The 57,671-nt window shown below is 41.1% G+C and carries 49 protein-coding genes, 1 tRNA gene and 1 rRNA gene; 26 read left to right on the forward strand and 25 right to left on the reverse strand.

Annotated elements, in window-relative coordinates:
- Both rrf and KDJ85_RS12600 read left to right on the forward strand, forming a co-directional pair.
- Nucleotides 1–114 (forward strand): 5S ribosomal RNA (gene rrf / locus KDJ85_RS12595); the annotation flags it as partial.
- 984 nt (nucleotides 115–1,098) lie between these two features.
- Nucleotides 1,099–1,527: a ubiquitin family protein gene (locus KDJ85_RS12600; protein ID WP_225819961.1), complete on the forward strand. Its 429-nt coding sequence runs from the start codon at nucleotides 1,099–1,101 to the stop codon at nucleotides 1,525–1,527.
- A gap of 208 nt (nucleotides 1,528–1,735) precedes the next feature.
- Here KDJ85_RS12600 and actP read toward each other — a convergent pair whose 3' ends face one another.
- The 3 genes from actP to acs all read right to left on the reverse strand — a co-directional run bounded on the left by actP (nucleotide 1,736) and on the right by acs (nucleotide 5,844).
- Nucleotides 1,736–3,385, reverse strand: coding sequence for a cation/acetate symporter ActP (gene actP / locus KDJ85_RS12605; RefSeq protein WP_225819962.1), 1,650 nt, complete (start codon nucleotides 3,383–3,385; stop codon nucleotides 1,736–1,738).
- Nucleotides 3,382–3,693 (reverse strand): DUF485 domain-containing protein, encoded by a 312-nt coding sequence (locus tag KDJ85_RS12610; RefSeq protein ID WP_225819963.1) that lies wholly within the window; start codon nucleotides 3,691–3,693, stop codon nucleotides 3,382–3,384. The genes actP and KDJ85_RS12610 overlap by 4 nt, the downstream gene beginning before the upstream one ends.
- Nucleotides 3,694–3,888: 195 nt before the next feature.
- Nucleotides 3,889–5,844 (reverse strand): acetate--CoA ligase, encoded by a 1,956-nt coding sequence (gene acs, locus KDJ85_RS12615; protein ID WP_225819964.1) that lies wholly within the window; start codon nucleotides 5,842–5,844, stop codon nucleotides 3,889–3,891.
- Nucleotides 5,845–6,262: 418 nt separating this feature from the next.
- On the opposite strand from acs, the gene sodA reads away from it, so the two are divergent.
- Nucleotides 6,263–6,889, forward strand: a complete 627-nt coding sequence (sodA, locus tag KDJ85_RS12620; protein ID WP_225819965.1) for a superoxide dismutase [Mn] — start codon at nucleotides 6,263–6,265, stop codon at nucleotides 6,887–6,889.
- 142 nt (nucleotides 6,890–7,031) lie between these two features.
- Nucleotides 7,032–7,712 carry a 6-hydroxyaminopurine reductase gene (gene yiiM / locus KDJ85_RS12625; RefSeq protein WP_225819966.1) on the forward strand — a complete coding sequence of 227 codons (681 nt, stop codon included), beginning with the start codon at nucleotides 7,032–7,034 and terminating at the stop codon, nucleotides 7,710–7,712.
- Here the strand turns inward: yiiM and KDJ85_RS12630 are convergent.
- Both KDJ85_RS12630 and KDJ85_RS12635 read right to left on the reverse strand, forming a co-directional pair.
- Nucleotides 7,709–9,337 carry an ATP-binding cassette domain-containing protein gene (locus tag KDJ85_RS12630; protein ID WP_225819967.1) on the reverse strand — a complete coding sequence of 543 codons (1,629 nt, stop codon included), beginning with the start codon at nucleotides 9,335–9,337 and terminating at the stop codon, nucleotides 7,709–7,711. The genes yiiM and KDJ85_RS12630 overlap by 4 nt on opposite strands.
- Nucleotides 9,330–11,015 (reverse strand): ABC transporter ATP-binding protein, encoded by a 1,686-nt coding sequence (locus KDJ85_RS12635; protein WP_225819968.1) that lies wholly within the window; start codon nucleotides 11,013–11,015, stop codon nucleotides 9,330–9,332. The genes KDJ85_RS12630 and KDJ85_RS12635 overlap by 8 nt, the downstream gene beginning before the upstream one ends.
- Nucleotides 11,016–11,187: 172 nt before the next feature.
- Between KDJ85_RS12635 and KDJ85_RS12640 the strand changes: the two genes are divergently transcribed.
- On the forward strand, nucleotides 11,188–12,093 hold the full coding sequence (locus KDJ85_RS12640; RefSeq protein WP_225819969.1) for a LysR substrate-binding domain-containing protein: 906 nt from the start codon (nucleotides 11,188–11,190) through the stop codon (nucleotides 12,091–12,093).
- Between the two features lie 43 nt (nucleotides 12,094–12,136).
- On the opposite strand, the gene KDJ85_RS12645 is transcribed toward KDJ85_RS12640, so the two are convergent.
- Nucleotides 12,137–13,012, reverse strand: a complete 876-nt coding sequence (locus tag KDJ85_RS12645; RefSeq protein ID WP_206085212.1) for a pirin family protein — start codon at nucleotides 13,010–13,012, stop codon at nucleotides 12,137–12,139.
- Nucleotides 13,013–13,277: 265 nt separating this feature from the next.
- Between KDJ85_RS12645 and KDJ85_RS12650 the strand changes: the two genes are divergently transcribed.
- Both KDJ85_RS12650 and KDJ85_RS12655 read left to right on the forward strand, forming a co-directional pair.
- Complete coding sequence (locus tag KDJ85_RS12650) at nucleotides 13,278–13,955, forward strand: hydrolase (RefSeq protein WP_225819970.1); 678 nt, start codon at nucleotides 13,278–13,280, stop codon at nucleotides 13,953–13,955.
- An 88-nt stretch (nucleotides 13,956–14,043) separates the two neighbouring features.
- Nucleotides 14,044–14,610: a YceI family protein gene (locus tag KDJ85_RS12655; protein WP_225819971.1), complete on the forward strand. Its 567-nt coding sequence runs from the start codon at nucleotides 14,044–14,046 to the stop codon at nucleotides 14,608–14,610.
- A gap of 74 nt (nucleotides 14,611–14,684) precedes the next feature.
- On the opposite strand, the gene trpS is transcribed toward KDJ85_RS12655, so the two are convergent.
- The 11 genes from trpS to pilM form a co-directional block, all read right to left on the reverse strand.
- On the reverse strand, nucleotides 14,685–15,728 hold the full coding sequence (gene trpS / locus KDJ85_RS12660; RefSeq protein ID WP_225819972.1) for a tryptophan--tRNA ligase: 1,044 nt from the start codon (nucleotides 15,726–15,728) through the stop codon (nucleotides 14,685–14,687).
- Nucleotides 15,729–15,746: 18 nt separating this feature from the next.
- On the reverse strand, nucleotides 15,747–16,439 hold the full coding sequence (locus KDJ85_RS12665) for a phosphoglycolate phosphatase (protein ID WP_225819973.1): 693 nt from the start codon (nucleotides 16,437–16,439) through the stop codon (nucleotides 15,747–15,749).
- Entirely contained in the window at nucleotides 16,436–17,110 is a 675-nt protein-coding gene (rpe, locus tag KDJ85_RS12670; RefSeq protein WP_206085208.1) for a ribulose-phosphate 3-epimerase, read from the reverse strand. The genes KDJ85_RS12665 and rpe overlap by 4 nt, the downstream gene beginning before the upstream one ends.
- Nucleotides 17,111–17,125: 15 nt before the next feature.
- Nucleotides 17,126–18,028: an adenine-specific DNA-methyltransferase gene (gene dam / locus KDJ85_RS12675; RefSeq protein ID WP_206085207.1), complete on the reverse strand. Its 903-nt coding sequence runs from the start codon at nucleotides 18,026–18,028 to the stop codon at nucleotides 17,126–17,128.
- A gap of 82 nt (nucleotides 18,029–18,110) precedes the next feature.
- On the reverse strand, nucleotides 18,111–19,019 hold the full coding sequence (locus KDJ85_RS12680) for an SPOR domain-containing protein (protein WP_225819974.1): 909 nt from the start codon (nucleotides 19,017–19,019) through the stop codon (nucleotides 18,111–18,113).
- 297 nt (nucleotides 19,020–19,316) lie between these two features.
- Nucleotides 19,317–20,405 carry a 3-dehydroquinate synthase gene (gene aroB, locus KDJ85_RS12685; RefSeq protein ID WP_225819975.1) on the reverse strand — a complete coding sequence of 363 codons (1,089 nt, stop codon included), beginning with the start codon at nucleotides 20,403–20,405 and terminating at the stop codon, nucleotides 19,317–19,319.
- Nucleotides 20,406–20,452: 47 nt separating this feature from the next.
- On the reverse strand, nucleotides 20,453–20,974 hold the full coding sequence (gene aroK / locus KDJ85_RS12690) for a shikimate kinase AroK (RefSeq protein WP_047756505.1): 522 nt from the start codon (nucleotides 20,972–20,974) through the stop codon (nucleotides 20,453–20,455).
- A gap of 506 nt (nucleotides 20,975–21,480) precedes the next feature.
- A complete protein-coding gene (locus tag KDJ85_RS12695; protein ID WP_225819976.1) occupies nucleotides 21,481–22,536 on the reverse strand; it encodes a transporter in 1,056 nt (351 codons plus the stop codon).
- Complete coding sequence (locus tag KDJ85_RS12700; RefSeq protein WP_225819977.1) at nucleotides 22,529–23,080, reverse strand: hypothetical protein; 552 nt, start codon at nucleotides 23,078–23,080, stop codon at nucleotides 22,529–22,531. Before KDJ85_RS12700 ends, KDJ85_RS12695 begins: the two co-directional genes overlap by 8 nt.
- Nucleotides 23,073–23,627: a PilN domain-containing protein gene (locus tag KDJ85_RS12705; protein ID WP_225819978.1), complete on the reverse strand. Its 555-nt coding sequence runs from the start codon at nucleotides 23,625–23,627 to the stop codon at nucleotides 23,073–23,075. The genes KDJ85_RS12700 and KDJ85_RS12705 overlap by 8 nt, the downstream gene beginning before the upstream one ends.
- A gap of 3 nt (nucleotides 23,628–23,630) precedes the next feature.
- Nucleotides 23,631–24,512, reverse strand: coding sequence for a pilus assembly protein PilM (gene pilM, locus KDJ85_RS12710; protein ID WP_225819979.1), 882 nt, complete (start codon nucleotides 24,510–24,512; stop codon nucleotides 23,631–23,633).
- A gap of 116 nt (nucleotides 24,513–24,628) precedes the next feature.
- Between pilM and mrcA the strand changes: the two genes are divergently transcribed.
- Nucleotides 24,629–27,145, forward strand: coding sequence for a peptidoglycan glycosyltransferase/peptidoglycan DD-transpeptidase MrcA (gene mrcA / locus KDJ85_RS12715; RefSeq protein WP_225819980.1), 2,517 nt, complete (start codon nucleotides 24,629–24,631; stop codon nucleotides 27,143–27,145).
- A 162-nt stretch (nucleotides 27,146–27,307) separates the two neighbouring features.
- On the opposite strand, the gene nudE is transcribed toward mrcA, so the two are convergent.
- Nucleotides 27,308–27,859: an ADP compounds hydrolase NudE gene (gene nudE, locus KDJ85_RS12720; RefSeq protein WP_225819981.1), complete on the reverse strand. Its 552-nt coding sequence runs from the start codon at nucleotides 27,857–27,859 to the stop codon at nucleotides 27,308–27,310.
- 324 nt (nucleotides 27,860–28,183) lie between these two features.
- Between nudE and KDJ85_RS12725 the strand changes: the two genes are divergently transcribed.
- The 4 genes from KDJ85_RS12725 (at nucleotide 28,184) to pckA (ending at nucleotide 33,491) form a co-directional block, all read left to right on the forward strand.
- Entirely contained in the window at nucleotides 28,184–30,283 is a 2,100-nt protein-coding gene (locus KDJ85_RS12725) for an IgaA/UmoB family intracellular growth attenuator (protein ID WP_225819982.1), read from the forward strand.
- 62 nt (nucleotides 30,284–30,345) lie between these two features.
- Nucleotides 30,346–30,759 carry a ribosome-associated heat shock protein Hsp15 gene (hslR, locus tag KDJ85_RS12730; protein ID WP_225819983.1) on the forward strand — a complete coding sequence of 138 codons (414 nt, stop codon included), beginning with the start codon at nucleotides 30,346–30,348 and terminating at the stop codon, nucleotides 30,757–30,759.
- Nucleotides 30,760–30,795: 36 nt separating this feature from the next.
- On the forward strand, nucleotides 30,796–31,668 hold the full coding sequence (gene hslO, locus KDJ85_RS12735) for an Hsp33 family molecular chaperone HslO (protein ID WP_206085197.1): 873 nt from the start codon (nucleotides 30,796–30,798) through the stop codon (nucleotides 31,666–31,668).
- A 203-nt stretch (nucleotides 31,669–31,871) separates the two neighbouring features.
- Nucleotides 31,872–33,491: a phosphoenolpyruvate carboxykinase (ATP) gene (gene pckA, locus KDJ85_RS12740; RefSeq protein WP_225819984.1), complete on the forward strand. Its 1,620-nt coding sequence runs from the start codon at nucleotides 31,872–31,874 to the stop codon at nucleotides 33,489–33,491.
- Between the two features lie 65 nt (nucleotides 33,492–33,556).
- Here the strand turns inward: pckA and KDJ85_RS12745 are convergent, their stop codons facing one another.
- Nucleotides 33,557–34,255 carry a pirin family protein gene (locus KDJ85_RS12745; protein WP_225819985.1) on the reverse strand — a complete coding sequence of 233 codons (699 nt, stop codon included), beginning with the start codon at nucleotides 34,253–34,255 and terminating at the stop codon, nucleotides 33,557–33,559.
- A gap of 506 nt (nucleotides 34,256–34,761) precedes the next feature.
- Nucleotides 34,762–35,961 (reverse strand): BaiN/RdsA family NAD(P)/FAD-dependent oxidoreductase, encoded by a 1,200-nt coding sequence (locus KDJ85_RS12750; protein ID WP_225819986.1) that lies wholly within the window; start codon nucleotides 35,959–35,961, stop codon nucleotides 34,762–34,764.
- A 376-nt stretch (nucleotides 35,962–36,337) separates the two neighbouring features.
- Here KDJ85_RS12750 and pitA point away from each other — a divergent pair, with 376 nt between their 5' ends.
- Nucleotides 36,338–37,828, forward strand: a complete 1,491-nt coding sequence (pitA, locus tag KDJ85_RS12755; protein ID WP_225819987.1) for an inorganic phosphate transporter PitA — start codon at nucleotides 36,338–36,340, stop codon at nucleotides 37,826–37,828.
- 123 nt (nucleotides 37,829–37,951) lie between these two features.
- Here pitA and uspB read toward each other — a convergent pair whose 3' ends face one another.
- Complete coding sequence (gene uspB, locus KDJ85_RS12760; RefSeq protein WP_206085193.1) at nucleotides 37,952–38,287, reverse strand: universal stress protein UspB; 336 nt, start codon at nucleotides 38,285–38,287, stop codon at nucleotides 37,952–37,954.
- A gap of 446 nt (nucleotides 38,288–38,733) precedes the next feature.
- On the opposite strand from uspB, the gene uspA reads away from it, so the two are divergent.
- A complete protein-coding gene (uspA, locus tag KDJ85_RS12765) occupies nucleotides 38,734–39,168 on the forward strand; it encodes a universal stress protein UspA (RefSeq protein ID WP_047756456.1) in 435 nt (144 codons plus the stop codon).
- 268 nt (nucleotides 39,169–39,436) lie between these two features.
- Nucleotides 39,437–40,771: an NADP-specific glutamate dehydrogenase gene (gene gdhA, locus KDJ85_RS12770; RefSeq protein ID WP_219245246.1), complete on the forward strand. Its 1,335-nt coding sequence runs from the start codon at nucleotides 39,437–39,439 to the stop codon at nucleotides 40,769–40,771.
- Between the two features lie 83 nt (nucleotides 40,772–40,854).
- On the opposite strand, the gene rsmJ is transcribed toward gdhA, so the two are convergent.
- On the reverse strand, nucleotides 40,855–41,625 hold the full coding sequence (gene rsmJ / locus KDJ85_RS12775) for a 16S rRNA (guanine(1516)-N(2))-methyltransferase RsmJ (RefSeq protein WP_225819988.1): 771 nt from the start codon (nucleotides 41,623–41,625) through the stop codon (nucleotides 40,855–40,857).
- On the reverse strand, nucleotides 41,618–43,660 hold the full coding sequence (prlC, locus tag KDJ85_RS12780; protein ID WP_225819989.1) for an oligopeptidase A: 2,043 nt from the start codon (nucleotides 43,658–43,660) through the stop codon (nucleotides 41,618–41,620). Before prlC ends, rsmJ begins: the two co-directional genes overlap by 8 nt.
- 309 nt (nucleotides 43,661–43,969) lie before the next feature.
- Here prlC and KDJ85_RS12785 point away from each other — a divergent pair.
- From KDJ85_RS12785 to KDJ85_RS12800, 4 genes are all read left to right on the forward strand, one after another.
- Nucleotides 43,970–44,064: transfer RNA gene (locus KDJ85_RS12785), tRNA-Sec, on the forward strand.
- Between the two features lie 141 nt (nucleotides 44,065–44,205).
- A complete protein-coding gene (locus tag KDJ85_RS12790) occupies nucleotides 44,206–45,150 on the forward strand; it encodes a helix-turn-helix domain-containing protein (RefSeq protein WP_225819990.1) in 945 nt (314 codons plus the stop codon).
- A gap of 207 nt (nucleotides 45,151–45,357) precedes the next feature.
- A complete protein-coding gene (locus tag KDJ85_RS12795; protein WP_225819991.1) occupies nucleotides 45,358–45,777 on the forward strand; it encodes a DUF6088 family protein in 420 nt (139 codons plus the stop codon).
- Nucleotides 45,746–46,837: a nucleotidyl transferase AbiEii/AbiGii toxin family protein gene (locus KDJ85_RS12800; protein WP_225819992.1), complete on the forward strand. Its 1,092-nt coding sequence runs from the start codon at nucleotides 45,746–45,748 to the stop codon at nucleotides 46,835–46,837. The genes KDJ85_RS12795 and KDJ85_RS12800 overlap by 32 nt, the downstream gene beginning before the upstream one ends.
- A gap of 288 nt (nucleotides 46,838–47,125) precedes the next feature.
- Here the strand turns inward: KDJ85_RS12800 and KDJ85_RS12805 are convergent, their stop codons facing one another.
- Nucleotides 47,126–47,488, reverse strand: a complete 363-nt coding sequence (locus KDJ85_RS12805; protein ID WP_225819993.1) for a YibL family ribosome-associated protein — start codon at nucleotides 47,486–47,488, stop codon at nucleotides 47,126–47,128.
- A gap of 266 nt (nucleotides 47,489–47,754) precedes the next feature.
- On the opposite strand from KDJ85_RS12805, the gene KDJ85_RS12810 reads away from it, so the two are divergent.
- From KDJ85_RS12810 to KDJ85_RS12835, 6 genes are all read left to right on the forward strand, one after another.
- Nucleotides 47,755–48,819, forward strand: coding sequence for an alpha/beta hydrolase family protein (locus tag KDJ85_RS12810; protein WP_225819994.1), 1,065 nt, complete (start codon nucleotides 47,755–47,757; stop codon nucleotides 48,817–48,819).
- A 963-nt stretch (nucleotides 48,820–49,782) separates the two neighbouring features.
- Nucleotides 49,783–50,313 carry a fimbrial protein gene (locus KDJ85_RS12815; RefSeq protein WP_225819995.1) on the forward strand — a complete coding sequence of 177 codons (531 nt, stop codon included), beginning with the start codon at nucleotides 49,783–49,785 and terminating at the stop codon, nucleotides 50,311–50,313.
- Nucleotides 50,314–50,401: 88 nt separating this feature from the next.
- Nucleotides 50,402–52,885 (forward strand): fimbria/pilus outer membrane usher protein, encoded by a 2,484-nt coding sequence (locus KDJ85_RS12820; protein ID WP_225819996.1) that lies wholly within the window; start codon nucleotides 50,402–50,404, stop codon nucleotides 52,883–52,885.
- A 22-nt stretch (nucleotides 52,886–52,907) separates the two neighbouring features.
- Complete coding sequence (locus KDJ85_RS12825; protein ID WP_225819997.1) at nucleotides 52,908–53,639, forward strand: fimbrial biogenesis chaperone; 732 nt, start codon at nucleotides 52,908–52,910, stop codon at nucleotides 53,637–53,639.
- Nucleotides 53,640–53,642: 3 nt separating this feature from the next.
- The gene (locus tag KDJ85_RS12830) at nucleotides 53,643–54,629 is read left to right on the forward strand and encodes a hypothetical protein (protein WP_225819998.1); all 987 of its coding nucleotides are present in this window, start codon (nucleotides 53,643–53,645) and stop codon (nucleotides 54,627–54,629) included.
- Between the two features lie 301 nt (nucleotides 54,630–54,930).
- On the forward strand, nucleotides 54,931–55,470 hold the full coding sequence (locus tag KDJ85_RS12835; protein WP_225819999.1) for a DUF2058 domain-containing protein: 540 nt from the start codon (nucleotides 54,931–54,933) through the stop codon (nucleotides 55,468–55,470).
- A gap of 147 nt (nucleotides 55,471–55,617) precedes the next feature.
- Here the strand turns inward: KDJ85_RS12835 and KDJ85_RS12840 are convergent, their stop codons facing one another.
- Nucleotides 55,618–56,316, reverse strand: a complete 699-nt coding sequence (locus tag KDJ85_RS12840; protein ID WP_225820000.1) for an RluA family pseudouridine synthase — start codon at nucleotides 56,314–56,316, stop codon at nucleotides 55,618–55,620.
- 178 nt (nucleotides 56,317–56,494) lie between these two features.
- Here KDJ85_RS12840 and KDJ85_RS12845 point away from each other — a divergent pair, with 178 nt between their 5' ends.
- Nucleotides 56,495–56,980: a cold-shock protein gene (locus tag KDJ85_RS12845; protein WP_206085170.1), complete on the forward strand. Its 486-nt coding sequence runs from the start codon at nucleotides 56,495–56,497 to the stop codon at nucleotides 56,978–56,980.
- Nucleotides 56,981–57,671: the final 691 nt, after the last annotated feature.

Here is a 57,671-nt window from a genome sequence, read left to right on the forward strand (position 1 = left end):
TGGCGGCAATAGCGCGGTGGTCCCACCTGACCCCATGCCGAACTCAGCAGTGAAACGCCGTAGCGCCGATGGTAGTGTGGGGTCTCCCCATGTGAGAGTAGGGAACTGCCAGACATTAAATTAGTGAAAAAGCCACCCATTGGGTGGCTTTTTTGCGTTTGGGGAAATAAAAATGACTCAGTTTACGGTGGTTGAGCCGTTCGGTATGCTTCGTTTTGTTTACTCTGCCCGCTATTTTTATGGTTGAAAGAGGAAGAGACTCAAAAGCCATAAGTTAATCAATAATCCACTCAGCAATTAACGTGTTTTTTGATTGCGTAAGTGGATTTGATAAAGATTAGCGGGGATTCCTATTTTTGGCTCTGTCTTTTTCAACGCTGGTAAAGTATGGAGATGAAGCGACAAAGCCCCTCATCAGCTAGTTATAAGCCAATCAGTAGTTCACTTAGCAATTAACAGGGGTTATCACATTGCTTATTGTTCCCACGCTTTTATTCTGCTTTTTACCATTCAATTGATTGCGTCTATGTATAGATAGTCGCTATAGCGATAAATCTGGTAGGTTAAAAGATAGGTGGCTTTCATTTACGGCTATTTTTTATCTCATTAGTAATAGATAAATTATGATCTATTAAAAATAATAATGACTTAACGTTATTATCTGGCTTGTTTGTTCTGATCCCGTTATATAATATTTATCAATTTTATGGTTTTTATGGTTTTAATTAATAACTCAGAAATGTCCATTTTTTAAATGGTAAAGCTATAAAAATCAATAAATAAAAGAATATTAATCAATTTTACTCATATGATAAAACCTTATTCTGTGAGCGAATATTGGGTAAAAAAACAGGCAATTGTTTATTTTTTTATATAAAAATTGTTAAATTGATGTTTCATTTACTTGCATTTATACTGATTCAAAGTCATTAATGGTGCATCTAGTTATCATGTTATCGATGAAGTTTGCTTATAAATGAAATTCTCAAAGGAAAGAAACTCGCGTTCTGATACGAAAGATAGGCCGGCTAAGCAAGTTATACCTTCTTATGCGTTGTATTTCTTGTAAACAAAACCTCTGTACCAAAGGTGGATCACATGAATAAAACAAAAAGCGCTAATCATAAAATTTTTGATCAAATCCTTTCTGTGAATAATCAGAAAGAGAAAGAATTTAACAATGGCCAAGATGGTGCAACGATTCTTTCTTTGTTAGTGATGTTTTTTGTACCCTTTTTACTGCTAAATGCTGCGAGAGGTTTCCTTGGGATTGAGTATAGTTTTGCGTCCGTTATGGGTATGTTAGCAATCAGTGGGATTATCACAGTAGCATTGTTTAAAATGCTAAAATTAGATTCCCTATTTGCAGATAAACATGTTGTATTAGACCAATTACTTTCTCGTTATACACCGAAAAATAAACAAGAATTCAAAAAATTACAAGATGAGAGAAAAACAAACTCGGTTGAGTTTTATTCACTTGTAGAAAATTGGGCTGATGTAGAAAGACAACACTACGCAAGATAGCAACAAATAACGAAAACAAAAATAAGTCCTTAAATATTATCAATATCCTTCTCTTCTCTATGTAGAAAGAAGGATTTTTTTTGTTTTGGTGAGCTGACTGTGGCTTTTATTCAAAAAGTGAATGGATAGTAAAATATCACCTCTAAAAAGCTGACAATAAAAAAACGGCTCGATATTCTGAGCCGTTTTGGGTGGCAATTAGGTGATGTTAGTGTGATTTACCTTGTTCGATACCCAAACCAATTTGTGAGCGAATAAACTGCTCTTTAAAACGTTCTCTTTCCATTTTTCCTTGTTCTGAATTGTCTGTCACAGAGAATAACCATGATGCAATGAAAGCAACAGCCATGGAGAAAAGAGCTGGGTATTCATAAGGATAGATTGGTTTTTCATGATGTAGGATACTGACCCAGATGGTTGGCCCTAAAATCATCAAGACAACCGCGGTAATTAACCCGAACCAACCGCCTGCTAATGCACCGCGAGTGGTGAGTTTTCGCCAGTACATGGACAGTAAAATAATCGGAAAGTTACAACTTGCTGCAATGGAGAATGCCAAACCAACCATGAAGGCAATGTTTTGTTTTTCAAACAAAATACCTAGACCAATTGCAACAAAACCTAAGATCACGACTGTAATTTTTGAGACGCGTAATTCATCTTTTTCGTCTGCTTTACCATTCTTCATTGCCATCGCATAAAGGTCATGGGATACCGCTGAGGCACCTGCAAGTGTTAAACCCGCAACAACCGCAAGGATGGTGGCGAAAGCAACCGCAGAAATAAAGCCAAGGAAGAAGTTACCGCCAACAGCATCAGCAAGGTGAACGGCTGCCATATTGGTACCGCCAATTAGCGCACCAGCTGCATCTTTAAATGCAGGGTTTGAGCTGACCAGAACAATGGCCCCGAAACCAATAATGAAGGTTAATATGTAGAAGTAACCAATAAACCCTGTTGCATAGAAAACGCTCTTACGGGCTTCTTTGGCATCACTAACCGTAAAGAAGCGCATAATGATGTGAGGAAGACCTGCTGTACCGAACATCAGGGCTAAGCCTAGTGATAAAGCAGATATTGGGTCGGAAACGAGTCCCCCTGGACTCATAATGGCAATACCATTTTTATGAACGGCGACAGCTTCCTTGAACAAAGTATTAAAGTTAAAGCCGACGTGCTTCATGACCATAACCGCCATGAATGTTGCACCCGCTAACAATAAAATCGCTTTGATGATTTGTACCCATGTGGTTGCTAACATTCCACCAAACAGGACATACAACACCATCAAGATACCCACTATTACAACCGCCACATGGTAATTAAGGCCGAATAATAATTCGATTAATTTACCTGCACCTACCATTTGAGCAATGAGATAGAGTGCGACGACGACCAGTGAGCCTACCGCAGATAAAATTCGAATTGGTCTTTGCTTTAGTCGATAGGATGCAACATCTGCGAAAGTGTATCGACCTAAATTACGTAAGCGCTCAGCAATTAAGAATAGAATGATCGGCCAACCAATTAAGAAACCAATTGAGTAAATTAGCCCATCATAGCCAGAGGTATAAACCAGAGCGGAGATCCCTAAGAAGGAGGCAGCGGACATAAAGTCTCCAGCAATTGCCATCCCATTTTGAAAGCCTGTAATTTTCCCGCCTGCCGTGTAGTAATCAGAACGAGAACGCGTTCTTTTTGACGCCCAGTAAGTGATATATAACGTAAAGCCAACGAACAGTAAGAACATCACTATGGCCTGAATATTAACAGGCTGGCGTTCAACATCCCCTGTCAATGCATCGGAAAACGCCATTGATGAGGTAAAAAAGAGAATGAGTGAGAGCAAATATTTCATTTTTCTACCTCTTTTAAAATTTCGGCCGTTAAACGGTCGTATTCACCGTTAGCACGGATAACGTATAGCCCAGTTAGTACAAACGAAATGACGATTAGCCCAACACCCACAGGGATCCCCCTTGTGATGTACGAACCTTCCGAGATTGGTGTACCTAACCAGCTAGGGTCAAAAGCGATAAGAAAAATAAAACCAACATACAGGACAAGCGTTATTACTGATAACAACCATGAAAAGCGACTACGTTTTCTAACCAGTTCTTTGAAGCGAGGGTTATCCTCTACCTTTTCGTAAGCAGTAGCATTCATCAGAGTTCTCCTCTGTTATACTCGTCATACTTCAAATTGCAGCTTTGTTGACTGCACTCACTCACACGAGTCACATACTTATGTATGCTCCTCGTGATTCGTTCGCTTGTCGCCTAGCTGCACCTCGAATTATTTAGAGTAAACCATCTTGTTGGGATGTATGTAAGGCCGCCTTTATGAGTTGGCCTTTTGGCGTTATGACATACTCATAGACTGTTTTTCTTCGAGTAGTTTTTCGACAACACCTGGATCTGCCAGCGTGGAGGTATCTCCAAAGTTGCTAGTGTCCCCTGATGCAATTTTTCGTAGGATACGGCGCATGATTTTACCAGAACGGGTTTTCGGCAAAGAATCCGTCCAGTGAAGAACATCCGGCGTTGCGATTGGGCCTATTTCTTTACGTACCCAATTACGAACTTCGGTGTACAGCTCAGGAGAGGGTTCAACTCCCGATATTAATGTGACATAGGCATAGATTGCCTGCCCTTTAATATTATGAGGGATACCAACCACAGCGGCCTCTGCCACTTTTGGATGTGAGACGAGGGCGGATTCAATCTCTGCGGTTCCTAAACGGTGACCTGAGATATTTAATACATCGTCAACACGGCCGGTGATCCAGTAATAACCATCTTCATCACGACGAGCACCATCTCCACTAAAGTACATACCTTTAAAGGTAGAGAAATAGGTTTGCTCGAAGCGTTCGTGATCGCCAAATAAAGTCCGGGCTTGACCTGGCCATGAATCGACAATCACTAAGTTACCTTCGGTTGCCCCATCGATAGGTTCACCGAGGTTATCCACGAGTGCAGGACGGACACCAAAGAAAGGTAATGTAGCAGAACCTGGTTTTAACATCGTTGCGCCTGGCAGCGGCGTGATCATAAAACCACCCGTTTCGGTTTGCCACCATGTATCGACCACTGGGCAACGGCTATTACCAATTTTCTTGTAGAACCATTCCCACGCTTCAGGGTTAATTGGCTCGCCAACAGAACCAAGAATGCGTAATGAGCTACGGTCAGTACCTTCAATTGCTTTGTCGCCTTCCGCCATTAATGCACGGATAGCGGTTGGTGCGGTATAAAGAATATTGACTTGGTGCTTATCAACGACCTGACTCATTCGGTTAACGGATGGGTAATTTGGCACACCCTCAAACATCACGGTTTTTGCGCCGTTGGATAATGGCCCATAGAGTAAATAGCTATGACCTGTTACCCAGCCCACATCGGCGGTACACCAATAGACTTCACCAGGATGGTAGTCAAAGGTATATTTAAATGTGAGAGTGGCATAAACCAGATAACCACCAGTGGTGTGGAGAACCCCTTTGGGTTTGCCTGTTGAGCCAGAGGTATACAGAATAAACAGCGGATCTTCCGCGCTCATTTCCTCTGGTGGGCAATCAGCGCTAACGCCTTGAGTGACATCATGCCACCATAAGTCGCGGTCTTCGACCCAGCTCGGAACATTGCCTGTACGTTGGTAGACAATGACATTTGCAACCGTGGTGACTTGTGGATTAGTTAAGGCGTCATCCACATTTTTCTTCAGTGGAATAGCGCGCCCTGCGCGTAAGCCTTCATCTGCCGTGATAATCAGCTTCGCTTTGCAGTCAATAACGCGACCTGAGACCGCCTCAGGAGAGAAACCCGCGAAAATGACAGTATGGATAGCACCAATACGTGCACACGCTAGCATGGCGACCGCCGCTTCGACGACCATTGGCATGTAAATCGCCACGACATCCCCTTTGCGGATGCCTTGTTTTTTTAAGACGTTCGCAAACTGGCTCACATCATGATGCAGTTCGCGGTAAGTGACATTTTTTGACGATGAAGGATCATCGCCTTCCCAAATAATCGCGACTTGATCGCCTTTTTCAGCCAGATGGCGATCCAAGCAGTTTGCACTTAAATTTAAAGTGCCATCTTCAAACCAACGAATATCAATATGACCAGGGTCAAAAGAGGTATTTTTGACACGGGTATATGGTTTAATCCAATCAACGATTTTTCCTTTTTCGCCCCAAAATCCTTCAGGGTCTTGAATCGAGCGTCGGTACTCATCGTTATACTGTTGTTCTGTAATCAGGGCATTTTTTGCAATTTCAGCAGGAACGGGATGTTTAGTTATTTGAGTCATATTATTATCTCCTTGCAGATGTTAATACTATGTCAAAAAATGGTTAACTAAAGCACGAAATATAAATTTGTTTTTCTTTTGCGCGGAAGATCACGTATTAATTGTAATGAGATTTGCAGGATTATCATTTGATGCTAAATCCCATATTGAAATATTAATCTAAAAATATTGAAATTGTTGGATGTAAAGAAAAATAAATCGTGTAGATATTGGTATTAGTTACTGTATAAACTAATTCTCATAGGGAATGCAAAAGACCACAATTTTATCATGGGTTTGATAATGATTTTCATTAACAGTAAAATAACTATAATAGAAAGAAATTCACAAGGTGCGAAACTACGCAAGTGCCATACCCTATGAACCTTGTGGTGAAAATGAGAAACATAGTGGTATTTACGTCACTGGAGACAATAAAATGAGTTATACATTACCAGCTTTACCTTATGCTTATGATGCGTTGGAACCACATTTTGACAAGCAAACCATGGAAATCCACCACACTAAGCACCATCAAACCTATGTGACTAACACCAACACGGCGTTAGAAAAATTACCTGAATTAGCGGGTCTTGATATTGACGTTCTTATTCAAAAATTAGACCAAATTCCAGCTGATCAACGTACTTTTGTACGTAACAATGCAGGTGGCCACTCAAACCACAGCATGTTCTGGAAAGGTTTGAAATTAAACACTGAATTAAAAGGCGACTTGAAAGCGGCTATCGAGCGTGATTTTGGTAGCGTTGATGCATTCAAAGAGCTATTTGAGAAAGCCGCAGCAACTCGCTTTGGTTCTGGTTGGGCGTGGCTGGTTCTGAAAGATGACGGTAAATTAGCTGTTGTATCAACTGCTAACCAAGACAGCCCATTAATGGGTGAAGCGATTTCTGGCGCTTCAGGCTACCCAATCATCGGTTTAGATGTGTGGGAACACGCATATTACCTGAAATTCCAAAACCGTCGCCCTGATTACATCAAAGCGTTCTGGTCAGTGGTTAACTGGGACGAAGCAGCGGCACGTTTCGCTTCAAAAGCTAAATAATTAGACTTTTTAATTAAGTCTCAAGTGGGCGTAGCATCGATGGTGCTGCGCCTTTTTTATTTCCTGTCCATTTGATTGTTATCTCGATTGGCATTCTTTATGATAAGGGCTTCGTCACCAATTTATGTGGAGAGCGCCGCCCATGTCATTCTTACCCCAAGTCTTTATCGGTAAAGTCCAAACAACGCAATCTTGCGGTCGAAGTGCGATTCATAAACATGCGGTAGATGGGTTATTGGCGTTGGGGCAGCTTGGGTTAGAGGGCGACGAGCAAGCAGAAACACGTTTTCATGGCGGGCCTGATAGAGCGCTTTGCCACTATCCTCGTGACCACTATGAATTTTGGCTAAATGCGTATCCTGAACAAGACGATTTGTTTATGGCATCAGCATTTGGTGAAAATATATCCACGATGGGAATGACCGAAGAGAATGTATTTATTGGCGATATCTATGCATGGGGAGATGCGCGAATTCAGGTCACTCAACCCCGCTCTCCTTGCTATAAGCTCAACGGCCTAACTGGCGTGGAAAACTTCGCTCAAATCATGCAAGACAACGGCCGTTGTGGGTGGTTATATCGCGTCATTAAAACGGGGAATGTCAGTGCTAATTCACCGATAACACTATTGAGCCGCAACAGTGAGGTTTCAGTACAAGAGGCGATAATGATTGCATTTCACGCCCCTTATGATGAGCAGCTGTATCATAGACTTCTCAGTGCAGCGGGGTTATCTGCCAGTTGGAGCCTAACGATGCAAAACCGCCTCAATAATCATCGTATTGAAGAGTTTAACCACCGTTTATTTGGTAAACGGAGTTAGGAGTGACCGATAAATTGCTGGTACCAAGGTGTACCAGTCATAAGTTCCGTATGGCTGCCTTGAGCAATAATCTCTCCATCCTCCATATACACGATGTTATCTGCTAAACACGCAAGGTGAGGGTGATGAGTGACGACAATGCGAGTTTGTTGATTTGTTTTAGTTATTAAGGAAATCACAGAAGCGGTATTGATGGTATCTAGGCTTGCTGTTGGTTCATCCATTAAAATGATATCTGGGTGGCGAAGAAGTAGCCGTGCAATACATAGACGCTGTTTTTGCCCACCTGAAAGTGCCATACCGCTCGCGCCGACGTCTCGGTTTAAAAAATCAGGAATATCCTCAAAATTTAACAGTGAAAGCAGAGTGTTAACCTCTCGGTCATCAATATTAGGCTCTTCTAATGTTAGGTTTTGGCGTACATTACCGCGAAATAGCGCACTGTCTTGTAATAAAACCCCACGCTTTGAACATAATGCTTCTTGGGATAACTCCGTCAGGTTTTTATTACCGTAACTGATGAAGCCCTGAGTCGGGTCTTGCAGACGAGCTAGTAAGCTTAAGAGTGTGCTTTTCCCTGCACCAGATGGGCCAACGATAGCTGTGAAAGTATTATGAGCAAAATTGACAGTAAGATTATTTAAAATTCGTTTTTTTTCATCATTATAGAAAGATAATTGTTGGCAACGGATATCGTTACTTTCAGGGGCAGGGGCTCGATAGGGAAACGTTAATTCAGGGGTAATCAATGCGGACTCAATCTGTTTAATCGATTTTTTGGCTTGTCTTACTGATTGATTTAAATGCGAAAGAAGCCAAAGAGGTTCAATGAATCTTGCTAATAACACCATCCCTGCTAACCATAAGCTCAATGGCATGTCACCTTGGTTCATTTTTTGAATACCTAAATAAAATAAAGCGATAAAAATGATTTGGATAGTGCCTGAAAATAGTAAATGGAATGGCAAACTTTGGCGCTGTAATTGTTTTTGTGTTTGGTACTGTGACGCTAATGCACAGGTGAGTTGTTGGTGCTGTAGCTGGCTTACTCCAGCTCGTCGGATTAGCGGCTGGTGGAGCGCAAATTGGTCGAGTTGGCGAATAACATCTTGTTCAGATACATGGGTTTGTTGTTCAAAAAAAGCCATTTTTTGACCGCAAAGGCGTAAGGTAAATAATAAAACCAACCCAACGAATAAAAGCATGCATCCAAAAGTAGGTTGGTAGAGAAATACGCCCAATACGACAGCAAATGGCGTGATTAGTCCGCTAATTATGGGGTGCAATAAATGCGCGGGAACCGACATAATGTGTGAAACAGGCCCAGCCACTAGGTGATTGGCATTTTTTATTGGCTGTAACGACAAGGGTAAGTGGCGAATTAACGCGTTAGTGAGGTAGCGCATCACTAACCCCCCAGCTAAATAGCCTTTTTGGGTGGCAATAAAGGTGATCATAACGGATATCAGACTACATACCGTCAGTAAAGCCGTCGGTACCATGATGTCTGATGACCAACTGAAAATAACATATACCAGTAATAACCCGCAGATCCCATCTAAAATAGCCGCAAATACCATCCAAAAAATGGCGCTGCGTACTGTATATAATAAGGATTTAAGCATGGTTTTCCTCCAAAGCACGCAGTAATTGCTGATAATCCATTGATGTATTTGCTAAGTCTTTGTGGGAGCCTTGGGCTATTAGCTGGCCTTCTTTCAGTAGCAAGACTCGATTAGCGAGGTTTAAGCTGCCTAGATGATGAGTCACTAATACGCAAGTTCTCGCGTCAGATTGCAGTAGTGACAACACTCGCTGAGCATTTTGTGGGTCTAATGCTGAGGTGGGTTCATCGAACAGCAATAATGGTGCAGGAGATAATAAAGCTCGGGCAATGGCGAGCCGCTGGGATTCTCCACCCGATAACAGCACTTCTTTTCCAATCACACTATCGAGGCCTTTAGGGGATTGTTGCACCAGTGGTAATAAATTGAGGGCTTCAAGGTAGCGATTCATGTCACTTTCTGTAGCGTGAGGGGCGAAAAACTGTAAGTTTTCCCTTAGTGAGCAGGGCATAGGCTGCGGGTTTTGCATTACAATGGCAACCTGTTGATTTAACGCGATTAATGAGAGTTCAGGTAACGGTATTTGGTTAAATAAAACAGTACCTTGTGAAGGGTCTAAAAAGCGCGCCATGAGCTGTAATAATGTGCTTTTTCCTGCACCCGAAGGCCCGACTATCGCGATGAGTTCACCGTTAGCAATATCGATATCAATTTGAGATAAAAGGGTTTTGTTGCTAAGAACAACGCTGACTTGAGTCAGTTGGAGGTGGCAAGATATTGTATCGAGCGTTTTTTTGCCGTATTGCATTTCAGGCTCATTCAATAATTTTTCAATACGTTGTGAGGCACTGACCGCAAGGTTTAATGCATCAGCACCGTGCCCCATGGCTGCAACGGGTGCCGCGATACTTTGTATTAATAAAATAAATAGAATAACTTGCGCGAGTGAAATGGGGCTGGGAAGCAATATCGCCCCTAAAATGACCCAGAAAGACAGTAAGGTGGCACTGATACCGATTTGGGTGAGTGAACTTAATGCACCAATTTTACCAATCCAACGCATAAAAGCGGTTTCAAAATCTAGCAGTGCGAGTGATGCTCGTTTTTGTATCCCTTGGTTTGGGTATTGCCTAGCGAGTAAAGGGTTATCGGCTAATTCAGCATATTGGCTATAGAGGTGCCCCATGGTTTCATTGCGAGCAGTATATAAGTGTTGGTAACGTGGTGCTTGCATTACGCGGAACAAAAAAACTGCGGCGACTAAAGGGATAAGGCAAAAAAGTGTGAGTAATACGTTTTGCCAGAGCAAAATGAGTATGGCAGCAACGGGTACTATCATCAGTTTAGTGAGATCGGCAGGCGCGTGAGCGGTTAATTGGTGGAGATAGCGCACATCACGGTCAATCACCTGTGAAATACCCTCTCTACCTTGCTGGGTGAAGTGATGTAAGGGTAGTTTTCCTATTTTATCAAGTAGTTGTAGTCGAAGCTGGTGGCACAAACGATTGTCTGTTTGGTGAGTGAGGTACATGGCGAGCGTTTGGCAAATTAACCAGCTTATTCCCCCAATGCAGGCGATAATGGCCCAGTGAGTATATTGATGAACGGGTGATACGGCAACTTGGCTGATGGCTACCCATGGTATGAGGGAGCAAAGACCTGCGATGGCTTGTAAAATCACAGCAACCAGTAAAATTGAGCGGTAGGGACGAAGCAATGTCCAAAGTGCGCGGTACATACAAAACCTCCATAGCGAATCTATCACTGTAATTTATTTCGCTTTATTTAAGGGATTTAGTTGTTTTGCTGACCAGACTATTTGTTTTGTTTGCAGGGCAGAAAAGAGTGACGTTTCCTATGTTTTGAGTAAGATAACGAAATGACATCGCAAGAGGATTGGGGAAAGTAAGATGCAATATGATTTAAATGACCTCTATTACTACGTCAAAGTGGTCGAACATGGCGGCTTTTCCCAAGCCGGTTTAGCATTAGGGATCCCAAAATCTAAGCTGAGCCGACGCATTGCCGATTTAGAGCAAAAGCTCAATGTTTCATTAATTTACCGCTCAACACGTCAGTTTCATGTTACTGAAGTGGGGCAAGTGTTTTATCAGCAGTGTAAAAATGTGGTGGATGAAGCGGAAATTGCCCATGAGCTCATTTGCTCCGTGCAGTCCCATCCTAAAGGCACCATTAAACTTTCATGTCCAGTGGCATTATTGCAGGTTTATTTGAACGAGTTGCTGGTGGATTTTATGGTGCAATATCCTGATATTGATATTCAAATCTTAGCGGTCAATCGCCCCGTTGATGTAATTAGTGAAGGGTTAGATTTGGCAATTAGAGTGCGTTCTTTACCGCTTGATGACTCGGGGTTGATGATGAAAGTGCTAGGGTACTCACGCAGGATATTGGTCGCGAGCCCCCAGTTATTTGCAGAGCAAGGTGCACCTGTTGAGCCTGAAAAACTGGTGGATTACCCTATCTTGGCGAATACAGAACATTCGCAGAATTACACACTGACCTTAAAAAATAGCAATGATCTCAGCTTTACGCAGCATTTTACCCCTAAATTGGCCACAACTGACGTGTTGACCTTGTACCGTGCTGCACTCAAGGGGATTGGTATTGCGAGGTTACCTTATGGGGTGGTGGAAAAGGAAATTGTGTCGGGAGAGTTAGTCGAAGTGTTGCCTGAATGGCGTTTCCCTGAAGATATTATTCATGCGGTGTATCCTTCTCGCAAAGGGTTATTACCATCCGTGCAATTATTACTGAATTATTTGGCTGATAACATTTCGCCGTCAGTCAAATAGAAATCCCCCGATAGCCTAGTGCTACCGAGGGATAATGCGTTATTTATTGCGTTTCAGGAATACGGCCAAATTTGCCACTGTTGAAGTCATTTACGGCTTCATTAATTTCTTCCATGCTATTCATGACAAATGGGCCATAGCCAACAACAGGTTCATCAATTGGGTCGCCGCTTAATAGCAACACCAATGCGTCTTCTGTTGCTTCTAACACAATATTGCTCTGCGTATCATCAAGGATCATCAGCTCACCTTCATTTAAGGCTGAACGCCCATCAACAAATATTGAGCCACGTAACATCACTAACCCTACATTACGACCAGATTTAGTCTGAATACCAACTGTTTTGCCTTTATTGAGCTGTAAATCCCAGACATCTAATGGGGTAAAGGTTTTTGCTGCCCCTTTATGACCTAAGTAATCCCCTGCGATAACGCGCAGTGTGCCTGCGTCATTAGGCAGCGTGACGTTCGGCATCGTTTGACTTTCCAGTAGCTGGTAGCCAGGTGCGGCAGATTTGTCTTTTGCAGGCAAATTGACCCACAATTGCACCATATCAAGAGTGCCGCCTTTTTTCATAAAGTCATCAGACTGGTATTCTTGGTGCAAAATACCCGATGCTGCCGTCATCCACTGAACATCCCCTGGGCCAATGACGCCACCTTCCCCCGTTGAATCGTGATGAGCGACCTCCCCATCATAGACAATCGTGACTGTTTCAAACCCACGATGTGGGTGTTCACCGACACCACGATTCGCGGCATCTGAGCTTGGGAATGCAAATGGCCCCGCTCTATCGAGTAGTAAGAAAGGGTTTAGGTATTTCCCGTGGTTGCTGTAGCTAAACATTGAGCGAACAGGGAAACCATCACCAACCCAATGGCTCCGTGGAGATTGATAGATGCCAATAATTTTTTTCATGGTGAGACTCCGAATTCTATTTTGATGAGCCAATCATAAAGCAGTGGTAAAACGTCGAGTAGTAGCAAAAATAGGTTTCATTGTTCTAATAAAAGAACAATCAGGGTTATGGGGATTATTCTATTTATAGAACAGTGTTTATCAAAACTCGGACTACTCAGGCTCAAATCGATGAATTAATCTAAATAACACGAAAACGGAGCGGATATCGTTCTATTTTTCATTCTAAATAGATTTCTTACTTCATCGTTTGAGAGGTTTTATTATGAGTATTCCAGCGAATTTTAATGGTCAGCGTCCTGTTATTAACCCAGATGATGCGGTGATGTTATTAATTGATCACCAAAGCGGGCTTTTCCAAACTGTCGGTGATATGCCGATGACTGAATTGCGTGCTCGCGCTGCGGTTCTTGCCAAAATGGCTTCACTGGCAAATATTCCAGTGATTACTACGGCTTCTGTACCACAAGGCCCAAATGGCCCTCTGATCCCTGAAATCCATCAAAATGCCCCTCATGCGCAATACATTGCTCGTCGTGGTGAAATCAATGCGTGGGACAACCCTGAATTTGTTGCAGCTGTGAAAGCGACAGGCAAAAAACAGCTAATTATTGCTGGCACCATCACCAGTGTTTGTATGGCTTTCCCTGCTATTAGTGCAGTGATGGATGGCTATCAAGTTTTTGTTGTGATTGATGCATCAGGCACTTACAGCAAAATGGCGCAAGAAATTACGTTAGCACGCGTGGTTCAAGCAGGTGTAGTACCGATGGATACGGCGGCAGTTGCATCTGAGTTGCAAGGAACTTGGAACCGTGAGGATGCGGCTGAATGGGCGATGGCGTATACACAGATTTTCCCTGCTTATCAATTGCTTATCGAAAGCTATAGTAAAGCGCAGGACGTTTTGAAAAATAATGAACAACTAGATTCAGAACGCTAATCAACCCTGTAAGTATTTAACTCATGAATTAAAGATAGCCTTTTAATACAAAGGGCTATCTATTCTCACTCTATTTTTGGATCACGCAATGAACAAAATCGCACTGCCGTTATTGGCATCTTTATTGGTTTTTGGAACTGCGCAGGCAGCAGACTATAAATTAGACCCAACTCATACCAAAGCGGTGTTTTATATTGACCACTTCAATACTTCTACCAATAGTGGTGGGTTTCATAATATCAGCGGCAATATGAATTATTCACCTGAAAAATCAACAGGTAGTGTAAATATTTCTATCCCTGTATCAACATTAAATACAGGTTTAAGTGGTTTTGATAACCATATTAAAAGCGCCGATATACTAGACGCCGCAAAGTATCCAACGATTGAATTTAAATCCACCGAATGGAATTTTGCTGATAATAAACCCGTTTCTATTGATGGTGTGCTGACCATGAAAGGGCAATCACATCCTGTTCAGCTCAAAACGACCAAATTTGGGTGCTATTTCAGTCCTATTTTTAACGCTGATGTGTGTGGTGGCGATTTTGAAACAACCATTGACCGTGCGCAGTGGGGCGTTGATTTCTTAGTGAAAGATGGCATGACTAAAAATGTGACCATCAAAATTCAAGCTGAAGCTATTAAGCAGTAGTGGGTAGGGTTCTTAATGGTAAAAAATAAAACGGGGATGTCTATGTTCCCCGTTTTATTTGCATGAGATAGGAATTACAGCTGAGGACGTTTTACAAAGCCGATCGCTTCGTACACTTTGTCCAAGGTTTCTTGAGCGCGAGCAGCAGCTTTGGTGGCACCTTCATCCATTATTTGGTTCAGCAATGCTTCGTTATTACGGAACTCATGGTAACGCGCCTGTAAGCCAGTCAGCATCTCAGATACCGCTTCTGCAACGGCACCTTTAAGATGACCGTACATTTGACCTTCAAATTCTGCTTCTAATTCTGCAATTTTCTTACCTGTCACACCAGCCATGATATCCAACAAGTTGGAAACACCCGGTTTGTTTTCTAAATCATAACGAATGCGAGGCGGCTCTTCAGAGTCTGTCATGGCACGTTTGATTTTCTTCACAACCGATTTTGGGTCTTCAAGTAGTGCAATGACGTTATTGCGGTTGTCATCAGACTTGGACATTTTCTTGGTGGGATCTTGCAGTGCCATGACACGTGCACCGCCACCTGTTGGGATGAATGGATCTGGAACTGTGAAAATATCACCATAAATGGCATTGAAACGCTGCGCGATATCGCGGCTCAGTTCAAGGTGTTGTTTCTGGTCGATACCAACAGGAACTTGATTAGTTTGGTAAATCAAAATGTCCGCTGCCATCAATACGGGGTAGTCAAATAAACCTGCGTTGATGTTTTCGGCATGGCGCGCTGATTTGTCTTTGAACTGCGTCATACGGCTTAATTCGCCGAAATAAGTGTAGCAATTCAGCGCCCAGCTGAGCTGTGCATGTTGTGGTACATGGGACTGCACGAAAATAGTGCTTTTTTTCGGGTCAATGCCACAGGCCAAGTAGAGTGCGAGGGTATCGAGGGTTCTTTTACGCAGTTCGACAGGGTCTTGGCGAACGGTGATTGCGTGTTGGTCAACGATACAGTAAATGCAGTCAAAATCATCTTGCATCTGTACCCACTGACGTAATGCACCCATGTAGTTACCGATGGTTAATTCACCGGAAGGCTGTGCGCCGCTGAATACGATAGGTTTCTGGGATTGCTTTAGTTTTTCAGTGGGAGTGCTCATTTTAAATTATGTCCTTGCTTATTTTATTTCAGATAAACCGATTGCAGGTAATAGGCCTGAAAAATGGGTTAACACGCAGTCAGGTTCAGTCAATGCAATAGATTCACCATAGTTATAACCGTAGGTCAGACCGACACACGGGCATCCAGCGTTTCGCGCTGCGATAATATCATTACGGGAATCACCGACAAAAAGCAATTCTTCTTTGTGTAAACCGAAAATCCCCATTGTTAAATAAAGGGGTGCAGGATGCGGTTTTAAGGCTTTAACATCATCGCTGCCTAGCACAAGGGAGAAATAGTGGTCGATATTCAGTTTTTTTAGCAGTGGGGCAATGAAGGGAGTTGCTTTGTTTGTCACAATTCCCATTGGTAGCCCATATTTCGCCATCTGTTCGAGCGTTTCTCTGACTTCAGGGAACAACTCGCTGCCTGTTGTGACAGACACGGCATAATATTTATCAAAGCTTTGGCGAGCTTGTTTTTGCAAATCAGGGGTGATGGTGGCATTAGCCCAAGTGAGCGCCCGCTCAACTAAGACATCGACACCATTACCAACCCAAACTGAGACGCGTTCTTTGCCCGCAGGGGGGAAACCAAAATCGTTTAGCATGTTATCGATGGCTTCTGCTAAGCCACCAGCACTGTCAACAAGGGTTCCATCTAAATCGAAAGCAACAGCTTTGATATTCTCTAATACAACTTGAGTCATTGAGATACCTTTTGTAATTCAACACGCATTGCATCGATAACGGTTTTGTAATCTGGTTGATCGAAAATAGCCGAGCCTGCGACAAAAGTGTCGGCACCCGCTGCAGCAATCTCTGCGATATTATTTACTTTCACTCCGCCATCGACTTCCAAACGAATATCATAACCACTTTCATCAATTAATTTACGGACTTGGCGCAATTTATTGAGGGTTTGTGGGATAAAGGATTGGCCACCAAAGCCCGGGTTAACCGACATCAGTAAAATCATGTCTACTTTGTCCATTACATAATCAAGGTAGCTCAGAGGGGTTGCTGGGTTAAATACCAGGCCCGCTGTACAGCCGCTTTCTCTGATTAGTTGCAATGAACGGTCAACGTGATCGCTGGCTTCAGGGTGGAAACTAATGTGTGTTGCTCCTGCTTTTGCGAAATCAGGAATGATTCTGTCGACAGGTTTTACCATCAAATGCACATCAATTGGTGCGGTAATACCGTAATCACGCAATGCCTTACAAATTGGCGCACCAAAAGTCAGATTAGGAACATAATGGTTATCCATAACATCAAAATGCACGATATCTGCACCTGCCGCGAGAACCTTGGCGGTATCTTCGCCTAAACGGGCAAAGTCAGCAGATAAAATAGATGGGGCAATGAGGAAGTTTTTCATTATTGTCTCCGAGTATTAGTCGTTATCTGAGAGCCATTCAGCGCTAGGTACAGGTTGTTGCGTTTTTTTCTTATTCGTTTTTCTAGGAGAAAGGCTATTAAGTTCATTCGTATATAAAGCCAGTAATTCATTGACTTTACTACGGTTTAATATATTTCTACTAATGGTGCGACGTACTTTAACAATATGCAATTGAGCTTGATGATACCACTCTCTGGTTGAGGGGGTATCATGATTTGATATCAATACAGGGATTTTGCTTTCTGTTGACAGTTTATGTGCCAAAATCGCCAGATTTTGTTGTTCTAGCGCACTAAAGGAATTGGTGTGGTAAGCCGTAAAATTAGCGGTCTCAGACAGTGGTGCATAAGGAGGATCGCAGTATATGACGGAGCCTTCCCTTGCATTTAACAAGGTTTCACCATAGTGCTGGGTGATAAAGGTGGCTTGTTGCGCTTTTTCGGCAAACCACAAAAGTTCTTCTTTGGGGAAGTAGGGTTTTTTGTAGCGGCCAAAAGGCACGTTAAATTCACCCTTTGAATTATAACGGCACAAACCATTATAACAGTGGCGATTTAAGTATAAAAAAAGCACGCTGCGTTTTTCCGTATCATCGGAGTTATTAAACGCTTCGCGCATCAAATAATACTGTTCTGAGGTATTAAATTCAGGTGTGAAGATGCGCTGGGCTTCTTCAATGAAAAAGTCAGTTCGGTGTTTAACTGTATTATAGAGATTGATGAGGTCACTGTTGATGTCTGCCAGTATGTATGAATTATAACTGGTATTCAAAAACACTGACCCTGCACCAACAAAAGGCTCAATTAAGCAATCGCCTAGTGGAAGGTGTTTTTTAATTTCTTCCACTAGGGGGTATTTACCCCCAGCCCATTTTAAAAAAGCGCGTTTTTTTTTCATGCCGTCTTATTATTACAATCGTTTAGAGTAACTGCATTTCTACTCTGTCAGGACAACATAATGCGCCCGGGGGAAAACGTTGTTATTTTTGATCCTGTTTGACTTGTTTCATATTTCTCACCCACGGTTTTTTCGCTTGAACAGCAGCAGGTAATGTCCCTATTGCATTTTTTGCGTCAGTGACTGAATTATAGTTACCGTGAATAAGAACATACCAAGTTTGCCCATTACGAATAGTTTTATAAACCTTGTAGTTGGCAAGTTTGTTTTCTTTTGCAAAAGCTTCCAATGTGTCTGAACGGCTGGCGCTGCTTAATTGAAGCGTATAGCTTCCTGCTGGTGCAGACATAACATTACTGCTTTGATTATTGGTCGTTGCAGCGGCTTTTGTCGGTTGCTTTGGTTGAGCTGGCTGTTTCGGCTCTACCGCTTTTGGTTGTGTTCTTTCTGGTGTTACTGGTTTCACCGTTGGCTGTTGCTCAACAGGTTTAACAACGGGTGGATTCAGTGGTGTTACATTCTGTGGTTGTGTTGTGCCCGGTGTAGGGACTTGGCCTTGGTTTAAGGCATCAACAACATCACCAGGAATTTCGATTCGCTCACCTAAACCATTAGGCTGAGTTTGCAACTCACCTTGGGTTGGTGTTGGCGTGATTTGTGAACCTGTAATTTCTTGGGCTTGTCCTGGCTGGGGTTGACTTTGAGTATTGGTCAAAGAGGAAGAGCCAGATAAATCAATGTTTTGCCCACTATTATTACTGGTTGTTTGCTGGCGTTCGTGTTCTGTCGGGGCTTTTAATGCAGAACTGATGGCAATAATCAGTAGTAATAAAACAAGTACACCGACACCAATCATGATGTGTTGGCGTGATAAGGCAATTTTTGGTTTTACAGCCGTCGATTGACGAGAACGCCCTGTTGGTCTGTCTGATGTATCTGGCCTAAGGTCATTTTGACCTTGTGGCTGGTTATCTGGTTTAAATTCGTCCATTTTCCTCTCCCGAATAAAATTTGCCTATAGTAGAGATAAAATGTCTCTTATCAGTACAGCCTGTTAACGACCAAATAGAGCTTTGTTGCTCACTTTTAAAGCATAGATTCTTTCGCGATACCATGCTAACCAGAATGGTATTTTTTTGTATGCTTTTTTGAAGTTCGTGTAGAGGCGTAGGCATACCGTATAATTTAACGACTTTGAACTGCATCTACCAGTAACATTTTAAAACACCAGTATAAATTAGGCATTTTCTTTGTTTTTGGCGATGCAAAAGGCCATTTTGTCATAATTTTATGGCGTACAGGATGTTATTGCGGCAATTACCGTTTGCGAATCAAGATCTGAACGCATTTCTGAGTGCCCGATAGTGGTTGGTAGGATTAAGTGTAATTTTCCCCCCATCACTTTTTTATCACGCATCATATGCGGTAGGTAATCATCCGGCTTCATTTGTGAAGGGCCTTTGACTGGGAGTGAGGCGCGTTCTAACAGTGTAATAACGCGTTGTGTTTGCGCTGGCGTGAATTGGCCAATTAATTCAGCGGTTTTAGCCGCCATGACCATTCCCGCAGCGACGGCTTCACCATGTAACCAGACACCGTACCCCATATGTGCTTCGATAGCATGACCGAAGGTATGGCCTAGGTTAAGTAATGCTCTAAGGCCGCTGGTTTCTTTTTCATCGGCAGCCACAACTTGTGCTTTGAGTTCACAGCAACGGCGGATACAGTAAGCCATTGCTTGGTTATCCAAAGCAACCAGTGCATCAATGTTGTTTTCCAACCAAGTGAAAAATTCACCATCAAGGATGATGCCATATTTAATGACTTCAGCGAGGCCAGAAGCGAGCTCTCTTGGTGGGAGGGTTTTTAAGCAATCGAGGTCGATGACAACAGAGGCAGGTTGGTAAAATGCCCCAATCATATTTTTCCCTAATGGATGATTGACTGCGGTTTTACCGCCGACAGAAGAATCTACTTGAGATAGCAATGTCGTTGGAACCTGAATAAAGCGAACACCACGTTGATAGCTTGCAGCAGCGAAACCTGTCAAATCACCGATAACGCCCCCACCAAGAGCGATGAGGGTAGTATCGCGGTTATGGTGTTTTTCCAGTAATGCAGTAAATACATCATTCATAATAAACAATGATTTATACTGTTCGCCATCGGGTAGGGTGATGGAATCCACTTTGACACCAGAAGCCTCTAGAACACGTTTTATCTTCTCAAGATAAATGGGTGCCAGTGTTTCGTTTGTCACTATCATTGCTCGTTGACCTGCAGTTAATGGCCAAAATGCACCTGTTTGGTTATATAACCCAGGTGCAATATTGATTGGATAACTGCGTTCGTCCAGCGTAACGGTGACCTTTTCCATCTTGTTCTACCTTGAATTCATTACTGACAAAATAACACGATGATAAATTAGTTTTTTTCTAACATTTCGATGATTTGGCTAGCAACGACTTTGGCGCTTTGTTCATCCGTATGAATGGTAATATCTGCGATTTCTTCATACATAGGGTTGCGTTCGTCAGCCAATTTCTCGAGTACTTCACGCGCAGGTTCATCAACCTGTAACAGTGGTCGTTTTTTATCGCGTTGTGTACGAGAAAGTTGCTTCTCAATTGTGGTTTCGAGATAGACAACGACACCGCGAGCGGATAAACGGTTGCGGGTCTCTTTAGACTTAACAGAACCGCCACCTGTCGCTAATACAATGCCTTGTTTCTCTGTGAGTTCATTGATGATTTTTTCTTCGCGATCACGAAAGCCTTCTTCGCCTTCAAGGTCGAATACCCAGCCGACATCCGCGCCGGTGCGTTTTTCTATCTCGTGATCAGAGTCGAAAAACTCCATATTAAGCTGTTGTGCCAACTGACGGCCAATAGTGCTTTTGCCAGCGCCCATCGGTCCAACCAGAAAGATATTGCGTTTCTCTGCCATGTTTTTTGGTATTACTACGATTATTCGTTAATGAACCCGCCCCGCCAATAAAAAATTAGCAGCGGGACCTAAACTGAAACCTCATTAGTGATGATGTGAGATCAGATAGGAAAATTATCTCAACACATCAACTAGGATTGCAACTATATAAATATGGCACTAAGCGAACAAAGTGCCATATTTTCAATTACAGGTTTCTATATTTGAGCCGTCGTTATTGCCTAATGCATTGTTTAGCATGATTTTTAACAGATTTAGAATACCATTAGGTGCATATAATTTCTGTTAATTGTAGAGCAAAATTATTGTGGCTGTTTTATCAGCGACTGACAGCTTGTTCTTTAATCTAAGGATAGTTAGAACATTCAATGGATAACCTTGTATGCTAAAACGACGTCAGCGTCAAATTTATCCGGTAGGTTTATGGCATAAAAAAAGTTTTTTTTTGTGCTCTTTGGCTTATTGTCTATTCAACTAGTTGAAGTATAGATGTTATTTTACTCATACTAAATATTGATAAGTTTTGGTGTAATAAAAACGACGAGAACCCGTTTGTCGATGTGTTTTGCGCTATTTGTAAACAATGCTCCTAAAAGAGGGACATGAGAAAGGAAAGGCAGACCCGTTTGTGTTGTTTCTTGTTTTTGCTGAAAAATTCCACCCAATATTAGGGTTTCATTATTTTTAATGGTGACTGAGGTGGCGATTTCTTGTTTGTTTATCGCTAAATGGTGATTTTGACTGCTAGTGAGCGCTGTATCTGGCGAGTTATGGCTAATTTTTAGGTTCAATTCTACTTTTTCATCACGGATAATCGTGGGTGTTACATCCATACCTAAGACAGCATCCTTAAATTGTACATGAGTCTTCTTTTCACTACTGGTGACATAAGGGATTTCGGTGCCTTGTTGGATACTCGCGGCTTGTTGGTGTGAAGCCATAAGACGTGGGCTGGCAATAATAGACAATAGATTTTCTTTTTCTAACGCATTGAGCTTCATTTCAAGTAAACCTTCGCTTAGTTTTAAGACGTTAAATGAAAATTGCCCGGGTGCAAAGTGGTAGCGATTATAGCGATTAAGCCGGCTGTGTGTTGTATTGCCAGCAAGTAATCCCCATTCAAGGCCTAACTCCTGTAGTGCCGTTTTACTACTGCTAATAATATGCGCGGTGATCTGAACTTGTTGTTGAGGTAAATCTTTTTGTTTTATCCATTCTTCAATGAGAGTGAGGCGTTCTTGGCTATCTTTAATGATCACGCTATTTGTTGTCGCCTCGTGATGAATGGTTGCGTTTTTTGACAATAAAGTTGTCTCAGGCTGTTTTAGTAATTGGTGAATCTCTTGCGCTTTCATTGAGACTAATGTGAAAATTTTCTCAATCCAAACCTCGTTATTGGCCTCTAAAGGTAAAGAATGCTTGGTGGCTTGAGGGGTAATATTTTCCTCAATTGGCAAGAGTGGGACAAAAGGGTCGCGAATTTGCTCTGCAACAGCAGCGTTAAACATAAATATCAAAAAAACAGTTATTAGCCTTACAGCAGAGATTAAAGTGTTATTCATGGCCATTTTCATCCTTGAGAGTGGTTAAATGAATTATTGATGACAGTGTCATTGATGCAACCAATATATTTTTTTTCGGGTTAAGCGTGACTTCTGAGTAATGCCATTTATGGGGAGAGGGTGAAGAAATCAGCTTTTGTATAAAATGATAGATTTCGGTGAAGCTACCTTGTATTTCCATAAAATAGCCTTCGTTATTATTTATAGGTTGAAGCTTATTGAGTGTAACGGCGGACTGACTCATGAGTGCATTAAAATGCGAAAATAGTGCCAGAGGGCGGTTATCAAACACAGTGTGTTTTTCAAGGTTTTCAATTTGTTGTGCTAACCGATAGAGTGGAGGCAGTTGTTGAATTCGTTGTTCTTCCTTTTGAATGTAGTCAGATAAATGAGTTATTTCATTTTCTAATTCAATGAGTTGTATTGAAGACTTCTCCCAATAAATAAAATAGCCCACAAATAGAAACAATCCAATAAAGACAACAACGGGTAAGGTTTGCCGCCAAAAAGAGCGATACCAAAAGGCATGGAATGTTTCATTCATTTACCTCTCCTTGATGTTTTGCTGCGATATGCAGGCTATTTAATTGCTGATTTCGGCTGAGTTGTTTTAATTGAACTTCACTTAAATTTTTTTGGTTTTCCAGTTGCTGGCTAAAAAGAGCCATATTTTGAAAGTCATAGCTATTAGCTTTGATATTGAGTTGATCATTAATGAGCTGAAAAGAGGTCAGCCAGCTTTTTGACGGCGTTATCGTTGGTAAGCTACGCAGTAAAACCAGTAGTGCACGGTTGTTTTGCTCAATGACTTTATATTTGTTTTGTTTTTCAATCAGTTGGTTTAATTGAGTCTGTTGATGCACTATCTTCAGGCTTAATTGCTGGATTTGCTGGCTTTTTTCTTGTGTGCTATATAGTGAAACTTGTTTGTTATTAAGGTCAATCTGTTGAAATATATATAAAAAACAACAAGCAGTAAGTGTGGAGCAGCACAGTGCGCTAGTGAAAAGAATAAATTCATGTTTTTTTTTCATTATTTTTTGTTGCCGCCAAGGTAAAAAATTGACTTGGTATAGATTTGTGTTTTTCATGTCTTAAATATCCCCATGGCGTAGCGCCAGCCCAGCTGCGATCACGAAGTCCCCTAATTGGCGTGGCAGTTTTAGATTATGGTGTTGAAAGGCTTGTCGTAGTTCCCATCTGTATGATTGCCATTGAGCATGGCAGTTATGGTTGGTTTGTGGATTTGTGGTATCGAGTGGTTGGTCTATATTTGGATGGTCGGTAATGAGGTAAACAGGCAAAGTTGAAGCGTGGCTTTCTGTATCCAGATGAGGTAAAAGCTGTGAAAGGGAAGTGATTTCATTATCTAGAACATGATTATAATTTGTAGGTAGACTAATGGGCCCTGACCATAACCATTCACCCTGTCTATAATGCACTAACCATGCATCGTCAGGTAATTGGCAATGGCGAGCAACATAACGCAATGCGACAGGGGCGACATCAATGGCCAGTAAATTAAAACCACTTTGTGTTAATAAATTTTGCCAAAAGGTGATATCCGCTTTTCGAGCCCCATTAAGGTAAACGTGTTGATTGATCACGCGATAGTCAATGGCGAGCTCATGAACATTCATTGGAAAGCATTTTTTAGCTTGAGATTGCAGATACCAACTTAGTTCAGGCTGTTGCAGATGGACTTGGTTCGGCAATGACAGTTGCTGTTTTAACGTACGAACAGCGGGCAAGGCAATAGAAACGGTACAGTTTTTCGGTAATTTCTGACGCCACTGCGTTAAAACTTTCAGTAGAATTTGGTGTTGTTCTGGATCTGAATTCTCAGTGATTTCGAAAGGGAGTTGCTGTTGCCAACATTCACATAAAGACCAGTATTTACGGCGTTGTTTTGTGGCAACTAATTGAATTTTATTTTGATAGATATCGATCCCAATGTTCCATTTTGATGTGTACATAGTTAATTTCCTTATCATTAACGGTTAAATTACGTTTTCTATTGTGCTGTATAAGCTTTATACTATGCGTTAGTGATATCTAAACCCTCTTGTTAGCCGAGCATGGGAATTTTCCGGTGAAGTTCGTAAAATATTTTTTTATTCTTGTTTTCTGTTGCATTTTTTTGGGAACCGCCTCGATTTATGGCATGTATAAATATGTCGAAGGTGAGCTACCTGATGTTGCAACGATGAAAGACATTCGTCTGCAAATTCCAATGCAGGTATACAGCGCTGATAACGAGTTGATTGCCCAATACGGTGAGAAACGTCGGATCCCACTTCCATTAGCGGAAATTCCACCGTTAATGGTGAAAGCGTTTATCGCGACAGAAGATAGCCGTTTTTATGACCATCACGGTATTGACCCGATTGGTATTTTCCGTGCGGTATCCGTGATGGCGTCATCTGGTCATGCGTCACAAGGTGCGAGTACCATTACTCAGCAGCTGGCGAGAAACTTCTATTTAAGTCCCGAAAAAACCTTAATGCGTAAAGCCAAAGAAGCTTTCTTAGCGATTCGCATCGAACAGCTTTTTTCGAAAGATGAAATTATGGAGCTGTACCTAAATAAAATTTATTTGGGTAACCGCGCTTATGGCGTTGGGGCTGCGGCTTACGTTTATTTCGGGAAAACAGTGGATGAGCTCACATTGAGCGAAATGGCCATGATTGCAGGGCTACCAAAAGCACCTTCAACATTTAACCCATTATATTCTTATGATCGTGCCATCAATCGTCGTAATGTCGTGCTTTCTCGTATGTTGGAAGAAAAGTACATTACGAAAGACCAGTATGAGCAAGCGAGAAACGAAAAAATTGTGGCGTCTTATCATGCGCCAAAGATTGATTTTTCTGCGCCTTATCTTGCCGAAATGGCTCGCCAAACGCTATATGATAAATACGGTGAAGATGCGTATACCGACGGTTACAAAGTGTATACCACGGTGATCCGCAAAGATCAGGAAGCTGCAACTGATGCTGTTCGCAATAACTTGATCGATTACGATACTCGCCATGGTTACCGTGGCCCAGCAGAAGTGCTGTGGAAGCCCAGTGAAATGGCATGGGCATCTGAAAAAATTATTGAAAAGCTGAAAAAATCCCCTGTTTACGGGCCGCTTATGCCTGGGGTCGTGCTATCCGCAACGGGTTCTGAAGCGAAAGTTATGTTAGCGGATGGCTCAAAAATTGATATTACGATGACCGGTGTACGTTGGGCGCGTAAATTTATTTCTGATACACAACAAGGTGCATCGCCAAGAGCAGTGAATGCGGTTGTTCAAGTGGGTGAGCAAATTTGGGTTCGTAAAGTAAAAGATAATTGGTGGCTGGGACAAGTTCCTGACGTAAATGCTGCTTTTGTTGCACTTAACCCTAATGATGGCGCGATTATCGCATTAGTCGGCGGTTTTGATTTCAATATGAGCGAGTTTAACCGCGTGACACAATCCCTGCGCCAAGTGGGCTCGAATATAAAACCCTTTTTGTATACTGCGGCAATGGACAAAGGCCTTACACTATCTTCTTTGCTGAATGACGTGCCTATTAGTCGTTGGGATGCGGGGGCTGGTTCTGACTGGCGGCCGAAGAACTCACCTCCACGCTATGATGGTCCAATCCGTTTACGTCAAGGGTTAGGGCAGTCGAAAAACGTGGTAATGGTTCGCGCAATGCGCGCCATGGGGGTTGATTACGCAGCGGATTATTTGATGCGTTTTGGTTTTCCGCGTGAAAATATTAACCGTACAGAGGCGTTAGCCTTGGGGGCTCCATCATTTACACCAATGCAAATGGTGCGTGGTTATGCGGTTATGGTCAATGGCGGGTATCTTGTTGATCCGTACTATATTTTGAAAATTGAAAATCACAATGATGAAGTGATTTTTGAAGCGAATCCTAAGCTAGCATGTCCTGATTGTACAAATATTCCAGTCGTTTACGGTGATACAGAACGTACCATCGAAATGAAAGGGATTGATGATGAATCTACAGAAGAAGTCACTCAATCAGGCCGTAATGTTGTGAATCAAGAGCCAACAATGGAAGTGGCAACCTCGGGTGACGAAAATGTGAGTTCAGTGCCTCAATACGCGCCTCATGTGATTAGTACGCCGCTTGCGTTCTTAATTCGAGATGCGATGATGACGAATATTTATGGTGAACCAGGCTGGTCTGGAACGGGCTGGCGCGCAGCGAGAGATTTAGGTGGACGCCGAGATATTGGTGGTAAAACAGGAACGACTAATAGCTCAAAAGATGCTTGGTTCTCGGGTTATGGCCCAGATGTTGTGGCATCAGCGTGGATCGGGTTTGATGATAATAGACGGACACTCGGCCGAGGTGAAGCAGGTGCGAAAAGTGCTCAGCCAATGTGGGATGATTTTATGAAATCCATCCTGACAGGTGTTCCTGTGAAAATGATGAAACCGCCGAAAGGGGTTATCTCTGTGTCAATTGACAGTCGTACGGGCAAATTAGGCTCTTCACGCCGTGAATATTTTATCGAAGGGACTGAGCCTAAAGAGTATTCTGTACAAGAAGTGGGAACAACTATTTCAACAGAAGGCGGCTTAAGCCAAGAGCTGTTCTAAGAAAATACGTTTAGTAATATCGTGATAAGCACCCCATTGTTATCAAAACTTGGGGTGTTTTTTTATGCTAAAAAACACTAAATGAGTGTAAAATAGCTTTTAACGATAAGAATAGGCGTAGAAAAAAAACGTGACTTATATAAAATATAAAAATAAGTAATATTACTTACTACTTTTTAAGTAACGTTCTAAGTAGAAAAGTGCGCTAATATTTCTCGCTTCGTTGAAGTCTGGATGTTCCAGTAGTTCCATCATATGTGCAATTGGCCACTTAACTTGTTGCAGAGGTTCAGGCTCATCACCTTCAAGCTTTTCGCTATAAAGGTCTTGTGCTACTAATATGTTCATTTTACTGGAAAAATAAGATGGTGACATAGTCAGTTTAGCAAGCTGAATGATGTTGTTTGCGCCATAGCCAACTTCTTCTTTGAGTTCGCGCTGTGCTGCTTCTAGCGCAATTTCGCCAGGGTCAATAGCCCCTTTAGGGAAACCGAGTTCGTAGTTTTCAATCCCAACGGCATATTCGCGTATCAGAATTAAGTGGTCATCAATAATAGGAATAATAAGAACGGCTTCGCGTTTTGCTGGGCGCATTCTTTCATAGACTCGTTTTTCACCGTTGCTAAATTCGAGATCAACTGACTGGATGCTGAATAATTTTGATTGAGCGACATCTTGAATGTTCAAGATTTTTGGTTTTTTTAGCTCTGTCATAACGATTTCCAAACAAGGTGGGTGGAACCTATTGCTAAAAGCATGTTTCATTTATTTATGTGGTAAATTTACTCTGCGTTGCCAGTATGTTGGCATCATTATGTCACTATGACCTATATCAAAAAAAAATGATAGAGATGATCGAGTAGATAAAATATTGTTAACTTGCTTCGTGCACAAATGTAGCACAGATAAATAAATAAAGATTTTTTTACAACGTATTGTAAGTTAAAGAAAAAAGTATAAATAGAATAGGAATCGGCTTATTTTGAGAAGGCAGTAGGATTGCTATGCTTTTCTTATTCATTTTTTGTTGGGGAAACAATGTTAAACCATGTCATTATAACGGCTATAATTGTTATTAGCCTAACTATAATGGCTTCCTTCCTGTATTTCAGGCGGGGGCGGCATTCTGGCATCTATCAGATACCCTCGGTAGCCTCACCTTCCTTTCGCAAAATGATTGACTCAGATTACCAAACAATCACTCAGTATTTAAATTATTGCGCTACAGCTTCGAATTCCTCTTCACAAACTCCTTGGCAAATTAAGCGAAATTCGACTATTGGTACAATTTGTCATTCGGTAACGCGTTTTAATTTACGCCAGGAGCAAGGGAATAGCTGGCGTTATTTTATCGATACGATTGAAGTGCAGCTTCCATCACAGTTGGAACCATATCTACAGCGACAAAATGTGATGGAGATTGTGGAGACTGATCATCTGCCATTGATTATTTCAATGAATAGCCATTCGCTTAAAGATTTTAGTAATGAATGGCTCGGTAACTCAGCATCGACTACGACCTTACCTGAAGCAGCTATTCAAGAGCGTGGACAACAGAATGTAGAATTATTACGTGTTCGTCAGGAAACAGCGGAGGAACATCGTCTACACAACTCCACGGGATGGTTAGGCGCAGGGTTGATTTGTTTAAGTTTTGTATTGGGTTATCTCACGTTAATTTCTATTCGGATTTTGCAGGGGTGGGGGTTAGCGAGTGCCGTACTGATTTTTATTATTGGTACATTAGTGCTCTTTCGTTCAAAAATGTTCCCTCGTAAGTACCAAGATATTCAATGTATTTATGGGCAGCCGAAGCGTTGGGAATTGTATGGTGAATTAGATAAAAAATATTCCACGAGTGCTTCCGTTAGCGGGACAGATTTACACTACCCTCTGCACTGGGAGGAGTATTTAAAATACGAATCAGATAAACCCGTTAATATTGATTTTTACCCTACGGGAGAGGTTGTTCGTCATGGGCAGTACCTCTCTTTACATGAAGAAGAGCGTTATTACCCTTACAAGCGTTACAAAAAAAATGTCCTGATGTTTATCGGTGCGTTATTGGTGATTGTGTTGGTATTTTCATACCAATCTATGAGTCTGCCCATTAAGTTGGGTTTTGCTTGGTTTGGTGGAACACAAAAAATTAATGTGACGGAAGTGACGGAGCTTGTTTCTCATAAGCTCAATGTGGGGGATACCCTAACAGCACAGGGGCAGGGGATGTGCTATCGTCCACCGAATTTAGATAACACCAACCAAGCGAATTTTGTCCCATTTGATTGCTCTGGCATTTATTGGAATAACATCAATGTGTCGACAGAGCCGCAGTCTGAGATTGCCGATCTATCGATATCCTTGCTCAATATAGTTAGAAATCAATTACATCCTGATAAAAATTCTATTGGCGTGAACCCAAGGTTACAGCGCGATATTATGAAATCAGGGATGAACATTATCTTTGATTTTTCAGCCATTATTATAGAAACGAACAAGTTGTGCCATGATGAGAACGCTTGCCTAAAACTCAAAAATGCGCTGACAAACCTTGGTAGCACAGATGATTGGCCGACCTTAGTGAGTAAGGCGTCATCGGGGAAATTAAGTGGTGCGCATGTTTTATTACGAGCAGGAAGTGCAGAGGCCTTGGAAAACATCGTTGAAGACACCACATATGACTTTATCAGAAAAGAAATAGACAAAGAAGTGCGTAAAATTAATAGTCCTTCCCCTGGTGGCGTATTGTTTGTGAGTGATGAAAACAAGCCTCTGGTGGATTTAATGATAGGGCCATCTTTTAATTTTAATGAATTATCACAGTTGGAACGTTGGAAAGAGCTCCACCGTTTATCGAATTTGTTAAGCAATACTCCCTTTAGTGTGGAAGGTATTGTGACTAAATTATCGACAGATGCTAATGGCACTTTGCATATCGTGTTACATGAAGAGCCGAATGAAGATATTGTCTCTCAATATGTTTGTAGTACGCTTTTTATCTTATTTCTTATCTTTTGTGTATTACTCAACGGCTCACTAATTGTGTTCCGTATTTTGAATAATAAGAAGCGATTACGTAATATCACTCAATATTACGATAAATGCTTTGAGGCTAATAACCCTTCCAATCGTCATTAGCATTATCCCGAAATGGTGGGAGCCTCATTGAGTTTGATTCAGACTGATAGTGAGGAGGCACCATGAATCAATCAACTATAGAACCTGTTCGCCTCGATAAGTGGCTTTGGGCTGCGCGTTTTTATAAAACACGTTCCATGGCGCGTGAAATGATTGATGGGGGCAAAGTTCATTATAATGGACAAAGAACTAAGCCTGGAAAAATCGTTGAACTCCATGCTTTAGTGAAGCTGAGGCAGGGGAATGATGAGAGGACGATTGAGATCCTTGAAATCAGTAGCCAGCGCAGAGGTGCGCCCGAAGCACAATTACTTTACCGTGAAACCGCTGAAAGTATTGAATATCGTGAAAAAATAGCGTTAGCGCGCAAAATGAATGCGTTAACCATGCCCCATCCAGAGCGCCGTCCAGATAAAAAAGAGCGACGAACTCTGCTAAAATTTAAACAAACGAATTCTCATGAGTCATCTGAATGATGGCATGAGCAACTGCCTGAGCAATAGAGAGAAATTATGTCAAAACAAGACCAACTCCACCGTTTTCTGTTTGAACAGCATTCCGTTCGTGGGGAAATGATTAGTGTCGATGAGACCTACGAGCAGATTTTAGAAAACCATGACTACCCTGTTGCAGTAAAAGGCTTATTGGGCGAACTGCTTGTTGCTACCAGTTTATTAACAGCAACGCTAAAATTTGATGGTGATATTACCGTTCAAATTCAAGGTGATGGCCCAGTTAAAATGGCTGTTATTAACGGTAATAACCTACAACAAATGCGAGGTGTTGCGCGTGTTGATGGCCCCGTTGTTGCGGGTAGCACACTGAACCAAATGATTGGCGATGGCTTCATGGTGATCACGATAACGCCTAACCAAGGTGAGCGTTACCAAGGAATTGTAGCGATTGAAGGCAACTCCATCGAAGAAAGTATTGATGCATACTTCCGCCAATCAGAGCAGCTGCCAACGCGTTTATTTATTCGTGTGGGTGAAGTGGATGGCAAAATGAGTGCGGGTGGGATGTTGCTGCAAGTTTTACCTGCTGCTGATGACACCAGCCACGATTTCTTTGATCACCTCGTGCAACTGACGGCAACGATTAAAGGCCAAGAGCTGAGCACTCTGGGCGTCAAAGAGGTTTTACATCGTCTTTATCATGAAGAAGATGTCACGTTATACGACCCTCAATCTGTGGAGTTTCGTTGCACCTGTTCAAGGGAACGTTGTGAAAGCACATTAGCAACTTTGCCAAAGGAAGATGTTATCGATATTTTGCACAAAGATGGGAAAATTGATATGGAATGTGAATTTTGTGGCTCACACTACGTATTTATTGAATCCGATATTGAAGGGTTAAATGATGAGCGAAATCAGCAACTTCACTGATACGATTTAGCAACCTAATTATGTGATAAGGGTGCAATTCTGCACCTTTTTTTTATAATTTTAAAGCATTATTACGTGCTCTAAGTCTCATTATGAATTAAAAAAAATTATACATTTTCAATTCTTTGATAACTATCGCTGTTAATTAGTCGTAAAGAATTATGATCATCTGCAGATTAGTTATGTTTACCAGGAGCAATATAATGAGCGCTAAAAGCATTACCCTGAAGGAACTTGAAAAGTACGGTATTCATGATGTAGCTGAAGTGGTTTATAACCCAAGTTACGAGCTATTATTCACGGAAGAAACTAAGCCAGGACTTGAAGGCTATGAACGCGGCACGGTCACCACATTAGGTGCGGTTGCAGTAGATACAGGTATCTTTACGGGTCGTTCACCAAAAGATAAATATATCGTTCGTGATGATGTCACTCGCGATACTGTATGGTGGGCAGACCAAGGTAAAGGTAAGAACGACAATAAGCCAATGTCACAAGAAGTGTGGAGTGATTTAAAGCACATTGTAACAGAGCAATTGTCTGGCAAACGTTTGTTTATCATTGATGCATTCTGTGGTGCGAACGCAGATACACGCCTGAAAGTCCGTTTTATTACGGAAGTGGCATGGCAAGCGCACTTCGTTAAAAATATGTTCATCCGCCCATCTGATGAAGAGTTAGTTGGCTTTGAACCTGATTTTATCGTGATGAATGGTGCAAAATGCACTAACCCGAACTGGAAAGCACAAGGTTTGAATTCAGAAAACTTTGTGGCGTTCAACTTAACTGAGCGTATGCAGTTAATTGGTGGCTCTTGGTACGGCGGCGAAATGAAAAAAGGCATGTTCTCAATGATGAACTACCTGCTGCCATTAAAAGGCATCGCTTCTATGCACTGTTCAGCGAACGTTGGCGAAAAAGGCGACGTTGCAATTTTCTTCGGTTTATCAGGCACGGGTAAAACCACGCTGTCTACCGATCCGAAACGTAAGTTAATCGGTGATGATGAGCATGGTTGGGACGATGACGGCGTATTCAACTTTGAAGGCGGTTGCTACGCAAAAACTATCAACCTATCTAAAGAAGCTGAGCCAGACATCTACGGCGCAATCAAGCGTGATGCATTACTTGAAAACGTCATGGTATTAGCAGACGGCACCGTTGATTTCAATGATGGTTCGAAAACGGAAAATACCCGTGTTTCTTACCCGATTTACCACATTGAAAACATTGTAAAACCTGTTTCTAAAGCAGGCCATGCAACAAAAGTTATTTTTCTGACGGCAGATGCGTTTGGTGTGTTACCACCTGTTTCTCGTTTAACCCCAGAGCAAACACAGTATCACTTCCTGTCTGGTTTTACTGCGAAATTAGCGGGTACAGAACGCGGTGTTACTGAACCAACTCCTACGTTCTCAGCGTGTTTCGGCGCAGCATTCTTATCACTGCACCCAACACAATATGCAGAAGTATTAGTTAAACGTATGGAAGCTGCGGGTGCAAAAGCATACTTAGTGAACACAGGTTGGAACGGAACAGGTAAACGTATCTCGATTAAAGATACTCGTGCCATCATTGATGCAATCTTAAGTGGCGATATCGAAAAAGCAGACACCATTAAGCTGCCAGTCTTCGATTTAGAAGTCCCTACAGCATTACCAGGCGTGGATACCAATATCCTTGACCCACGTAATACTTATGCAGATAAAGCGCAGTGGGATGAGAAAGCGGCAGACTTAGCGAACCGTTTCGTGAATAACTTCGATAAATACACAGACACGCCAGCAGGTGCTGCTTTAGTAAAAGCAGGTCCAAAACTGTAATTTGCGAATGCGTTTTGTGTTATAGAGAAAGGCTCTACGGTTGTAGAGCCTTTTTTGTTTGGTGATTACTCGGCAGAAGGCAGGTCAAATAGCAGAATTTCGCTGTCTTCATCTGCCTTGATAGTTAAGCCAGTTTCTTCCCAAATCGCTAAACCATCGCTGGTGGAGGCTTTTTGGCCGTTAATTTCAACGGTGCCTTTGACGACTTGGATCCACACGACTCGTTTTTCGGCGATTTCGTGGGTTTGTACGTCGTTTGCAGGCAATGCCCAGCGCCATAATTCCATGTCTTGATACACTTTCAGTGAACCGTCACGCGCATCGGGTGAAAGAACCAATTGTTTGCCATCAAGTGAATCAAAGCGTTTTTGTTCATAACGTGGCTCAATACCTGTTTTTTCAGGAATGATCCAAATTTGGTAAAGATGCAGCTCTTTATCACTGTTCGGGTTGTATTCTGAGTGGCGAATACCGGTACCTGCACTCATAATTTGGAATTCACCCGCTGGAATTTGCTCCATATTGCCCATGCTATCTTTGTGCTCGACGGCACCATTGAGCACATAGGTCAAAATCTCCATGTCTTTATGGGGGTGAGTACCAAAGCCTTGGCCTGCGGCAATAAAGTCTTCGTTAATCACTCTCAGAGCTGAAAAACCCATAAATTTTTCATCATAATAGCTAGAGAATGAGAAAGTGTGCCAGCTATCAAGCCAACCATGGTTAGCATGACCACGTTCATTTGCTTTGCGTAAATAGATCATTGTGTTATCTCCTAGTTGGATCCCCAACCCTGGTTGAACTTCTCTCTAAATCAATTGCAAACAGTTTAACCGTTTCGCTAAGAGAGAAAAGTAGCCGCCATTAACCATAGGATCCAAAAAATTTGAACAAGTGTGTTTGAGATAAGTGAAGAAAATGGATGAAAAAAGGGACGGGGGAGTTTTAGTCAATTAACCAATTGATACAGATAAAAAAATAGCCAGCGCAAGGCTGGCTAAAGTAAACACTGGAAGCAATGTGAGCAATGTCGTACTCCCAACAATAGGTGACTAAGTAACCATATCGAGGAAGTGATGATAATGATAATAGTTATCACTATCGTTTGTAAAGCACTATTTTTAACCAAAATAATATATCTTATAATTAAAACTGCAATTATATGATTTCTATGAAGTTAAATATTAACCATTATTTTTCAATGGATTAAGAAATATTTGGTTAAAAGGATGCAAACAAAGAAACATCGCTAATATTGGTTAACCTTAAATTAACTATGGTTAATGGGTAGGCTTTCGGCACACGCTGCCGCAGAGCTCCATGCCCATTGGAAGTTATAACCACCTAACCAACCAGTCACATCCACAACTTCACCGATAAAATACAACCCTTCTGTTTTCAGTGAACCCATTGTTTTTGATGATATTTCATGGGTATCAACACCACCTAGAGTGACTTCAGCTGTACGGTAGCCCTCAGTCCCATTAGGTTGAACTTGCCAAGCATGTAGTGTGTTATGCAGCGCTTCAACTTGTGGGTGGTTCAATTGCTTTAGGGCGCATTCAGGGATTTGCCCTTGCGCTTGCATGATTTCAATTAATCGCTTAGGTAATAATTTTGCGAGGGTGTTTTTTAAAGATTGATTCGGGTGCTCTTGTTTTTCTTCCATTAAAAAATCGCTGAGCGAGAGGGCCGGAAGTAAGTTAATACTTACATACTCTCCAGGGTTCCAATAGCTAGAAATCTGCAAGATAGCAGGGCCTGAGAGGCCGCGATGAGTAAAGAGGATATTTTCTTTAAAGAGCGTTCCATCAGCCGCTGTCACAGTTGCCGCGACGGAGATCCCTGATAGCACTTGCAGCGCTTCTAAAAGCGGCTTGTGCAGTGTAAATGGGACAAGGCCAGCACGGGTTGGAATAATCGAGTGGCCAAATTGTTCTGCTAAGCGGTAGCCAAATGGTGTGGCACCAAGGCCTGGCATCGATAACCCACCCGTTGCTACAACTAGTGAGCGAGCACTTACTTGGTTTCCATTTACGGTGACGAGAAAGCCTTCTGGCGTTTTTTCGACCTCGGTAACTTCACTGCGAAGCTTGATCGAAATATTCGGCAAATTACACTCATTTTGCAGCATATCGACAATATCTTGCGCACTATTGTCGCAAAAAAGCTGCCCTAAGGTTTTTTCATGATAAGGAATATTATATTTGGCAACTAACGCGATAAAATCCCATTGTGTATAGCGAGCAAGTGCTGACTTACAAAAATGTGGGTTCGTGGAAAGATAGTTGCTGTGCTCAGCGTACATATTCGTGAAATTGCAGCGTCCGCCTCCGGACATCAATATTTTTCTGCCTAATTTTTTGCCGTTATCAAGGACAAGTATGTTGAGTCCGCGTTTACCTGCGAGTGAGGCACAAAATAGACCTGCGGCACCTGCACCTAAAATAATAACGTCGATATTTTTCACGATGGCTTTCTCTATAGCTATTTGATTTTTAGCATAATTAAATTATGAGTATGGGTATTTTACGTCATCTTGCGGCGGTTGTAATGTAAAGGTTCGAGCGAGATCGGATGAAAAGTGTGTAAGACGTATTATAATTAGAAAAATTCGCGCAAAAAGAGCAAATAACTTTTATTTTCTGGAAAAATCGTTAAAAAAGTTTCAAAAATTCAGAATAAGTTTGTTTTAGCTAATGCATTGATATATATGGGGTAATTGCTATGAGGTACTTTTTTGATGGGTAGTTAAATCAAAAAAAGGTTAGATTTTGCTTCCACCGCCAGCGTTTGTCACTGATAATGCGCCGCGTTCATGTCCAACATATAATGGCTTAACGTCTATGCTACATCTTTTTACAGGTTTAGAATTTCATACAGGTCTATTATTAGTTCTGGCACTGCTATTTGTGCTGGTCTATGAGGCTATAAATGGCTTCCATGACACCGCTAACGCGGTAGCAACGGTTATTTATACCAGAGCAATGCGGGCACAGTTCGCAGTTGTCATGGCAGGGGTTTTTAACTTTTTTGGTGTCTTGCTGGGAGGGTTGAGTGTTGCCTACGCGATTGTCCACCTCTTACCAACAGACCTCTTGCTTAATGTGAGCTCTGCTCACGGCCTTGCAATGGTTTTCTCATTGCTACTGGCTGCAATTATTTGGAACCTTGGAACATGGTACCTCGGTATCCCTGCATCCAGTTCCCACACACTGATTGGTGCCATTATCGGGGTAGGTTTAACCAATGCGATAGTGACAGATTCATCAGTGGTTGACGCTCTGAATATACCGAAAATGATCAGTATTTTCATGTCGTTAATTCTTTCTCCAGCGATTGGTTTCGTGATTGCCGGTTTGATGATTTTCTTTTTACGCCGTTATTGGAGCGGAACAAAGAAACGTCGCCGTATTCACTTAACACCTGCAGAACGTGAGAAAAAGGATGGTAAGCGTAAGCCGCCATTCTGGACCCGTACCGCACTGATTTTATCCGCGGTTGGCGTCAGTTTCTCGCACGGTGCGAACGATGGGCAGAAAGGTATCGGTCTTATCATGCTTGTGCTGATTGGTGTTGCGCCAGCTGGTTTCGTCATGAATATGAACTCAAACGGTTATGATATCGCGAGAACTCATGATGCTGTAGTCCACCTGCAACAATACTATGAGACACATAAACCTGCGTTAAACCACGCGATAGAAAATACCCCAGCAGTTGCTGAAAGTAGTAATGAGCCTGGTGGCGAATTCCATTGCGATAGTTCACGTACAGGTGCAATTTTAAATCAAGCTCAGACGATGCTAAACGGCATTCAGAGCTACGAAGAGCTAACGCCTGACCAGCGTAACCATGCGCGCCGTTTATTGATGTGTATCTCTGATACAGCGAATGCGGTAGCGAAATTACCAGAAACGAGCTCGAAAGATGCAAGCTTACTGAAAAAACTCAGTAATGACCTGCTGTATACGGTTGAGTATGCACCACTGTGGATCATCATTGCGGTTGCTTTAGCCCTGTCTTTAGGCACGATGTTTGGTTGGCAGCGTGTTGCAGTCACGATTGGTGAGAAGATTGGTAAGAAAGGCATGACCTACGCACAAGGTGTTTCTGCGCAGGTGACAGCGGCAGTGTCGATTGGTGTGGCGAGTTATACAGGTATGCCTGTTTCAACAACCCAAGTGTTATCTTCCGCTGTTGCGGGAACCATGGTTGTTGATGGCGGTGGTGTACAAACTAAAACAATCAAAAGTATTGCGTTAGCGTGGTTACTGACTTTACCTGTCTCGATTGTTTTATCTGGTGGGTTGTACTGGTTATCTCTGCTGTTTATCTAACAGCACTTCACTTGGCTTCACTGTTGTGAAGCCGTCGAAAGTGACATGAACACAGTGATATAAGAATACAGAATAGTGATGATCGTAAGGTCATCACTATTTTTTTTATGTCAAGAAGGTGGGTTAACCCGTCATCAAAAGATAAACTAAGCTCACGACAACAAGAATACTGAGCCGGCTTATTGTCATAAATTGTTTACGGATTCGTTCACAACGTGCAATGACTTCAGGGTCATAATGCTCAAGATACTGTTTGCTATTGATATATCGGACAAGCCGAAGTTGTTTGTTCAGTTGGCCATGGGTGGTGAAAAAACCATTCCCATCAACGGATTGGTAGAGTAGCGGATCGGAATCCCGCAAAATAGATAATAAAACACGAATGGACGAAAAATAACGCATCATATTCAAGATGCATAAAATGCAGAGTGCCCAAAATAAAGCAATCATACTGAACATAATCCCCTCCTTAGAAACCCAGCTCACAGCACTTGTCAAAAAGGAAATACAGCAAGATATTTTATTTATACTCAGTCATTTCATTGTAGGATAAATCATTGTTTAAAAAAAGTGCAACCCCTACAAATTTTTGATTACTTTTTGTTTATGTTGAAAAAAATACTTCATTGCTACTTATCATTGGATATCACACTTTAGTGTGAAATTATGTTGTTTTTTGCCTGTGGAAGTGTAGCCATAACTCGAATTATTTAGGTGAATATATTAATATTGAAGGAATGATGTTATTGTTTTATAAAATGTTATATACACTTATGATTTTAAGGTTAATCTGCTTAGATGTGATCAGTGCAACACTTAATTATCACCGTTAGCAGGTATAGTATTATTAAGATGTGGTGAAGGCATAACCACTGGATTAATCAGCATTCGGAAGGAGTTTACTTATGGCTTACAAACATATTCTTGTTGCGGTAGATTTATCACCTGAAAGTAAAGTATTACTGGATAAGGCTGTCTCTATGGCAAAACCTTACGGTGCCAAAGTATCCATGATCCATGTTGATGTTAACTATTCAGACCTGTACACCGGACTTATTGATGTCAATTTGGGTGATATGCAGCAGCGTATCACTGATGAGACGCGTAATGCGCTGAAAGATTTATCCGCAGGTGCGGGGTATGAAATTCAAGAAACGCTGAGTGGTAGCGGCGACCTTGGTCAAGTACTGGTTGATGCCATTAAAAAATATGACATGGACTTAGTGGTCTGTGGTCATCACCAAGACTTTTGGAGCAAACTGATGTCATCCGCACGTCAGTTAATCAATACAGTTCATGTGGATATGTTGATTGTCCCGTTAAATGACGATGAAGAGTAATCTATTCTCTCTCATTTGAAATATTATTCACTAAAAACGCTTGCTTATGCAGGCGTTTTTTTTGTGTCAAAATATGACATCTAGGGTAGATATTGGCAGGTCAAGCAATTTTTTTTGCATTATAGTGAAAAAAAACCTTGAATTTAGAATACAAACTAATGATATATTCAATAGGCAAAACACAAATCAACCTCACATTTCCTAAAAATAATGACAAGAAAGAGTGAGGCACATCACAACAACCACATGTTAAAAAAGGAAGACATAGATGACACAATCACTATCTTCATTCTTGGAGTCTGTCCAAAAAAGAGATCCTTCACAGCCAGAGTTTTTACAAGCTGTGCGTGAAGTATTCACTTCCCTTTGGCCTTTCCTTGAGCAAAATGCAAAGTACCGTGACCAAGCACTGCTTGAGCGCTTTGTTGAACCTGAAAGGGTTATCCAATTCCGCGTATGTTGGATGGATGACCAAGGCAAAGTCCAAGTTAATCGCGCATGGCGTGTGCAATTTAGCTCAGCCATCGGCCCATTCAAAGGCGGTATGCGTTTCCATCCATCTGTTAACTTATCCATTCTGAAATTCTTAGGCTTCGAACAAACATTGAAAAACGCACTAACTACCTTACCAATGGGCGGTGGTAAAGGCGGTTCAGACTTTGATCCGAAAGGAAAAAGCACGGGTGAAGTAATGCGTTTCTGCCAAGCATTGATGACAGAATTGTATCGCCACATTGGTTCAAACACTGACGTACCTGCGGGTGATATTGGTGTAGGTGCGCGTGAAGTTGGCTTTATGACGGGGATGATGAAAAAACTGTCTAACGATACCTCTTGTGTATTTACGGGGAAAGGCTTGTCTTTCGGTGGTAGCTTAATTCGCCCTGAAGCAACCGGTTACGGTTTAGTGTACTTCACTAATGCAATGTTACAGCGCCATGGTTTAAGCTTTGATGGTATGCGTGTTGCGGTCTCTGGTTCAGGTAACGTGGCACAGTACACCATTGAAAAATGTATGGAACTGGGTGCGAAAGTGGTTACTGCATCGGATTCTAGCGGTACGGTAGTTGATGAGGCTGGCTTCACTGCAGAAAAACTCGCACGCTTAGAAGAAATCAAAAATAATTATGGTCGTGTTGAAGAATACGCGAAAGAGTTTGGTTTAACTTACTTAGCGGGTCAGCAACCATGGAATGTCCCTGTTGATATCGCATTGCCATGTGCAACACAAAATGAGCTGGATGTTGAAGCAGCGAAAGTGTTAATCAAAAATGGTGTTAAAGCGGTCGCAGAAGGCGCAAACATGCCAACGACGATCCCTGCAACAGAGCTGTTCCTCGAAGCTGGCGTGTTGTTTGCACCAGGTAAAGCTGCTAACGCAGGCGGTGTGGCAACATCAGGTCTGGAAATGGCGCAGAATGCGGCTCGTCTTGGCTGGAAAGCAGAGAAGGTCGATGCGCGCTTACACCACATCATGTTGGATATCCACCACCACTGTGTTGAGTTTGGCGGTGAAGGAAAACAAATCAACTATGTTCAAGGCGCGAACATCGCGGGCTTTGTAAAAGTCGCTGATGCAATGCTTGGGCAGGGTGTGTTGTAATCCTCTGACAAAAAAAACGTACGCGAAAGGGCGGTTGTATCATACTGATAATTCACCTGTACATACGCCCTTCGCCGTTACGTTTAGTCGTTATTTTTAATGCATGGATAGATATCGAATCGATGGCTTTTTGTTGTGACCGCTGACGGCGCTTTTTGTCCCGCAAGGGGCTCTGCATAGTCAGGGCGTTTGACCACTACACGGCGTTTTGCCAAGGCAATCGCAGGCGCTAATAATGCATCTGCATCATCATCTGCTCCCACCAATGACTGAAACACCCGCATCTCTTTTTTCACTAATGCACTCTTTTGCCGATGTGGATACATTGGGTCAAGATAGATAACATCTGGCGCTGGAGTTATTTCACTCAGGGCGGTAATACTCGATGCATGGATCAAGGACATGCGTTCTTGTAGCCATGGACCGATTTCGGCATCTTGATAACCACGTTGTAAGCCATCGTCCAGCAATGCCGCAACCACAGGGTGACGCTCTAACATGCGAACGTGACAACCAAGAGCGGCGAGCACAAAGGCGTCCCGGCCTAACCCTGCGGTGGCATCAATGACATCAGGCAAATACTCTTTTTTAATCCCAACCGCTTTTGCGACTGCTTCACCACGTCCACCGCCGAATTTTCGGCGATGAGCCATCGCACCTGAAACAAAATCGACAAAAATACCACCGAGTTTGGGTTCATCAAGTTTGCGCAGCTGCAAATTTTCAGGGGTAAGCACCAGTGCCATCGTGGCATCTGGTGTATGAGAAAGTTGCCATTTTTCAGAAAGTTGAGAAAGAGTGCCTTGACTGGCACCCTCTTCACAGATCAACTGGATCTTAATGTGATTAGCCATGAATACCGTAGCTCTTCAACATCGCATCAAGTTCTGGTTTACGACCACGGAAACGCTCAAATAACGCCATTGGTTCTTCAGAGCCACCACGACTTAAAATATTGTCGAGGAACGATTGGCCTGTTTGGCGGTTAAAAATGCCTTCCTCACTAAAGCGCGAGTAAGCATCTGCTGCGAGTACATCAGCCCACAAATAGCTGTAGTAGCCTGCAGCGTAACCGCCTGCAAAAATATGGCTAAAGGCATGTGGGAAGCGCGCCCATTTCGGTGACGGTACTACCGCGACTTTGTCTTTAATCGCATATAACGTTGGCATGACTTGCGCGCCTTTGGCTGGGTCATACTCAGCGTGCAAGGTGAAATCAAATAGACCAAACTCTAATTGGCGTAAAACAAACATCGCGGATTGATAGTTTTTCGCCGCTAACATGCTACTTAACATTTCGGCTGGTAATGGTTCGCCAGTTTCATAATGACCAGAAATAAACTCCAGCGCTTCAGGTTCCCAGCACCAGTTTTCCATAAATTGGCTTGGTAATTCGACTGCATCCCATGGTACACCGTTGATACCCGCGACATCAGCCACATCGATTTGCGTTAACATATGGTGCAAGCCGTGACCAAATTCATGGAACAGAGTGATGACTTCATCATGGGTGAAGAGGGCAGGTTTATCGCCTAATGGCTGGTTAAAGTTACATGTCAGGTAAGCCACTGGGTTTTGCAGTGAGCCATCTTTATGCACCATACGGCCAACACAATCGTCCATCCAAGCTCCGCCACGTTTGTGTTCACGTGCATAGAGATCAAGGTAGAAGCTACCGCGTAGGGTATTAGTATCATCATACAGTTCAAAGAAACGCACATCTTTATGCCATGTTTCGACATCATTACGCTCTTTGGCGGTTAAACCATAGATACGATGAACAACTTCAAACAAGCCATTTAAGACGCGTTGTTCAGGGAAATAAGGGCGTAATTGTTCATCACTTAATGAGAATTTATGCTGTTTTTGTTTCTCGCTGTAATACGCTAGATCCCACGATTCTAAGGACTCAACGCCATAATGTTCTTTCGCAAAAGCGGTGAGTTCAGCCAGTTCGTCTTTACCTTGCTGGTGGGCGCGATCGGCTAAGTCATTGAGGAAGCCTAAAACTTGCTCTGGTGATTCCGCCATTTTTGTTGCTAGGGATTTATCTGCATAATTTTTGAAGCCAAGCAATTGGGCAAGCTCGTGGCGTAACGCCATTAATTCATCGATAAGCTCGCTATTATCCCATTTACCCGCATTTGGCCCTTGGTCTGAGGCGCGAGTACTGTATGCATGGCTCATTTCACGGCGCAGTTCTGCGTTATCCGCGTAGGTCATGACAGGCAGGTAGCTTGGCATGTCGAGAGTTAAGAGGTAGCCTTCTTCGCCTTTGGCTTCCGCCATGGCTTTTGCGGCGGCAATGGCGCTTTCGGGCATACCCGCTAATTCTTTTTCATCCTTAATAAGTTTCGTCCACCCCATGGTGGCATCAAGCACATTATTGCCAAATTTAGAAGCGATCTCCGACAAACGTGCAACAATTTCCCCGTAACGTTGCTGTTTTTCAGCAGGCAAGCCGATACCTGATAATTCGAAATCACGTAAGGTGTTTTCGATAGATTTACGCTGTGATTGGCTAAGCGAGTTAAACTCAGCACTTTCTTTTAAGGATTTATACGCTTGGTATAAGGGCTCATGCTGACCCATCCATGTACTGAATTCAGACAGTAGCGGTAAACATTGCTCGTAAGCTTCGCGCAGTTCAGGGCTATTTTTCACAGAATGCAGATGGCTCACTGGTGACCAAACGCGAGACAGCTTATCACTGGCTGCTTCTAACGGCTGACACAGGTTATCCCACGTATAGTGGGTGGTTGCATTCAGGAGGTTTTCAACTGTTTGGCGGTACTCGGTGAGCACATGTTCGACAGCAGGAAAAACGTGAGCAGGTTCAATGCTAGAAAAACGGGGTAATGCAGAATCGGCTAATAATGAATTTGTCATAAAAACATCCTGTGATTGCAGGCTTGTGCTCGTAGGCCAAGGCTTACAGTGTTGACAATAAAAGTTAAACGGCGAACTTATCCCCAAACAATTCATGTTATCGGGTGATAAAACCAGCACACCATTATGAATATAAGAAAGTATATGGGGGCGGATATGGAAACCTCAATATCAAGATAACGTTTTTTCTTATTAGTACTTATCAATAAATGGGGTTTTTGTTAGCTTTTATCAATAAAAAGGATAGTTGTAGTTTCAATGCTTTGGAAAATAATGAATTCAGTCTATAATCACTTTCCAATCTATAGAGGAAGATCGTCGTCTCCGGTGAGGCGGCTGGATTTCAAATCCAGTTGGGGCTGCCAGCAGTCCCGGGCAGGTTCGACTCCTGTGATCTTCCGCCACTCAATGGCTATCCTGAAAACATTCTCTGTATTCTTATCATCTTAATAGCTCCTCTTTTTCAATAAATTATTGTTGTTTTATTCTATGCTTTCTATAATTTAGTAAAAAATTATTTTTATTTACTAAATTATAGGTGTTGTATGGATAGTAAAAATATTATTGCCTTAGCATTGAAACAATTATCTTGGACACAAAAACAATTAGCTCAGTTTTTAGCAGTTTCACCGACACAAATTAGCAAGTGGAAGAAAGGTGAATATATGTCTAACGAGATGGAAACATGCATTCGTGAAAAAATTGGTTTAGGTAAATTATCTGCTGAGCTTGTTTTGCGTGTTGGTAGTATTGAAAATGCTATGAAATGGGATCGTATTATCAAAATCATTGCTGATGATGAAAAAGAAAATGTAGAAACAGGCTATATTACGGTTCCTTTAGAGGATGATGTCGATTTTTTAAGCTCTCAAATTATAAAAATCTTTACTGAACTAGGTATTAGCATACCAAGTCAGTTTCCTAAGGAGCTTGAGGTTACACACGACGATGAGTGTGATGATAGTTTATTTGATATTATTAGCACTAATCAATATACAAAGCTTATTCGAGCTATCTTCCAATCGTTAAATGATGTTTATGGTTTTTATGCAGCGTATATAGAAGATTTAATTTTTGATGATAAATTAGAAATATATGACTCTGAAGCTATGAATATAGGGCCTTGTTTAATTTATTTAGCAGCATCCAAAATTGATGTGGATAGTAACTTTGCACCTAATTTCAATTCTTTTAAATACAAAATTAATAGTGAATATATCCAGTGGATTAATCTTGTAAAAGAACGTGCATTTAGAGAACATATCCCATTACGTGCGGAGCTATTAGATATTGTTTATAAGAGTCATGATGAAGTTGGACATGATGCTGAAGCACAAAGCTTAGGGTTCAATGAACATCGGTTGCACCCTGATATTTATATAAATGAATTACTCGTCGGTATGCGGTTAATTCATCAAGTTTTACCAAGAATTATGGAAAAACTTGAGATTACAGATTTTGTCCCCGATGATCCAAATTTAAGAATTTAATGAAAACATACTTTAAGGCATCGAAAGGTGCCTTAAGCAATTGTATTTTTCCTGAATAAAATCAGATAAGACTCTGACTAGCGGACTGGTAAATATATGGATATTAAGGCTCATTTCTTACCTTATTATATAAAATCAATGTATTGTTTTTAATATGAAATTTGTTAACATAAAATTATGTTTACCTGCTTTTAAAAGGAGTCGACTATGTTTTTAAAACAAAAGCTGTTGCGCTCCATTGCCAACAGAAAAGGTACTGTTATTCTACGTTCTGAATTAGAACATCTAGGGAGTAAATCACAAATTGGCAAAGTGTTAGCAGCCCTTGTCAAAGAGGGGATTATCATTCGAGTGAGTTTAGGTGTTTATGCAAAAACTCGCTTTAACCGATTTGCAGGTAAAAGGACGGTAGCTGCGCCCTTTGAGTCAGTTGTGGAAGAAACCTTTCAAAAGCTTAATGTTCAAGTAACCCAAGGGCAGGCTTTAGAGGACTATAACGCAGGTAAAACGACTCAAATTCCAATGCAGCTACAAATTCGAACTCCAGGAAGGAAAATATCTCGAAACATCACTGTTTCAGGTAAAAATGTTCAATATGAAAAAAATTACGGAAGACCAAATTGCTGATATTCAAGATGCAGAAGCTGCAGGGCTATTGAATGGATTACCTGCATTTGTCGCAGAAAAAGATGTCCATGTAACAGATACGCTGCGTATTTTGGCAAACTTGAATATTGTGCATGAAGCTCAGTTGAAAGGATTTGATCCTAGAAGCAAAAAAGTACTAAATGACCCCATCAGTATTGAATTGCCAGTCAGGTTTGTTTTTTCAGGTGGTACCTGCTTATCGAAGGCTTATAATTTAATTAGCCGAATGTCAGAAGATATTGATATAAAAGTTATTCTTCAAGAAGTTCCTTCTAATTATAAATTAAAAAGTGAATTCCCTTCTGATAAAGCACGGCTAAAAGATATTCATCATCAACTTACTAAAAACCTTGAGGTTCTTGGTTTCTACCTCACAGATAAAGCTGGTGGAAATCCAGAAATTAATGATAAACATCGTCATTATAATGTTGATTTAAGCTATAAAGGGCACTTCAGTAGCGGGGATTCTAACCCTCTGCGTAGCTGCATCAAAGTTGAGCTGATAAATCGCCCCATTAATTTAGAGACTAAAAAATTAAAGATTAATTATCTTTATCAGCAATTAATAAAAAGTAATAACTATCCTGATTTTGATATCGAGTGTATTAATATTGCAGAAACACTTGCTGAAAAAGTGTTATCTCTTTTAAGACGATTTGCAATGTATTGTGCGGGTGTCAAACAATCTGAATTCGATGAGGCGTTAGTAAGGCATATTTATGATGTTTGGCGTATTCATACAATCCATCCACACGCCATCCATGCAGCAGCAAACATATTCGAATATACAGTTAACACCGATTTAGAAGAATACGCTTGGCAATTTAAAGAGTTCTCAGATAGCCCTTATAGTGTACTAAGTGAATGCTTAAAAGTGATCAAAGGCAGTGATGATGATAAAGGGCAGTTGCTAAGTCAATTATATAAAACAAAATTAACCCCACTGGTTTACTCTCAAGAGCCACATTCATACGAAGAAGCATCTAAAAGCTTTATTGAGGTTGCAGAGTATTTATTGCATCAATTAGCTAATAAATAAGTTCTTGGTAGTTATAGAGTTAATTATTTCATTACTATTTTCCCTCCAGTGTTTGCCCTCAATTTTACGCAGTAAAACCAACCAAAAAAATTTGGGGGCAAAATTGGGGGCAAAATTTTTCAGGTGGTTTCTTTAATATTTCCTTAACAAACAGTTAGCTAGCAATACCGACTCCTGTGATAACGCGCCAGCGAGTGACGCGTCTATTAACAATTTTCACTATGGTAGCGGACTACGAACTTTCAGTCGTCGTGGTTTATCACAGGTTTCGTGGGGCTGATTTTCTAACTAGAAATCACTCTTAGAAAAACCCGTCATTTCATCCAGTTCCATTTCGCGACCTAAGGCCGTCATTGGGTGGACAATCACTAAACCGCGTACGGATTTCTTCAGTTTGCCAAGATCAGCTTGTTCTTTTTTAGTGATGGGGCGTTTGAATGGCATATTCACCAATTTTTGTGCTTCTTTGCTTAGCTTCTTGTTACGCAACGCTTTCAGACGAGTAATTTCAATTTCTAGCGTCGCTTTTTCTTTCTCAAGCTCTGCGTATTTTTCTGCTTCGCTCGTCAGCTGCATACTTGTCATCTGGTGACGAATGAGGTCTAAACGGTCGCTAAGCAGTTTAATTTGTGTTTTTTCGATTTCTTTCATTATTAATTAACCGTGAATAATTTCTTGCTGGGAGTATACACCATTAGGGAATTTGTTGTTGGCTCAGTAAATATCTTAAAGCATTTATAGCGTATGAATGCGTTATTTTAAACGGCATATTAAGACCTCTTCTTGTGAAAGAGGCCATTGATTATGCATTCGGAAAAATACAGATAACAGTAAATCAAGCAGTTGCTGTCATGACATGCTTCTAAAACTGGAGGGTGAATGAATTTAAGAGGGTGCATTAACTCGAGGAAGGTAAAATGAATCGTTATATTGGACGAACAGCCATCGCTTGTGTGTTGTTATTATTGGCGGCCTGTGTTTTAGTATTTTTGACTAGCCATTTTGAGGATTTTGATTTTGACGAGAGGATTCAGGAAGAGCTGACATTTGAATCTCAGGGAATCACGTTATCTGGCACTTTGCTACAGCCAAATCATCAACGTCCAGTAGCCGTTGCGGTTATCATTCACGGTGATGGCCCTCAAGACCGTTATTCAAACAGCGGTTATAATCCATTATTTAATACACTTCTAGATGCCAATGTTGCTGTCTTTTCATGGGATAAAGCGGGAATCGGTCATAGCCAAGGTAATTGGCTACATCAATCAATGGCAAACCGAGCTGAAGAGGCGGTCGCGGCATTAAAGCTGATGCAGTCTCGTTACCCTGATATTCAAGTGGGGTATTTGGGTTTTTCTCAAGCAGGATGGGTGATCCCGATAGCCGCTGGGCAGTCACGTCCTAATTTTTCGGTGATCATTGGGGGGGCGGTTAACTGGCGTAGGCAAGGGCTGTTTTTTCAAAGTCTGCGTTATGCTCAGGAAGGCAAATCCACCGTCGAAATTGAGCGCTTACTCGCAAAAGAACAAAAAGAAAATGATGCGATATTTGGCGAAAATGGGACTAAAGATCCGCATCAACGCACCGATATGACATCAGATAGATTTGATTTTGTTGTCAAAAATTACCTAAGTGATTCTTCTTTAGATCTCTCTAATATGAATGGGCGTGTACTGGCTGTTTGGGGAACTAATGACCTGAATGTGGATGCTCAATTCAACGCGTGCCGTTACAAGTCTATTTTGTCTACTAATCCTCTAGCGAGCGTCATCGTATTGCCAAATGCAAGTCACGGGTTACTTCGATCACCTGAGTTTAATTATCAGCTTGAAAGTGATTGGCCTGTATGGCGGCAGGGGTATTTTTTGTGGTCTGGGCGTGAAGCTTACTCCCCCAATGGGTTGAAGGTCATTGTTGAATGGATAAAAAATGAAAAGCCAAACTTAATGCCATATGATGTGGTATGTAAGTCTGGTGGGTAGCAAGATTTTATCTGTATGGATAGGTGAGAATAAAATCGGATTGAGTCCCTAAAAAGACCAGGCATGTTGATAAAGACAGGCTGTAATATTCTGACCGTTTAAATTCGGCTTTTCCAAATTATGCCAGGAGACTGTGATGAGTAAAGAGCAAGTTGGCGGCAGCTTGCTCAATGACTATCTACAACATAGTTATATTACCAAGAAGGTAAAAGCCAGACTGAAGTTACCGCCCTAATGGGGGGCATATAACAGTCGTCAAATACAGACAGTCTATCCAAACGCAATCCATGCGGCAGCAGGCATGTTCGAATTCCCTTGGTCTACTCTTAAGAACAACATTCATACGAAAAGTATGCAAAGCTATATTTTCTTTTTAAATCAATAGTATTTATCTTTTTTTAGTCTGTCTGATTCACTCTTTGTTTACTAGTTTCTACCCCTTTTGGGAAGCAAAATATGCTGCTCTCGGGTTAATCAGTTAGTAAAAGAGCGCCTCTATTACGCTAGGTATGAGCATTCATAACGTTACTACTTTTTTAATATGATGGTTTTTTATATATAAAAAACAGATCCACTCGTAACAAAAGCTTGAATGGATGTAAGAAAATATCTAAAAAACCCTAATAATGCGTAAAAATAACACATTTGACTAATGTTAACTATTAATATTGATAATTATATATTAACTCACTTAAATTGGTTTGTTTTGCTGTTATTGGACAAATTATTGATAGATAACTCTGGTTTTTGTTGTTGTTGTTAACGAGGGGGAAAATGTTGGTTTTTTTATTTTTACTTTATTATCAGTTAGTTATTAATACTTATTTGGTTACATTCTATAGGTAAAATACATATTTTAAAGATATCTACGTACTCATTTTATGGATAACATTTATCTCGTTCCCAACAACAGAAAGAATTTTAAATTAAATAACTTTTAAATATTAATACAAGGTATATATAATGAACAAAACTTTAATCGCATTATGTTTAGCATTAACCACAACGTCTATTTCTGCAATGGCAGCGGATGCAGGTTCAGGTAAAATTACTTTTAAAGGTACAGTAAATAGCGGCGCTTGCACAATTGCACCTTCTGACGTTAATAAAGAAGTTCAATTAGGTAATATTTCAGCTGCTAATTTAGCAACTGCAGGTAAAACAGGTCCATTAAATACATTTGAATTAAAATTACAAGATTGCCAATTAGATCCAAGTGCATCTGGCACACCATATTCTAAAGTAAAAATTGCTTTTAATGGCCAACCAGATTCCGCTAAAGCAGCATTATGGGCAAATACAGGAAGTGCAGATAACGTTGCAGTTGCATTCTTTAATAATGCAGGAAACCCAATTAAACCTGGTGATGTTTTAGAACAAACACTGAAAGCATCTGAAACAACGATTATTTTATCTGCTCAAGTAGAATCAACAGGGGCTGCATCTTCAGGTAGCGTCAACTCTGTAGCGAACTATGTATTAAGCTACGAATAAGATAATCCGTCATTATGCATAAAATAAAGCTTTACGCGGGTTTGCGTAAAGCTTTATTTCCCCTCCCTATTATCAGAAGAGTGAAATCATGTATTTTAAGAAAAAAAATATAGGTTATATTATCTCACTCATTATGTGTGGTGGGTATGCCAATGCTGAAACTTTTAATATTAATGCACTTAATTTATCTGTCGAAGATAATATTGACTTAAGCTATTTTGAAAAAAATAGTTTAAGTGAAGGTTTGTATGAATCGGATATTATTTTAAATAATAAAAAAATTATCCGTGGTGAAAAAATTAAATTTATTAGCAATGATGGAATTATTGAGCCATGTATTACGGCACAATTAATAAAGCGATTTCCTTTAAATGAAGAAGCGAAGGAAACGTTAATGTTATCTCAAGAGGATAACTGTATTAATTTACATTCTCTTGATAAAAATATTACTGTCGATTTTAATGATAGTGAGCAAGTCCTTACGATTTCTATTCCACAAAAATACATGGAGTCCACCTATTCTTCGTGGGTTAGCCCTGAGATGCGTGATTACGGCATTGCGGGTTTAATTTTAGATTATACCATCAGTGATAATCATTTAGTTCGCAAAAATGAAGCTACACGTAACCAGTTATATGCGTTTGGGAATGTGGGGGCGAATTTTGCGCAATGGCGCTTACGAGCAAATTATCAATATGAAAATAAACTGGTGGGGAAAGAAGGGCACAGCGATAAGAAAAATAGTCTGGATTGGGAGCAAGTGTACGCCTTTAGAGATATTGCGAGTCTATCTGCAAAGTTGTTTGCTGGGGAAATTTTCGTCAAATCAGACTTGTTTGACAGCGTACGTTTCAAAGGCGTGAGCATGTTTACGGATGAAAGTATGTTACCACCAAACTTAAGGGGCTATGCACCTCAAGTTACGGGTGTTGCTGCATCCAATGCAACCGTCACATTATCACAAAATGGCCGTATCATTAGCCAAGTCAAAGTTCCTGCGGGCCCGTTTGTCATTAAGGACATCAGTCAATCCGTGATGGGAACCATTGATGTTACTGTGGCCGAGGATAATGGTAAGGAAACCAAGTTTCAGTTTACAACAACCAATATTCCGTTTCTGACTCGTAAAGGTCAAGCTCGCTATGCGATGAATTTAGGTCAGTTATCCCCTAAAAACGGGACTTTTGCTAACGATAATTTTATGACTATCGAAAGCTCTGTCGGGGTATTGAGTCATACTTCTGTGTTTGGCGGGTTAGTGGCGACATCTGGAAATAAATACCAAGCAATTAACGTAGGTATAGGTCAAAACCTCGGGTTTTTAGGGGCTTTTTCGGTGGATATTACTCAATCTTATGCGGATACCTTACTGGGTCGTGAAAAAGGGAAAAGCTACCGTATTAACTACGCTAAAGATTTGCCAAGTATTGATGGCCAGTTGACATTAACGGGATATCGTTTTGCAGACAGAACCTTTAATTCATTATCCAATTTTGTTGAGCAAAACTTTGCAGACAAGCAACATATAGATACGAATAAAGATAAGCATGTCTTTTCATTATCTTACGCTCAGCAATTACGCAGTATTAATGCAAGTGCGAATATTACGGCATCACGTAAAACGTATTGGAATGGTAAGCAAAATAACTATTTCAGCGTAGGTTTAAATAAATTCTTTGATGAAGGTGTCATGAAAGGTGGCAACATCTCACTGTCTTTAAATCAAGTACGGGGGTCTAATGATAAAACGGATAATCAACTTTATTTGTCTGTGAGTAAGCCATTAAGCTCTGAAAATCAAAATGCATCACTATCCTACTTTGCATCTTATAGTGATAGCAGCAAGCGTTATACGAATAACGTAAATTACAGCCAACATGTTAATAAAGATACTAATTATAACCTAACTGCTTCAACGCAAGATGGACTGTCGGAAGGGATGGTCAGTACCTATGTTTCGCACGGTGGTGAGGCAGGGCAAATTCAGGCCACGGGGTCGTTATCGGACTCCATGACCTCACTCAGCATGACAATGAGTGGCTCAGTGACAGCGACACAGCACGGTATTTCAGCACACCGTTTAACGTATCGTGACCAATCTCGTTTAGTGGTTGATGTACCAAAGGCAAAAGGTGTAGTTATTGAAAATAGCCATGCATCAACTAATCGCTGGGGGTTAGCAACTATCAGTAATGTGCCGACCTACTATAATATGGAATATAAGGTTGATGTAAATAACTTACCAGAAAACGTCAATATTGATGATAACGTATTAGCGGCAACACTCACTGATGGCGCAATAGGTTACGTTAAAATGGATGCGGATATTGGTCAGTCTTTGATAACAAGAATTAAGCTAGCTAATGGCCAGTACCCGCCATTAGGTTCCGTGGTGAAAAATAGCGTAACGGGTAAAGTTTCAGGCATTATTGCTGAATCAGGCATTGTGTACTTAACTGGGTTGAATATGGGCGATCAACTTAGTGTCAATTGGGGGGATGCGCAAGCATGTACATTCCTTGCTGACAGTCTCCTTGCTAAAAGCAGCGATTCAATTACTTGCAGTCACTAATGTGATTTAAATGGGTGAAAAAATGACATTATTTAAAAAAGCACTTTCCATTGTTTTGTTATCAAGCGTAATGAGCCAAGCGTATGCAGTGCTTGGATTAGATAGAACCCGTATTATTTTTAATGAAGCGGATGGTGGAACCAGCGTTGTTGTTGAAAACCAAGATACAGCCTCTTCATTCTTAGCACAAACCTGGATAGAAGACCAAAAGGGGGCAAAACTGACGAATTCATTAGTGGCGTTACCTTTTTTACAAAAAATAGGCCCTAAGCAGAAAAAACAAATTAAAATTGCTTATATGGATGGGCAAAATATCTTACCTACGGATAGAGAAAGTTTGCTTTATTTCAATGTGTTAGGTATTCCACCGCAAGGAAAAGAGGCCAATGCTGTTCAATTTACCATTCAGTCACGTTTAAAATTGTTTTATCGACCAAAAGGCATTGATTACAAAATATCGGCAGATAAAGATTTTCAACGGGATTTAAAAGTCACGAAACAGGGGGGGAGTATTACGTTATCGAATCCAACACCGTTTAATATTGTGATAACGAATATTAATGTCGATCAAAGTAAGGATAAAGATTTTCCTGAAGTGTTAGTTGCTCCGTTTAGTGATACTAAGGTGACATTAAAAAACCCGGCCTGGAACAGTTTTGAAATCGCTTATATTGATGATTTTGGTGGATTGAAATTTAATAAATACCAATGTGCAGCAGGGCAGACTTGCCAGCTATTACCACGGGCAAAATAAACAATGCAAAATTTAAATTGCGTTAAAATGGCCGTGAAAAAACGGCTATGGCAAGGAGGCGTGTTTTCGCTCCTTTTGATGTCAGGGACAGCGGCTTATGCGGGGGTATCCTGCACGAAAAACCCTGGACTTCCTTGGAACCCACAACCCGAAATTAATATCGATATGAATACAATCCCTGGTGAAACACCTCAAGGTACGCTACTCGGTACGGGAAGCTCTGGTTGGTTTTCATGGAATTGTAATTTTTCTGGAACAGATGCACAGCGTACAATCTGGTTTAATAATCAGACACCACAAAGTATCAAAAATACATTACTGAGCAATGGGGTTCGGCTTTATCAAGAAAATATCTATGGCGGGAGCGTTGAAATAACCCAAACAAACACCCCATCACTAAAAGTGGGTTCATGGACCAGCGGGAATGCAAACGTCATGTTTGGCTACAATTATAAGGTCGTGAGAGGGACGGGGCAGCTGAAGTCATTTGATACAGGTCTTTTTACTGTGGGTTATCATAGAGACTATCTCGGTAAAAGCCTTGGTGATACCTATCAAGCAAGGATTATTGGAAAACTGGTGAATTACTGCCCAACGCCGATTGTTCACATGAGTAATAAAGTAGTTGATTTTAAAGAGTTAACTGTTGAAGATTTTGAGAGCGGTAAAACCGTTAAAGAGAATTTTTCATTAGATTTAGTGCCTGACTCAACTTGTGATGCTGCATTAGAAGTCAGTGTTGCATTCCAAAGTAATAGCGGTGTAATAAATAAAAAATACATGGTCTTTAATAATGGCTTACAAGCGGCAATTACCGATAGAAGCACCAATCAAATAGTCTCGTTTGACCAATATTATTATAAAGGAAGTATCAGCAAACAAAAACCAGGCTATTTCCCTTACAGTGTTGAATTATCAAAAAAAGATAATGAAGCTATTAAATCAGGGCAGTTTAGTAACACGGTGAATGTGTTGTTTACTTACCGCTAGATATTTTCAGGTATTATCGATATCTAACGCCCATCACGCTCGCGTGGTGGGTTTTTTTATGTCGAAAATCGTGTTTATTCGTTCAGATATGACGTAGTGGAGATAATCTGACGAACTGGCAGCGCTGTGCTACTGAGTAAAAGGAAGATGCATGGTTATCGGGATGCCAGCGTGGTTGGCATCAAGCTAATGAACTTTTGCCCTTTAATCTGCATTCATATGCTGGCTCCGTACAGACTCAAAAATTACAGGTATAATCCCCCATTATCTCACTGACAATTTTATTGATGCGGAAATAGAAATGGCAAAACTCACTTTACAAGAACAGATGCTACAGGCAGGGCTTGTCACCAGTAAAAAAATGGCTAAAGTTCAACGAACTGCGAAAAAATCACGGGTACAAGCTCGGGAAGCCAGAGAAGCGGTAGAAGAAAACAAAAAAGCACAGCTTGAGCGTGACAAGCAGCTGAGTGAGCAACAAAAACAAGCGGTGCTATCAAAAGAATACAAAGCGCAAGTGAAGCAGCTGATTGAAATGAATAAAATTGAAATAGCGAAAGGCGATATCGCTTTTAACTTCACCGACAACAATGTCATCAAACAAGTGATGGTAGATAAAAACACACAAAAACAACTGATTAGTGGTCGCTTGGCAATTGCCCGTTTGATCATTGATAACAGTGATGTAAATGGATACGCAATTATCCCTGCGGTTGTCGCTGATAAAATTACTCAAAGAGATGTGGATAGTATTGTATTAAATAATGCGTTGAGTGAGGAAGCTCAGGATGAAGATGATCCATATGCTGAGTTTAAGATCCCAGATGATTTGATGTGGTAATACTCGTCATACTTCAAGCTGCAGCGTTGTTGACCGCGTTCACTCGCACTAGTCACATACTTATGTATGCTCCTAGCGTCTCATTCTCTTGTCGCCTAGCTGCAACTTGAATTATTTAGAGTATTAAAGTTCGGGCTATATAGAGTGTTAGAACGGGCTACTATGAATAAAATGAAGTGGTTTGTGGCTAATTGGATGTGTAAAACGCAGTTCGTTGGCGTGTAACATCAGCCTTGGTGCATATTCTGTGCCAGGTAAACACTGGCCGCCATATAAATCACACCCCAAAATGGGATACCCCAAATATTGACAATGAATACGTAGCTGGTGGGTGCGCCCCGTTTCAGGGGTGAGCTGCACTCGCGTTAATGGGACAGTTGTACCACCCACTATTTCTTGTTGAAAGCGTTCCAGTACCAAATAACGGGAACGTGCGGGTTTTCCATTCACTTTGCAAATAGACATTCGTGGAAATAACGCGGGGTCTTTTGCTATCGGCGCATCAATTATCCCTTCGTTATCATTCAAGTGCCCGCACAGTAGTGCTTGGTAAACTTTAGCAACAGTACGTTGGCTAAATTGTTGGCAAAGTACGGCATTGATGGCTTTATTAAGGGCAATAATCATCAGCCCTGAAGTACCAAAATCTAAGCGATGGACAAGGGTACAATTTGGAAATAGCTTCACTAGTCGATAATGTACAGAATCTAAATTTTGAGGGTTTTTCCCTGAAAGGCTGAGTAACCCCGAAGGTTTATTGATAATCAGTAAATATTCGTCTTGATAGAGAACATCAATCTGCTCATGGCAAGGCGGGGCAATAAAGGTATCAATAATCGTAGACATCGACTTCTCTAAATAAAAAAGGGGAAAGAATAATAACTAATTTATCATCTGCCGTCGCCTTGGGATGTTGTAAATTTATCATCCAGCTAAAAACCAAAGGCATGGTCTGAGCCTACATTGTGCTTTATACTGCCGTCAGAGAAACTGAGTTTAAAACGATTAATTAGGTGGTAATGCAATGAAAGGAACAATCACAACGTGGTTTGAAGATAAAGGCTTTGGATTTATCAAAGATGAGAACGGAGATAACCGTTATTTCCATGTGATTAAGGTTGCTAACCCTGAACTGATCAAAAAGGGTGCAGAAATCACCTTTGAACCAACAACCAATAATAAAGGTTTGTCTGCTTTTGCTGTTAAAGTGATCCCTGAAAGCAAGTATATTTTTATTGCGGGCGAGCGTTTGAAAATCACTTCAATTAAATCTTTCCTTGTATACAGTGAAGAAGTTCCCGCAGATGCAGGTATTGATAAAGCGAATACCGTGTTATCGGTCGGTGCGCTGATGAGCAGTATTCGCCCAAAAACGGAAATTAAACCTGGTGATATGCGCTCACTGAAAAAATTAGCTATCACTACGCTACATGGCACTACATTGACATTTTCAGAAGATGAAATCGATATTGAAGAAACGGTAAAACGATTGAATTCATGTAAGAATTAATCCTTGGATAGAGCAGAAAATTGATGAATACCAGAGCGCCATTTTATATGGCGCTCTTAGTTAGATAACGTTAATAAATTATAATATCGTTTGTTATTCTAGGTAAATCCACTTAACATTGATTCAGTGCGTTAAAGAGGCAGGCTTCCCTTTTGGGCTTAAACGCCTAAATATCGATGCGTAAATTTAATTTACGCATACTCGTAATATTGGTAACGGTAACGGCATCACGAGAATAGGCTGATAGTCGTATTTTGTCTTGCTTTTTAATTGGTTTATTAAGTTGAATTTTTATTTTTTTAGAGATAAATATTGGGTTGGCCATTACTTTTTATGGGTAAAACTAAAATTATCCATATTTATGGTTTATTGTTTCACTCATATTATGAGTTTATATGATTAAAATTAATGTATTTTGTGTCAATTTGTAATTCAATGTAACTCTATATGTTTTAATCCTTATGAGAGTAATTAATCGTTCTGAATTACGCTTAATAATACCCTCCATAAATTATAATATACTAATAATATTTAATTAATATATTTATCAGGTAGTTAATTATCCATTCCTTAACTTAAATACTCATTAAATGCGTATATCAATCAGTTAAAATGATCGATAGTCAACATTTAATAGTCAGTGCCTATCAAATAAAGCGATTCGATCGATATAAACGTTTTTACTCTTATT

The sequence above is a fragment of the Providencia vermicola genome, assembly GCF_020381325.1.
GTDB classification, from domain to species: domain Bacteria; phylum Pseudomonadota; class Gammaproteobacteria; order Enterobacterales; family Enterobacteriaceae; genus Providencia; species Providencia vermicola.

Bases quoted from the DNA above. Each gene is read 5' to 3' on its own strand.
- KDJ85_RS12635 (WP_225819968.1), bottom strand. From the start codon at position 11,015: ATGTACCGCGCACTTTGGACATTGCTTCGTCCCTACCGCTCAATTTTA.
- KDJ85_RS12650 (WP_225819970.1), top strand. From the start codon at position 13,278: ATGAGTATTCCAGCGAATTTTAATGGTCAGCGTCCTGTTATTAACCCA.
- KDJ85_RS12835 (WP_225819999.1), top strand. From the start codon at position 54,931: ATGGCAAAACTCACTTTACAAGAACAGATGCTACAGGCAGGGCTTGTC.
- KDJ85_RS12805 (WP_225819993.1), bottom strand. From the start codon at position 47,488: ATGAAAGAAATCGAAAAAACACAAATTAAACTGCTTAGCGACCGTTTA.
- KDJ85_RS12800 (WP_225819992.1), top strand. From the start codon at position 45,746: ATGAAAAAAATTACGGAAGACCAAATTGCTGATATTCAAGATGCAGAA.
- KDJ85_RS12790 (WP_225819990.1), top strand. From the start codon at position 44,206: ATGGATAGTAAAAATATTATTGCCTTAGCATTGAAACAATTATCTTGG.
- KDJ85_RS12840 (WP_225820000.1), bottom strand. From the start codon at position 56,316: ATGTCTACGATTATTGATACCTTTATTGCCCCGCCTTGCCATGAGCAG.
- aroK (WP_047756505.1), bottom strand. From the start codon at position 20,974: ATGGCAGAGAAACGCAATATCTTTCTGGTTGGACCGATGGGCGCTGGC.
- KDJ85_RS12705 (WP_225819978.1), bottom strand. From the start codon at position 23,627: ATGAAAAACACAAATCTATACCAAGTCAATTTTTTACCTTGGCGGCAA.
- hslR (WP_225819983.1), top strand. From the start codon at position 30,346: ATGAATCAATCAACTATAGAACCTGTTCGCCTCGATAAGTGGCTTTGG.
- KDJ85_RS12645 (WP_206085212.1), bottom strand. From the start codon at position 13,012: ATGAAAAAAATTATTGGCATCTATCAATCTCCACGGAGCCATTGGGTT.
- prlC (WP_225819989.1), bottom strand. From the start codon at position 43,660: ATGACAAATTCATTATTAGCCGATTCTGCATTACCCCGTTTTTCTAGC.
- KDJ85_RS12700 (WP_225819977.1), bottom strand. From the start codon at position 23,080: ATGAATGAAACATTCCATGCCTTTTGGTATCGCTCTTTTTGGCGGCAA.
- actP (WP_225819962.1), bottom strand. From the start codon at position 3,385: ATGAAATATTTGCTCTCACTCATTCTCTTTTTTACCTCATCAATGGCG.
- KDJ85_RS12680 (WP_225819974.1), bottom strand. From the start codon at position 19,019: ATGGACGAATTTAAACCAGATAACCAGCCACAAGGTCAAAATGACCTT.
- uspB (WP_206085193.1), bottom strand. From the start codon at position 38,287: ATGTTCAGTATGATTGCTTTATTTTGGGCACTCTGCATTTTATGCATC.
- KDJ85_RS12600 (WP_225819961.1), top strand. From the start codon at position 1,099: ATGAATAAAACAAAAAGCGCTAATCATAAAATTTTTGATCAAATCCTT.
- trpS (WP_225819972.1), bottom strand. From the start codon at position 15,728: ATGAGCACTCCCACTGAAAAACTAAAGCAATCCCAGAAACCTATCGTA.
- pckA (WP_225819984.1), top strand. From the start codon at position 31,872: ATGAGCGCTAAAAGCATTACCCTGAAGGAACTTGAAAAGTACGGTATT.
- aroB (WP_225819975.1), bottom strand. From the start codon at position 20,405: ATGGAAAAGGTCACCGTTACGCTGGACGAACGCAGTTATCCAATCAAT.
- KDJ85_RS12745 (WP_225819985.1), bottom strand. From the start codon at position 34,255: ATGATCTATTTACGCAAAGCAAATGAACGTGGTCATGCTAACCATGGT.
- KDJ85_RS12795 (WP_225819991.1), top strand. From the start codon at position 45,358: ATGTTTTTAAAACAAAAGCTGTTGCGCTCCATTGCCAACAGAAAAGGT.
- pilM (WP_225819979.1), bottom strand. From the start codon at position 24,512: ATGTACACATCAAAATGGAACATTGGGATCGATATCTATCAAAATAAA.
- yiiM (WP_225819966.1), top strand. From the start codon at position 7,032: ATGTCATTCTTACCCCAAGTCTTTATCGGTAAAGTCCAAACAACGCAA.
- KDJ85_RS12640 (WP_225819969.1), top strand. From the start codon at position 11,188: ATGCAATATGATTTAAATGACCTCTATTACTACGTCAAAGTGGTCGAA.
- KDJ85_RS12610 (WP_225819963.1), bottom strand. From the start codon at position 3,693: ATGAATGCTACTGCTTACGAAAAGGTAGAGGATAACCCTCGCTTCAAA.
- KDJ85_RS12820 (WP_225819996.1), top strand. From the start codon at position 50,402: ATGTATTTTAAGAAAAAAAATATAGGTTATATTATCTCACTCATTATG.
- sodA (WP_225819965.1), top strand. From the start codon at position 6,263: ATGAGTTATACATTACCAGCTTTACCTTATGCTTATGATGCGTTGGAA.
- dam (WP_206085207.1), bottom strand. From the start codon at position 18,028: ATGAAAAAAAAACGCGCTTTTTTAAAATGGGCTGGGGGTAAATACCCC.
- KDJ85_RS12665 (WP_225819973.1), bottom strand. From the start codon at position 16,439: ATGACTCAAGTTGTATTAGAGAATATCAAAGCTGTTGCTTTCGATTTA.
- nudE (WP_225819981.1), bottom strand. From the start codon at position 27,859: ATGACAGAGCTAAAAAAACCAAAAATCTTGAACATTCAAGATGTCGCT.
- pitA (WP_225819987.1), top strand. From the start codon at position 36,338: ATGCTACATCTTTTTACAGGTTTAGAATTTCATACAGGTCTATTATTA.
- rsmJ (WP_225819988.1), bottom strand. From the start codon at position 41,625: ATGGCTAATCACATTAAGATCCAGTTGATCTGTGAAGAGGGTGCCAGT.
- KDJ85_RS12655 (WP_225819971.1), top strand. From the start codon at position 14,044: ATGAACAAAATCGCACTGCCGTTATTGGCATCTTTATTGGTTTTTGGA.
- acs (WP_225819964.1), bottom strand. From the start codon at position 5,844: ATGACTCAAATAACTAAACATCCCGTTCCTGCTGAAATTGCAAAAAAT.
- KDJ85_RS12725 (WP_225819982.1), top strand. From the start codon at position 28,184: ATGTTAAACCATGTCATTATAACGGCTATAATTGTTATTAGCCTAACT.
- KDJ85_RS12830 (WP_225819998.1), top strand. From the start codon at position 53,643: ATGCAAAATTTAAATTGCGTTAAAATGGCCGTGAAAAAACGGCTATGG.
- uspA (WP_047756456.1), top strand. From the start codon at position 38,734: ATGGCTTACAAACATATTCTTGTTGCGGTAGATTTATCACCTGAAAGT.
- KDJ85_RS12630 (WP_225819967.1), bottom strand. From the start codon at position 9,337: ATGCTTAAATCCTTATTATATACAGTACGCAGCGCCATTTTTTGGATG.
- hslO (WP_206085197.1), top strand. From the start codon at position 30,796: ATGTCAAAACAAGACCAACTCCACCGTTTTCTGTTTGAACAGCATTCC.
- KDJ85_RS12810 (WP_225819994.1), top strand. From the start codon at position 47,755: ATGAATCGTTATATTGGACGAACAGCCATCGCTTGTGTGTTGTTATTA.
- KDJ85_RS12825 (WP_225819997.1), top strand. From the start codon at position 52,908: ATGACATTATTTAAAAAAGCACTTTCCATTGTTTTGTTATCAAGCGTA.
- rpe (WP_206085208.1), bottom strand. From the start codon at position 17,110: ATGAAAAACTTCCTCATTGCCCCATCTATTTTATCTGCTGACTTTGCC.
- KDJ85_RS12845 (WP_206085170.1), top strand. From the start codon at position 56,495: ATGAAAGGAACAATCACAACGTGGTTTGAAGATAAAGGCTTTGGATTT.
- gdhA (WP_219245246.1), top strand. From the start codon at position 39,437: ATGACACAATCACTATCTTCATTCTTGGAGTCTGTCCAAAAAAGAGAT.
- KDJ85_RS12815 (WP_225819995.1), top strand. From the start codon at position 49,783: ATGAACAAAACTTTAATCGCATTATGTTTAGCATTAACCACAACGTCT.
- KDJ85_RS12695 (WP_225819976.1), bottom strand. From the start codon at position 22,536: ATGAATAACACTTTAATCTCTGCTGTAAGGCTAATAACTGTTTTTTTG.